This window comes from Microbispora sp. NPDC046973 (genome assembly GCF_040644495.1).
Taxonomy (GTDB): Bacteria; Actinomycetota; Actinomycetes; order Streptosporangiales; family Streptosporangiaceae; genus Microbispora.
Genome location: NZ_JBEYWQ010000002.1, coordinates 225448 through 283118, shown reverse-complemented (window position 1 = coordinate 283118; position 57671 = coordinate 225448). Strand labels below are relative to the sequence as shown.

Genomic DNA, 57671 nt, shown 5'->3' with positions numbered 1-57671 from the left:
GATCCACCCGATCGGGTCCGTGACCACCGCCGCGGGCACGGTGAACAGGGCGAGCAGCGGCAGCCCGGCCAGCGCCGCCCGGCGCAGCCGCACCGCGAAGACGTCCACGAGCAGGGCGATCAGCGCCACCCCCGCCGTGGTGAGCAGCGTGATGCCGGGGTTGTCCGGCACCGGGGCGGCGTACCGCTGGATGTCGTCGAACCCGGAGGCGACCAGCTCGGCGAGCCGGACGAGCGAGTCCTTGGTGGGGACGATCCCCAGCCACGCCTCCTTCGGCGTGAAGACGAGCGTCAGATAGAGCAGGACCGCCACGGGCGTCGCGGCGGGCGCCACCCACGGGCGGGCGCCCAGATGGGAGGCCAGCGCCCCGGCCACGGTGGTGACGAGGATCGCCCCCATGCAGGACCAGAACCACGCGCCGCCCTCGAAGAGCGGATAGAGCGTGATCGTGACGGCCGCCGTGGCCAGCCCCGCCGCAACCGGCAGTTTCATTGCTTCTTACCTTCCGTCACGCCGGAGCGGCCGGCTCAGGCCGCGCTCCTGTTGTTTCCGGCTTCCGGCCACACCCCGGCGAGCGAGGCGCCGGCGGGCAGGTCGAGCACCCGCCACCCGCTGCCGGTCAGCACCGACCGCGCGGCCTGCGCGTTCTCCTCGGCGACGGCGTCCCAGGAGGCCCCGCTCCCGGAAGCGCGGTCCCAGGAGGAAAGGTCGAGCAGGACCGCGACGGCGGTCACGCCCGAGTGCTTGAGCTGGGCGAGCGTCCGGGCCTCTTCCAGGTCGAGCGCCCCGAGGACCGCGATGATCAGCCCCTCCCCGCCGCCCTGGCGCAGCGCGCCGACGCCGTGCTCGAGCGACCGCGCCGTGCTCTGCCGGATGACGGCGAGCGTGTCGAGCAGCGACCACGACTGGCCGGTGTCCACCACGTGCCGCGCGCCCTGGTCGGTGACCAGGCGCAGGGCGAGCCCCTCCGCGGACAGGTGCACGCCGATGGACGCGGCGGCGGAGACCGCGACCTCGAACGACGAGCGCGGCCCCTCGCCCCGGTGGGCGTGCCTGCGGGTGTCGAGCAGCAGCGCGCCCCGGCTCTGCCACTCCTGCTCCTCGCGCCTGACCATCAGCTCGCCGTGCCGCGCGGTCGAGCGCCAGTGGACCCGGCGCAGGTCGTCGCCCTGGCGGTACTCGCGGGGCGCCACGTCGTCGTCGCCCGCGGCGGCGACCGACCGCGTACGGCTGTCGCCGCCGCCGCTGTACTCGCCCGACAGGCGCACCGGCGGCAGCGCGACCACCTCGGGGGTGACCACGAGCGTGTCGGTGATGGTGAACGAGCGGGCCAGCTCGACCAGCCCGAACGGGTCGGCGATCCGGACCGAGAGCGGTCCGATCGGGAAGCGCCCGCGCAGGTCCGAGCTCACCTTGTAGTCGATCTCCCGGACGCCGCGCGACTCCATCCGGTCGAGGACGAACCTCGGCCGCGTGCCCAGCGCGTACTGCAGGGTGTCCTCCACCAGCAGCAGCCCGGTGGGCAGCCGGGTGACGTTCTCCAGCCGCAGGGTGACCGTGCTCTCCTCGCCGGCCTGCACCCGCGCCGGGCTGAGCCGCCTGGCGCAGGCCAGCCGGTAGCGCGTGCGGGCCACGACCAGCGACGCGATCAGAGGCATCGCGATGATCAGCACGGACACGCGCAGCAGGTCCTGCTCGCCGAGGACGAGGGCGCACAGCAGGGCCGCCACGCCGGAGGCGAGGAACGAGCGTCCCCGCGGGGTCAGAGCCTTCAGCCCGATCATGGGCCCTCCGTCACTTGCTCACTGTCACATCGCCGGGCGCGCCCGGCTCACTCGCGTCCGCTACTTGGCGTCGGGGACGGGGACGCGCCGCATCAGCTCGCCGACGAGCTGCTCGGGGTGGCGGCGCTGCCCCTGCGCCTCCAGGCTCGGCAGCAGGCGGTGCGCCAGCACGGGGACGGCCAGATCCTGCAGGTCGTCCGGGATGACGTAGTCGCGTCCGGACATCGCGGCGTGGGCCCGCGCGCTGCGCACCAGATGAAGGGTGGCCCGCGGGGAGGCGCCCAGCCGCAGGTCGGGGGAGTGCCTGGTGGCCGCCACCATGTCGACGGCGTAGCGCTTGACCGGCTGGGAGACGTAGACCGCGCGGACGGCCCGGATCAGCGCGGCCACCTCGGCCGTGGTCGCGACCGGCTCCATCTTGTCCAGCGGCTGGGAGGCGCCGTGCACGTCGAGCATCTCCAGCTCGGCGGCCGGCTCCGGGTATCCCATCGCGATCTTGGCGGTGAAGCGGTCGCGCTGCGCCTCGGGGAGGGGATAGGTGCCGTCCATCTCGATCGGGTTCTGCGTCGCGATGACCATGAACGGCGACTCCAGCGCGTAGGTCACGCCGTCGACAGTGACCTGGTGCTCCTCCATGCACTCCAGGAGGGCGGACTGCGTCTTGGGGGAGGCGCGGTTGATCTCGTCGCCGACCACGATGTTGGCGAAGATGGGTCCGGGCTTGAACTCGAACTCCCGCGTCTGCTGGTTGTACGCGCTGACGCCGGTGATGTCGCTCGGCAGCAGGTCGGGGGTGAACTGGACGCGCTTGACCGGGCAGTCGATCGAGCGCGCCAGGGCCTTGGCGAGCATCGTCTTGCCCACGCCGGGCACGTCCTCGATCAGCAGGTGGCCCTCCGCCAGGAGCACGGTGAGCGTGAGGCGGACGACGTCGCTCTTGCCCTCGATCACCGATTCGATCGAGTTGCGGATCCGGTGGGCGGTGTCGATCAGATCCTCGAGCCGGGCTGAAGCATCGGTGACGTCGGGAGTTACTGCCACCAGGCCTCCATGAGGGTGCGTCCCCGAGAATGGGGCGTTAAACGTTCCTTTTCCATTCTGTGTACTGACCCTATGTCCCCTCTGGTTCTCGGGCGACTTTGTCCGGAAATCCGGGTGAACTGCCCACAGTGTTGTGGCATCTCTTCACGGTCGCGTGCCGCGTTCGTCCGAATCCCGTGACACGTGAAGCCGGGGCGCCCCGGCGCGCTCCTCCACTTCCCCCCACCGGTCTCCTCCACCGGGTCCCGGCCGCCGCCGGGAACCCCGTACGCGCCGGGGTTTCCGGGGTGCCGACACGCCCGTGCGCGGGCCGGGGGGCGCCGCGGCGCCCCACTCCGACCCACCCCATTTCACCTGCGAAAACGCCGCCGATTTTGAATGCCGACACGGTCAGAATCAGTTGACGGTGGGGAGAAGTGGAGTATGGTGGTGCGCAGTGGAGGGCAGGGGCTATAGCGCTGAGCGCTCCACAAGGCACAGGAGGTGGGTCCGGTGTTCCTCGGCACCCACCACCCGCGCCTCGACGACAAAGGACGGCTGTTCCTGCCGGCGAAGTATCGCGAGGAGCTGGCGGAGGGTCTGGTGATCACCAAAGGCCAGGAGCGCTGCCTCTACGTCTTCCCCGTAGAGGAGTTCCAGCGCATCACCGAGGCCCTGCGTACCGCTCCGGTGACGGCGAAGGCGGTCCGCGACTACAGCCGTGTCTTCTTCGCCAGCGCGTCCGACGAGGTGCCGGACAAGCAGGGACGCATCACGATTCCCCAGACGCTGCGGCGATACGCCGGGCTGGAACGTGACTGCGTCGTGATCGGCGCCAACACGCGGCTGGAGATCTGGGACGCCCAGGCATGGGACACCTACCTGGAGGCCCAGGAACAGGCATTCTCCGATCTGTCGGAGGAGGTGCTGCCCGGGATTCTGTAGATCGGTCCTTTCTTTTGATCAATTGACCCGTCGGTGACGTTCGGCGAGGTCTCCACCCGCTCCCATGTGGCAGCTGATGCACCTTCCCCGGTGTCAGACGCCACGGCCGGCGACGCGGATGGGGACCTGGCCGGACGGGTCGGTTCTCGGGAACCGGCATGGGTGGGGGTCCGTTGGGTAGTCACCGGCGGCACAGCCGCGAATCCGCGAGTACAGCGGCGTAAATGGGGGTTGGAAGCGTTGTCGCACGAGCCCGGTCAGCCGGGTGGTCACGTTCCGGTCATGCTCGATCGCGTGCTGGAGTTGCTCGCTCCGGCGCTGTCCGGACCAGAGCCGGTGGCCGTCGACGCCAACCTCGGTCTCGGCGGGCACGCCGAGGCGCTGCTGGCCGCCCACCCCTCCCTCCACCTCGTCGGCATCGACCGCGACCCCACCGCCATCGAGCGCTCCACCGCCCGGCTCGCGCCGTACGCGGACCGGATCACTCTGGTGCGCGCCGTCTCCGACGAACTGGCCGACGTGCTCCGTGACGCCGGACGGCCCCGTGTCAACGCCGCGCTGTTCGACCTCGGCGTGTCCTCCCCTCAGCTCGACGAGGCAGAGCGCGGTTTCGCCTATTCCTACGACGCCCCCCTCGACATGCGGATGGACCGCGAGCAGGAGCTCACCGCCGAGCGTGTGGTGAACACCTACTCCGCCGCGGACCTCACCCGCATCCTGCGCGACTACGGCGAGGAGCGCTTCGCATCACGCGTCGCGAGCCTCATCGTCAAGGAGCGCGCCAAGGACCCCATCACCAGCACGAAACGGCTTGCCGACCTGGTCCGCGCGGCGATACCCGCCGCCACGAGGCGGACCGGGGGCAACCCGGCGAAGAGAACGTTCCAGGCGTTGCGCATCGAGGTGAACGGAGAGCTGTCGGCGCTCGAGCACGCGCTCCCCGCCGCGCTCGACGCGCTGGCGCTGGGCGGGCGCGTGGCCGTGCTCGCCTACCACTCCCTGGAGGACCGGCTCACCAAGCAGGTCCTCGTGGCGCGAACCAGGGACACCAGCCCGCCCGGGCTGCCGGTCCCCCTGGAGGCTCACCAGCCCCGGTTCCGCCTTCTGACCAGGGGAGCGGAGCTCCCGGACGACGAGGAGGTGGCCCGCAACCCGCGGGCGGCCTCGGCCCGCTTGCGGGCGGCAGAGAGGATCCGCGAGGGATGAGGACAGAGCAGGAGAGCAGGAGGGCGGCCGGGCGCACGGCCGCGCCGCCCCGCGTGCCCGGCCGCACGCCGGGCCGGACCGCCGCGACGGCGGGCGAGGCCGTCGCCGCTCCGGACAAGCGCCGCGTCCGCCCCGGGGCGCCCACGGCAGGCGACGACCGCGCACGCGAGGCCGTCCCTGCCCCCCGCGGCGGCGCGGAGAGCCGTCGCCGTGAGGCCGCCCCGGCTCCCCGGAAGGCCCGCCCGGACGCGCGCCGGGGCGAGGCGGCGGCGGCCACCCGGCCGGGTGGCGCGGCGTCCGCGGGATCCGTCGCGGCCCCGAAGCGCGACGGCTCCCGGACGCGTACGGCCGCCCCTGCCACTGCCGCCACGGCCACCTCCGCTACCGGCACGGCCGCGTCCCGTACGGCCACCCGTCCCGCTCCCTCCCGTGAGACCCGTGGCCTCACCGAGGTCGCGCCCGCTCCGCGGCGCGCCCGGCGTGCCGGCCAGGAAACCCGGCCGGCGGCGACCGCGCGTGCCACAATGGCGCGGCGGGCGTTCCGGCGGCCGCCGCGCGCGCCCTTCGTGCTGCTCGTCGTGGGCCTCATGTGCGGCGGCCTGGTGACCCTCCTGCTGCTGAACGTGGTCCTCTCGCAGGACTCGTTCAGGCTGAGCGACCTGCAGTCGAGCATCGACGAGCTGCACGAGCAGGCCGCGGAGCAGGAGAACCAGCTCCGCCAGTGGACGCAGCCGAACGCGGTGAAGGAGCAGGCCGCGGGGCAGGGCCTCGAGCGCGACGACTCCGCGCCGAAGTTCATCGACGCGGGCGGCGGCGCGGCGGCGCAGGAACAGGCCCAGAAGGAGGGCACGGACCGGTGAAAGACAGCGGCCGGAACCCGGGTCCCGGCCGCGGGGGTCCCAGCGGGCGAGGCGGTGGCCAGGGCCCGGGCGGTGACAGGAGGAGCCCGGGCTCCCCGGGGCGGCCGTCCCGCCAGGACGGGCCGCCGAGGCCCGGCCGGCCTGCCGACCCCGGACGCGACGACGCGACGGGCGGCTCGGCACGGCGTGGCCGGACCGGCGGTGCCCCCGAAGGCGGTGGCAGGCAGGGCGGCGGCCGGGCGGACGGCGCGCGCGACGCCGCGAGCGGCCGCGACGACGCCCCGAACGGCCGCACCGGCGAGTCGCCAGGAAGGCGCCGGTCCGCGCCGGGCGGATCCGTCCCGCCCGCTCGCACGCAGCGAAGGGGCGAGCCCCGCGTGCCCGGCGGCGGCCCGCGTCGCGTCGTCGCGCAGCATCCCGCCCCCGGCGAGGGGCGCCCGCGGCGCGCGAGCGGACCGGGCGAGGAGGACCGGGCGCGCGGCGCGGGATCCGGGCAGTCGCGTGCGGGCGCGCAGGGAACCTCTGACCGGCCGCGTTCCGGCGCCCCCGGAAGGCCGGGTGCCTCAGGAAGGTCCGGCGCTTCCGGGAAGTCCGGCGCGTCCGGCAGGCCCGGCGTCCCGGGAACATCGGGAACGCCCGGAGACGGCGCTTCGGCGAAGGCAGGGGCCCCGGGCAGGACCGGCGCACCGCGGCCGCACGCGCCGGGAGCGCCCGGCGCGACAGGCGGGGCAGCCGCGAGCCGTCTCCGTGCCGGCGGCGCCCCGCCGCGCCCCCAGCGCCCATCAGTACCGCAGCGCCCGTCAGGACCCCAGCGCCCATCAGGACCGCAACGCCCGTCGGGCCCGCAGCGTTCTTCGGGCCCGCCGGGCCCGCCGCGTCCGCCCGCCGTGCTCCGGCTGGGCAACCCCGCCCGGCGGCTGAGGGCGGCGCTGGTGGTGATGGCGATCGTGCTGTCGCTGTTCGCCGGCCGGCTGGTCCAGCTCCAGGGCTTCGACTCCAAGGTGCTCCAGGCGAGGGCGGCCGAGCAGCGCGTGCGGCCCGAGACGCTGCCCGCCAAGCGCGGCTCGATCACCGACGCCGCGGGACATGACCTCGCCGTGACGGTCGAGGCCAGGGAGATCTACGTCGACCCCAAGGACGTCGACCCGGCCAAGCGCGACCTGGTCGCCACCACGCTGGCACGGGAGCTGAACAAGCCCAAGGAGCAGATCGCCGCCGCGCTGGCCAAGACCACCCAGCGGTACATCCCGCTCGCCCGCGACGTCGAGCCGCCGCGGGCCAAGCGCATCATGGGCTTCGAGCTCAAGGGCGTGGGCGTGAAGGAGACCTACCGCCGCCTCTACCCCGGAGGCTCACTCGCGGGCGGCCTGCTCGGCTTCGTCGGCGTCGACGGCAGGGGCCTGGAGGGCCTGGAGAGCGCCTACGACGACATCCTCGCGGGCAAGGACGGCAAGCAGAGCGTCGAACTCGGCGCGAACCGGCAGCGCATCCCGATGACGCGCAGCCAGCGCGAGGCGCCGGTGCCCGGGCGGGACGTCCGCCTGACCATCGACAGGGACATCCAGTGGGCCGCGGAGCAGGCGCTGGACCGGCAGGTCAATGCGACGGGGGCGCGCAGCGGCAGCGTGATCGTCATGGACGTGCGGACCGGGCAGATCGTCGCCATGGCGAACGCGCCCCAGGCCGACCTCAACGCCTGGCAGTCGGCCCCGGCGCAGGAGCGGGCCAACCGTGCCGTGTCGGAGGTGTTCGAGCCGGGCAGCACCAACAAGGTGATCACGGCCGCGGCGGCCATGGAGGCGGGCGTGGTCACGCCCGACACCGTCTTCCGCGTGCCCGACCACATCCAGTGCGCCGACCAGCAGCTCAGGGACGCCCACCCGCACAAGCCCGAGTCGCTGACCTTCACCGGGATCCTCGCCGAGTCGAGCAACGTCGGCACGATCATGGTATCCGACAAGATCTCCAGCCAGCGGCTGTACGACATGTTCCGGTCCTTCGGGTTCGGCGCGCGCAGCGGATCGGGTGTCCCCGGCGAGCAGGCCGGCCTGCTGCCGCAGTGGCAGACGTGGTCGGGCAGCCAGCGCTGTACGATCGCCTACGGCCAGGGCATCTCGGTCACCGCGCTGCAGATGGCCAGCGTCTACCAGACGATCGCCAACGGCGGAGTGCGGATGACCCCCTCGATCGTGGCGGGCACCACCGACGAGCACGGCGCGTTCGTCCCCAGCCCCGCGCCCAAGGGCACACGGGTGATCAGCGAGGCCACCGCCGAGAAGATCGCGCTGATGCTGGAGGCCGTGGTGGGCCACGAGGGCACGGGAGAGGAGGCCTCGATCGAGGGCTACCGTGTCGCAGGCAAGACCGGTACCGCCATGCGGTACGACGAGAAGTGCGCGGGATACTGCGGGTACACCGCCACGTTCGTCGGATTCACCCCCGCGGACCAGCCCCGGCTGATGGCCCTGGCGGTCATCCAGGACCCGAAGAAAGACCACTACGGCGGCTCCGTCGCCGCCCCGGTGTTCAAGGAAGTCATGACTTTCGCGTTGAAGAGCAGGAAGATCCCGCCGACCGGCACGAAGGCGCCCGCGATGGTCCTTCGCCCGTCGGAGTGACGGCGGAGTGACCGGAGCAGGAGTGGCCGGGGCGAGCGACGGAGGGGGGTACGCTCTCGCCGTGCGTTCCCCGTCGTCCATGCGTCCCGAGGCCGTCCAGGCCCGTCCGCTGTCCGCGCTGGCGTCCCTGCTCGGCACGTCGTCGGCCGTCCCGTCCCCCGGAGCGCGGGCGGTGCGCGGCACGGTCACCGGCATCACCCTCGACTCGCGCCGGGTGCGGCGCGGCGACCTGTACGTGGCCGCGCCCGGCAACGCCCGGCACGGCGCGGAGTTCGCCGGCGACGCCCTGGCGTCGGGCGCGACGGCGATCCTGACCGACGCCGACGGCCGCGACCGGGCCGTCGCCACCGGGCTGCCGGTCCTCGTCGTGCCCGACCCGAGGGCGGTGCTCGGACAGGTCGCCGCCTGGGTGTACGGCAAGCCCGCGGCCGGCATCACGCTCATCGGCGTCACCGGCACCAGCGGCAAGTCCACCTCGACGTTCCTGCTGGAGGCGGGCCTGCGGGCGGCGGGCCACCGCACCGGCCTGGTCGGCGGCGTGGAGATCCGCGCGGGCGACGTGCGGTTCACCCCCGAGCTCACCACCCCGGAGGCGACCGACCTGCAGGGGCTGTTCGCGCTGATGCGCGAGCGGGGCGTGAGCGCGGCGGCCATGGAGGTCTCCAGCCACGCCCTGGCGCTCGGCCGCGTGGACGGCCTGTTCTACGACGTGTCGATCTTCACCAACCTGTCGCAGGACCACCTGGACTTCCACCGCGACCTGGACGACTACTTCGCGGCCAAGGCGCGCCTGTTCACCCCCGAGCTCAGCCGGGCGGGCGTGGTGAACATCGACGACGCCCACGGGCGGGAGCTGGCCGCCACGGCCAAGATCCCGATCACCACGTTCTCCGCCACCGGGGCGCCGGAGGCCGACTGGCGCGCTGAGGACGTGCGCCTCGGCGCCGCCGGCAGCGCGTTCCGCCTCGTCGGCCCCGGCGGGGTCGAGGCCGAGGTGTCGGTGGCCCTGCCCGGTCCTTTCAACGTGGCCAACACGCTCGGCGCGCTGGTGGCGCTGGTGGAGGCCGGGGTCCCGCTGCAGGCCGCGGTGACCGGCGTCGGCGAGTTCACCGGGGTGCCGGGCCGGATGGAGCGGGTGCCGGGCGCGGACGACGTCCAGGTGATCGTGGACTACGCGCACAAGCCGGGCGCGGTGGAGTCGGTCCTGCGCTCGCTGCGCGCCGTGCTGGACGACGGGCCGGGAGGCCGCCTGGTGATCGTGCTGGGCTGCGGCGGCGACCGCGACCGCGGCAAGCGCCCGATGATGGGCGAGGCCGCCGTCCGCCTCGCCGACCTGGCCGTGTTCACCAGCGACAACCCTCGTACGGAGGATCCGCTCGCGATCCTCGCCGCGATGCTGGAGGGCGCGCTGCGGGTACCCATCAAGGAGCGGGGCCACGTGGTCGTGGAGCCGGACCGGGCGGCCGCCATCCGCCTGGCCGTCGGCGGTGCGGCGCCCGGAGATGTGGTAGTTGTGGCCGGCAAGGGGCACGAGCAGGGGCAGTATGTCGGAGGCGAGGTCATTCCCTTCGACGACCGCGAGGTGGCCGCCGCGGCCATCGCGGAGCGGAGCCGGGCGCGGCGGGCGGCCGGAGAGGCCGCCGATGCGTGAGCCGATGCCGGGCCGTGCCCTGGCGGCCGAGTTAGCGACGCGAAAGAGAGCAGGAAAGACACCATGATCCCGATGCCGCTGGCCCGGGTCGCCGAGATCACGTCCGGAGCGCTGAACGGAGCGGCCGACCCCGCGGCCGTGGTCCGGGGACCCGTCGTGATCGACTCACGGGCGGCCGGACCGGGCTCGCTGTTCGTGGCGATCAAGGGTGAACGGGCCGACGGGCACGACTTCGCCCGGCAGGCCCGCGAGGCAGGCGCCGTCGCCGTCCTCGCCACCCGGCCCGTCGACGCGCCCGCCGTGATCGTGGGCGACCCGCTCGCGGCCCTGGCCTCGCTCGCCACCGCCGTGCTGTCGGAGCTGCCCGGCGCGACCGTGGTCGGGGTGACCGGATCCGCGGGCAAGACCACGACCAAGGACCTGCTGGCCGGGCTCGCCGCCCGGCTCGGCCCCACGGTCGCCCCCGTCGGCTCGTTCAACAACGAGATCGGCCACCCGCTGACCGTCCTCAAGGCCGACGAGACCACCCGGTTCCTGGTCCTCGAGCTGAGCGCGCGCAACATCGGCCACATCGCCTACCTCGCGAGGATCGCCCCGCCGCGCATCGGCGTCGTGCTCAACGTCGGCACCGCGCATCTCGGGGTGTTCGGCGGCAAGGAGGCGATCGCGCAGGCCAAGGGCGAGCTCGTCGAGGCGCTGCCCGCCGACGGGGTCGCCGTGCTCAACGCCGACGACCCGCTGGTGCGCGCGATGGCCGGCCGTACGAGCGCGCGGGTGACCTACTTCGGGCGCTCGCCCGAGGCGCACGTGCGGGCGGAGGACGAGACGCTCGACGCGACCGGCCGCGCCTCGTTCACGCTGCGCACCCCGTCCGGCGCCGCCCCGGTCCGCCTGCGCCTGTACGGCGCGCACACGGTGGAGAACGCCCTGGCCGCGGCGGCTGCCGCGCACGAACTGGGGCTGCCGGTGGCCGACATCGCCGAGGAACTGTCGGCGGCCGAGCCGCGCAGCCGCTGGCGGATGGAGGTCACCGAGCGGCCCGACGGCGTGACCGTGATCAACGACGCCTACAACGCCAACCCCGACAGCATGCGGGCCGCCTTCGGCAGCCTCGCGGTGATCGGCGAGGGACGACGGCGGTTCGCGGTGATCGCCGCGCTGCGCGAACTGGGCGAGGACGGCCCGGCGCTGAACGAGGACCTCGGGCGGCTGGCCGCGGGCGCGGGCCTGGAGGCGGTCGTCGTCGTGGGGGAGGACGCCGAGCCGGTGCTGCGGGGCGCGCCCGGCGCGATCCACGCCCCGGACGCCGCGGCGGCGGCGCGGGAATTGTCGGACCGGCTCGCGCCGGGCGACGTGGTGCTGGTGAAGGGGCCGCGCGCGGCCGGACTCGAGCGGGTCGCCGAGGCGATCCTCGGAGGTGACGCCCGGTGAGGAACATCCTCATCGCGGGGGCGATCTCGCTGATTCTGTCCATGGTCGGCACGCCGCTGGCCATCCGGCTGTTCGCCCGCAGGGGCTATGGCCAGAACATCCGGGAGGAGGGCCCGTCGGGGCACTACGACAAGAAGGGCACTCCCACGATGGGCGGCACGGTGATCGTCATCGCGTCGCTGATCGGCTACTTCGCGGCCCACGGGGCGACCGTCTTCTCGGCGGTCGGCGACCCCCCGACGGCCTCGGGCCTGCTGGTGCTGTTCCTGATGACGGGCCTCGGCGCGGTCGGCTTCCTCGACGACTTCATCAAGATCTACAAGCAGCGGAGCCTGGGCCTGCGCAGCGGCGCCAAGGCGGGCGGGCAGCTCGTCGTCGGCGCGATCTTCGCGGTGCTCGTCCTGCGGTTCCCCAACGCCTACGCCGTGACCCCCGCGGAGACGCGCGTGTCGTTCCTGCGGGACATCGGCCCGTCCATCGGGCTGATCGGGTTCATGATCTGGGTCGTGTTCTTCATCGTGGGCTTCTCGAACGCGGTGAACCTGACCGACGGCCTCGACGGCCTGGCCTCCGGCGCCACCTGCCTGGTCCTCGCGGCGTACGTGCTGATCGGCAACTGGCAGCTGCGCAACAGCTGCACGACGGTCGGCTTCGGCCCCAACTGCTACTGGGTGCGAGATCCGCTCGACCTGGCGGTGGTCGCGGCGGCGGTGCTGGGCGCCTGTCTGGGCTTCCTGTGGTGGAACGCCCCGCCCGCCAAGATCTTCATGGGCGACACCGGCTCGCTGGCCCTCGGCGGCGTGATCGCCGGCCTGGCCTTCACCACCCGGACCCAGCTCCTGCTCGTCATCCTGGGCGGCCTGTTCGCGATCATCACGATGTCGGTGATCATCCAGGTCGGGTCCTTCAAGCTGACCCGCAGACGCGTCTTCCGGATGGCGCCGCTCCAGCACCACTTCGAGCTGTCGGGCTGGGCGGAGACTACGATCGTGGTGCGCTTCTGGCTGATCGCCGCGTTGTGCGTCGCCGCCGGTCTCGGACTGTTCTACCTCGAATGGATGCCGAAACAGTGAACGTCGTCGTCGCCGGCCTCGGCGTGTCGGGCGCCGCCGCGGCGCGGGCCCTGGCGGCGCGCGGCGAGCGTGTCACCGTGCTGGAGGCCGCGGACGGCGAGCGGCAGCGCGCGACGGCCGCCGAGCTCGCCGAGCTGGGCGTGGAGGTGCGCTTCGGCGAGCCCGCCCTGCCCGCGGGGACCTCGCTCCTGGTCACCTCGCCCGGCTGGCGTCCCACCCACCCGCTGCTCGTCGCCGCCGCGGAGGCGGGCGTCGAGGTCATCGGGGAGGTCGAGCTGGCCTGGCGGCTGCGGCGGGAGCCCGCGGCCCCCTGGCTGGCGCTGACCGGCACCAACGGCAAGACCACCGCCGTCCGCATGCTCACGTCCATGCTGTCGGCCGCCGGGCACAAGGCCGTGGCCGTGGGCAACGTCGGCGTCCCCATCGTCGAGGCCGTCGACGGGCCGTACGACGTGCTGGCCGTGGAGCTGTCGAGCTTCCAGCTCCACTGGTCCTCGACCCTGGCCCCGCTCGCGGCGGCCGTGCTCAACGTGGCGCCCGACCACATCGACTGGCACGGCTCGATGGAGGAGTACGCCGCGGCCAAGGCGCGTGTCTACGCGGGGGCGGGGACCGTGGTCTACAACGCCGACGACGCGTGGTCGTCCCGCCTGGCCGAGCCGTACGCCTCGCGGCTGGGCTTCACGCTGGCCGTGCCCCGGCCCGGGCAGCTCGGGGTCGTGGAGGACCTGCTGGTCGACCGGGCGTTCGTGGCCGACCCGGCGACCTCGGCGGAGGAGCTGGCGTGCCTCGCCGACGTGCGGCCGTTCGCGCCGCACAACGTCGCCAACGCGCTCGCCGCCGCCGCCCTGGCCCGCGCGTATGGCGTGCCGCCCGAGGCCGTACGGCGCGGCCTGCGGGAGTTCACGCCCGACCCGCACCGGATCGCCCACGTGGCCCGGGTCGGCGAGGTCGACTACGTGGACGATTCCAAGGCCACCAACCCGCACGCGGCCGCCGCGTCGCTGGCCGCCTACGAGTCGATCGTGTGGATCGCGGGCGGCCAGCTCAAGGGCGCCGACGTCGACGACCTCGTACGGCAGGCCGGGCCCCGGCTGCGCGGCGCGGTGCTGCTGGGGGCCGACCGGGATGTGATCCGCCGCGCATTGGCGCGACACGCCGCGAATGTCCCCGTCGTGGACGTGCCGGGGCAAGACACTGGGGTCATGGACCGTGTCGTCGCCGAAGCCGCCCGGCTCGCCACCCCGGGTGACACCGTGCTGCTCGCCCCCGCAGGGGCGTCGCTGGACATGTTCGCCGGATACGGAGCGCGTGGGGAGGCCTTCGCCCGAGCCGTGCAGCGGCTGGCGGCCCGGTGACGGGCCCCACGACCGGCTCCGCCGGCGCCGCCACCGCGGGGAAGGCGGAGCGTCAGGGGCCCGAGCCCGTCGGCTGGGCCGGCGCCCAGCTCGCAGCGCTGCGCGAGCTGCTCGCGCGCCCGCTGACGTCCTACCACCTGGTGCTCGGCTGCAGCGCGCTGCTGCTGGCGCTCGGGCTGATGATGGTGCTGTCGGCGTCGAGCATCGAGGCGCTGCAGCGGACCGGCGACCCGTTCTACTGGTTCCTCAAGCAGGTCACGTCGGTGGCGATCGGGCTTCCCCTGATGTGGGTCTGTTCCCGGTTGCCGCAGCGGTTCTTCCGTCTGGCCGGCTATCCGCTGATGGGCCTGTCGATCCTCGGCCTGCTGCTGGTCATCTTCCTCGGCCAGGAACTGCTGGGCGCCCAGCGGTGGATCGTCGTCGGCCCGTTCTCGGTCCAGCCGTCGGAGCCGGCGAAGCTGGCCCTGGTGCTGTGGGGCGCCGACCTGCTCGCGACGCGGGCGCGCGCCGGCCGGATCGAATGGCGACAGCTGCTGATCCCGCTGATGCCGGGCGTGGCCCTGCTGGCCGTCCTGGTCATGCTGGGGCGCGACCTCGGCACGACGCTCGTGCTCATGATGATCTTCCTGGCGCTGCTGTGGGTGGTCGGCGCGCCGGTGCGGCTGTTCGGCGGGATCCTCGCGCTGCTCGCGCTGGCGACCGCCACTATGATCGTCGCCGAGCCGTACCGGCTCGACCGCCTGACCGGCTTCCTGCACCCGTGGGACACCGCGCAGAACGAGGGGTTCCAGTCCGTTCAGGGGTTGATGGCGATCGGCTCGGGCGGCTGGTTCGGCATCGGGCTGGGCGCCAGCCGGCAGAAGTGGAACTACCTGCCGCACGCCGAGAGCGACTTCATCTTCTCCATCATCGGCGAGGAGCTCGGGCTGATGGGGACGCTCGTGGTGGTCGCGCTGTTCGGCCTGCTCGGGTACGCCGGGCTGCGCATCGCCATCCGGACGGCGGATCCCTTCGTCCGGCTGTCGGCGGCCGCCGCCACCGCCTGGATCGCCGGGCAGGCCGTCGTCAACATCGGCGCGGTCATCGGGGTCTTCCCGGTCACCGGCATTCCGCTGCCCCTGGTGTCGTACGGCGGGTCGGCGCTGCTGCCGACGCTCGCCGCGCTCGGCATGCTGGTGTCGTTCGCCAAGCAGGAGCCCGGAGCGGCCGAGGCGCTGGCCGCCCGTGGCCCGGGACCGGTCGTGCGGGCTCTAAGCTGGCTTGGCCTGAACGGCCGCGCCGGGCGGCGGCCCGCGCCCTCGCGGGCACCGGCCCGTCAGGGGTCGGCACGGCCGCCGACGGCACGAAGAGGAACGACAGGGAACGGACGCGGGAACATTCGCGAGAAAATCCGGGAAGACGTCCGCGAAGACATCCGTGAGAACATCCGCGAAGACGTCCGCGAAGACAGGGAGTGACATGAGGGTGGTCCTCGCCGGCGGCGGGACGGCCGGCCATATCGAGCCGGCGCTCGCGCTGGCCGACGCGCTTCGCCGGCTCGACCCGAGGATCGGCATCACCTGCCTCGGCACCGAGCGCGGCCTGGAGACCCGCCTGGTGCCCGCCCGGGGCTACGAGCTCGAACTCGTGCCCGCCGTGCCGCTGCCCCGCTCGCTCAGCCCTCAGCTCCTCACCGTGCCCGGCCGCCTCGCCGGGGCCATCGGCAGCGCCGCGGGCATCCTCGACAAGGTCGGCGCGGACGTCCTGGTCGGCTTCGGCGGGTACGTCGCCACGCCCGGCTACCTCGGCGCCCGGCGGCGCGGCGTGCCGATCGTGGTCCACGAGGCCAACCCCCGGCCCGGCCTGGCCAACCGGCTCGGCGCCCGCCTCACCGAGCACGTCTTCACCGGCCACCCCGACGCGGTCCTCCCGAACGCCGAGTACATCGGCATCCCGCTGCGCCGCGAGATCAGCATGATGGACCGCCTGTCGATGGGCGACAAGGCGCGGTCGTACTTCGGGCTGGAGTCCGACCGGGTGACGCTGCTCGTGTTCGGTGGCTCCCAGGGCGCCCGCTCGATCAACCAGGCGGCGCTGGAGGCCGCGCCCTACCTGCGGGCGGCGGGCGTCCAGGTGCTGCACGTGATCGGGCCCAAGAACACCGTCGAGGTGGAGCCCCCGCCGGGCGACCCGCAGTACGTCATCCTGCCGTACGTCGACCGGATGGACCTCGCCTACGCCGCCGCCGACCTCGTGCTGTCCCGCGCGGGCGCCATGACCTGCGCCGAGCTGACCGCCGTGGGGCTGCCCGCGGCATTCGTGCCGCTGCCGCACGGCAACGGCGAGCAGCGCCTCAACGCCGAGCCCATCGTGCGGGCCGGGGGCGGCCTGATGGTCGACGACGCGAACCTGTCGGCCGCCTGGATCGTCCAGACGCTGCTGCCGATCCTGAACGACCCCGAGCGCGTGGTCGCGATGTCCGAGGCCGCATCGCGGATGGGCCGCAAGGACGCCGACATGGCGCTCGCCCGCAAGGTTCTGGAGATCGCTCACAGATGAGTCTCGTCAAGCTCGTGGATCCCGTCCCGGCGGCCGACCTGGGGCGGGTGCACTTCATCGGCATCGGCGGCGCCGGGATGTCTGGCATCGCCCGGATCCTGCTCAAGCGGGGCGTGCCGGTGTCGGGCAGCGACGCGCGGCCCTCCGAGCTGCTGGCCGAGCTGCGCGAGCTGGGCGGCGTCATCCACGTCGGCCACGCCGCCTCCCACATCAAGGACGTCGACACGGTCGTGGTGTCCACGGCGATCCGCGACTCCAACCCGGAGCTGGGGGAGGCGCTGCGGCAGAGCCTGCGGGTGATCCCGCGCGCCGCAGCGCTGGCCTCGGTCATGGCCGGCCGCACCGGCATCGCCGTCGCGGGCACGCACGGCAAGACCACGACCACCTCGATGCTGACCGTGGCGTTGCAGAAGTGCGGCGAGGACCCGTCGTACTGCGTCGGCGGGCAGCTCGTGACGACCGGGCTCGGCGCCGACGACGGCGCGGGCGAGGTGTTCGTGGCGGAGGCCGACGAGAGCGACGGCTCGTTCCTCATGCTCGCGCCGCGCATCGCCGTGGTGACGAACGTCGAGGCCGACCACCTCGACAACTACGGCGACCCCCAGGCCGTGCACGACAGTTTCGCCCGCTTCGTCGAGCGGATCGGGTCGCTGCTCGTGGTGTGCGCCGACGATCCGGGCGCCGCCGCCCTCGTGCCCGTCGCGCGCGAGCGCGGCCTCACCGTCGTCACGTACGGCGAGAGCGCCGGCGCCGACCTGCGCACGACCGACGTGGTGCCGCGCGGTCTCGGCGTGGAGTTCGGCGTGGAGCTCGGTCCCGCCGTGCCCGGGGGACCGGGACGCGGCGAGGTGCGCCTCGCCGTGCCGGGCCGGCACAACGCGCTCAACGCCACCGCGGTGATCGCCGTGGCGCTCCACCTCGGCCTGCGCTTCGACGACGTCAAGGAGGGCCTGGCCGCCTTCACCGGGGCCAAGCGGCGGTTCGAGTCCAAGGGCGAGGCCGCGGGCGTGACGGTCTTCGACAGCTACGCCCACCACCCGACCGAGCTGACCGCCGACCTGCGCGCCGCCCGCGACGTCGTGACCGGCGACGGCCGGGTCATCGCGGTCTTCCAGCCGCACCTGTACTCGCGCACCCGGTTCTTCGCCGACGAGTTCGGCGCGGCGCTCGGCCTGGCCGACGAGGTGGTCGTGCTGGACGTGTACGGCGCGCGCGAGGACCCCGAGCCGGGGGTCTCCGGCGCCCTGGTGGCCGGGAAGATCCCGCTTCCCGCCGAGCGGGTCGTCTACGCGCCCGACCGGCGGGCCGTGCCGGCGCTCGTCGCCGGCCGGGCCCGTGCCGGGGACATCGTGCTGACGATGGGCGCGGGAGACGTGACGGAACTCGGCCCGAAGATCGTCGCGGAGCTGTCCGCCCAGTGATGCGCGCCGTGATCCGCGTCGTAGTCCGCGCCGTGGTCCGGAGCGTGGGGGACCGGTGAGGCGGGCCGTCCGGCGTTCGGCCCTCGCCACCCTGCTGACCGGCGGGGTGGTGGGCGTCGCCACGTGGGTCGTGTTCTTCTCGCCCGTCCTCGGCGTGCGCGAGGTCGAGATCACCGGCAACAACCGGATCCCCGCCGAGCAGCTGCGGCAGGCCGCGGGAGTGCGCACCGGCACACCGCTCGCCACCGTCGACCTCGCCGGGGTTGAACGGCGGGTGCGGGCGATCCGCGCGGTCGAGTCGGCGACGGTCGACCGCGGCTGGCCGGGAACGCTGCGCATCGGCGTGGTCGAGCGCGTCCCCGCCGCCGCCGTGCCCATGGGCGTGACGACCGCGGTGATCGACCGCTACGGCGTCGTCCTGCAGCAGGTGACCGTGGCCCCGCCCCGGCTGCCGGTGCTGCGCGTCCAGCGGGCCGCCGTGGACGACCCCGCCACCAGGGCCGGGCTCACCGTGCTGCGGGCGCTGCCGGAAAGCGTCCTGCAGCGCCTGCGGGAGCTGCGCGTCGCCTCGCCCCGGTCGATCACGCTCAAACTCACCGACGGCCGCACGGTCGTGTGGGGAGACGCGGGGCGCTCGGCGCAGAAGGGACGTGTCCTGCTCGCCGCCCTCACCAAGCCGGGAACCAGCTACGATGTCAGCTCGCCGCAGGTGGTGACGGTCAAGTGAGATATCTCACCGGCCGTGAACGCATGATCCGGGCCCGCCCGGGAGCGGGGCTTCGTGCGAATAGGACAGCGCGCGACACGCCGGACGGCCTTGCGGCGCGGTTAGTTGACCCTGGGGGACGCGCAACCCTACTGTCCGTATCAATCCTCAGGTTGACATAACTCTAAATCTCAACTTGAGGGTGAGAGTTCAGAAGACGGCGGGCCCTGCCCGCATGAAACGCAAGCGAGCGGAAAGGCCCCTCGTCGTGGCAGCACCGCAGAACTACCTCGCGGTCATCAAGGTCGTCGGCATCGGCGGCGGCGGAGTGAACGCCGTCAACCGGATGATCGAGGAGGGACTCAAGGGCGTCGAGTTCATCGCCATAAACACTGACGCCCAGGCGCTGCTGATGAGTGACGCCGACGTGAAGCTCGACGTGGGACGCGAGCTCACGCGGGGCCTCGGCGCGGGCGCCAACCCGGAGGTGGGCCGCAAGGCCGCCGAGGACCACCGGGAGGAGATCGAGGAAGTCATCAAGGGCGCCGACATGGTCTTCGTGACCGCGGGTGAGGGCGGCGGCACCGGGACCGGCGGCGCGCCGGTCGTGGCCAGCATCGCCCGCTCCCTCGGCGCGCTGACCATAGGTGTCGTCACCCGGCCCTTCAGCTTCGAGGGCAAGCGCCGGGCCATGCAGGCCGAGGCCGGCATCGAGACCCTCCGCGAGGAGGTCGACACGCTGATCGTCATTCCGAACGACCGGCTGCTGTCGATCTCCGACCGCCAGGTGAGCGTGCTCGACGCGTTCAAGGCCGCCGACCAGGTGCTGCTGTCCGGTGTGCAGGGCATCACCGACCTCATCACCACGCCCGGTCTGATCAACCTGGACTTCGCCGACGTGAAGTCGGTCATGTCCGGCGCGGGCTCGGCCCTCATGGGCATCGGCCACGCCAGGGGCGACGACCGGTCGGTCGCCGCCGCCGAGATGGCGGTCTCCAGCCCGCTGCTGGAGGCGAGCATCGACGGCGCCCACGGCGTGCTGCTGTCCATCGCGGGCGGCTCCGACCTGGGCCTGTTCGAGATCAACGAGGCGGCCCAGCTCGTCAGCAACGCCGCCGCGCCCGACGCCAACATCATCTTCGGCACGGTCATCGACGACGCGCTCGGCGACGAGGTGCGGGTGACGGTCATCGCGGCCGGGTTCGACGAGCCCGAGCCGGCCAAGGCGGTGGCCGCGCCGCTGTCGCGGCCCCAGCAGGCGACCCGTCCTGCGCCGGCCGCGCCCGCGGCCCGTCCCGCGCCCGCTCCGGCCAAGCCGGAGCCCGTGCAGCCGCCCGTGCGTCCGGTGAGCAGCGCGCAGCCCGCGCCCGCCCCGGCTCCGGCGCAGCCCGCGACTCCGCCGGTGACGCAGCTTCCGGTGAACGCGCTTCCGGCGAACCCGGTGCCGCCGCCGGCCCAGCCCGCGAGCCAGCCGGTCCAGCAGGCGACGTCGCAGGCCGCGTCCGCGCCGCAGGCCCAGCAGGCCGAGGCGGTCACGGCGTTCCCACGCGACGCGGCGGCCGACGGCGGACGCGACCAGGGCGCGACCGGGCCGCTGTCGATCCCGCGCCCGGCTCCCGAGCCGCCGACCCCGATCACCTCCAGGACCGCGCAGCCGGGTCCCCGGCGTCCGGTGGTGTTCGAGGAGCAGGAGGAGGAGCTCGACGTGCCGGACTTCCTCAAGTGACGCTGGACGTTCGTACGGCCGGAGGCGCGGTCCGTGGGTGATCGGCGCGAGGAGCTGGCCGCGGCGCTGGCCGAGGTGGAGCGGAGCGTCGAGGACGCATGCCGGGCCGCGGGCCGGTCGCGGTCGGAGATCACCCTCATCGCGGTGACGAAGACCTATCCGGCCTCCGACGTGCGGCTGCTCGCGGAGCTGGGCGTGTCGCACGTCGGCGAGAACCGCGACCAGGAGGCGGCGGCCAAGGCGGCCGAGTGCGCCGGTCTCGGCCTCACGTGGCACTTCATCGGCCAGTTACAGACCAACAAGGTCCGCTCGGTCGTCTCCTACGCCCACATGGTCCACTCGGTGGACCGCCCCCGTCTGGTGGACGCGCTCAGCCGCGAGGCCGTACGCGCGGGGCGCGAGGTGGACTGCCTCATCCAGGTCGCCCTCGACGCCGCACCTGGTGAGGGCGGGCCCGGGCGAGGCGGCGCCGCGCCGCAGGAGGTGCCGGCGCTCGCCGGGCTCGTCGCGAAGGCGGAAGGGCTGCGCCTGCGGGGGGTCATGGCGGTCGCCCCGCTGGGGGAGGACCCGGCCGCCGCGTTCGCCCGGCTGCGGACCGTCGCCGAGCGGGTCCGCGAGGACCACCCCGCCGCGGACGTGATATCGGCCGGAATGAGTGGAGACATCCCTCAGGCTGTGATGAACGGCGCGACACACCTGCGAGTCGGTACGGCGTTGCTCGGCCGCAGAAAGCCCTTCGTCAGGTAATGTCCCCCAAGTGGACCATGGTGTCCGCGCTCAGGTAGAGGTCGATCAGCGGTGAGCTCCAAGGGGGGTACGGCTACCGCCCTGGCCTTCCGAAGGGACCTTGAAGGCACCAGTAACGCGGAGGACGACGAGCGATGGCCGGCGCGATGCGCAAGATGGCGGTCTACCTCGGTCTCGTGGAGGACGACCGCTACGAAGACAGGTACGCGGCAGAGTACGGCACCGACGAGGAGTACGGCGACGAGGAGTACGAGTCGCCGCGGCGAAGCTTCGCCGGCCCCTCGGGCACGCACTCCGGGCCCCTGGAGCGCGAGGACGACACCGAGACGGCCGTCCCCGCCCCGCGTCCCCCCACGACCGTGCTGGAGCGCCGTACGACCGACCTGGCGCGCATCACCACCCTGCATCCCCGCACGTACAACGAGGCGCGGACGATCGGCGAGCACTTCCGCGAGGGCACGCCGGTCATCATGAATCTGACAGAGATGGTCGACAGCGACGCCAAGCGCCTTGTCGATTTCGCGGCAGGTCTCGTCTTTGGCCTACACGGCAGCATCGAACGTGTTACCAACAAGGTGTTCCTGTTGTCCCCCGCCAACGTTGAGGTGACCGCCGAGGACAAGGCCAGAATCGCGGAACGCGGCTTCTTCAACCAGAGCTAGAGTTCCATACATGAACAGTGACCGGCTGAGCGGTGCCCGTGGGGCCCGAGGACGGCTGGACCGAGGGGAGGCGGGGCTCGACCGTGGGGATCATTAGCGAGATCTTGGTCATCGCCCTGACCCTCTTCCTGGTTCTGCTGATCGGCAGAATGATCATAGATACGGTGCAGGCGTTCGCCCGCTCCTGGCGGCCCACGGGGGTCGTCCTGGTGCTGGCGGAGGTCGTTTACACGGTGACCGACCCGCCTCTCAAGTTCCTCCGCCGTTTCATTCCGCCCCTCAGGTTGGGTACGGTGGCCTTTGACCTGAGCTTCACAGTGCTGTTCATTGTGGTTTTGGTCTTGATCCAAGTCGTGAACGCGCTTCGTTGATCGGGTACCGTCCGACCGGACAGACTCCAAGCGCGCCAAGGAGACCCAAATGCCGTTGACGCCCGCTGATGTGCGGAACAAGCAGTTCAGTACCACCCGGCTGAGGCCGGGGTACGACGAGGAGGAGGTCGACGCGTTCCTCGACGAGGTCGAGGCCGAGCTGGACCGCCTCATCCAGGAGAACGAGGAACTCCGCGCGAAGCTGGCCGAGTGCCTCAGGGGCAAGGTTCCCGGAGGCATGGGCATGCCCGGGTCCATGCAGATGGCGCCCGCTCCCGTGGCCGAGCCGAAGCCCGAGATGATGGCCCCGCAGCCGGAGCCGATCAAGCCTCCGGAGCCGGCCCGTCCCGAGCCGGTGCCCGTCGGCATGGGCCTGCCGCCCGCCGAGGACAACATGGACACCGCGGCCCGCGTGCTCGCCCTCGCCCAGCAGACGGCCGACCAGGCGATCGCCGACGCCCGTCGCGAGGCGGACGAGACCGTGACCCGCGCCCGGCGTGAGGCCGACGACATCCTCGGCAAGGCCCGCCGCCAGGCCGAGCAGATCATCGGCGACGCCCGCGCCCGCGCCGAGACGCTGGAGCGCGACGCCCAGGAGCGGCACCGCCAGGCCATGGGCACGCTCGTGCAGACCCGCGACGAGCTGGAGCGCAAGGTCGAGGAGCTGCGCAGCTTCGAGCGCGAGTACCGCAGCCGCCTCAAGCTCTACCTGGAAAACCAGCTCGCCGAGCTGAACGTCGCGGGTGAGGGCAGCGGAGGCTTCCCGATCGTGGGCGCCGCCCCGGCCATGGCCCACGCCGTCGCCCCCGGTCCCCAGCAGATGGCCGCCCCCAACCCGTTCGGCCAGGAGCCCTCGCAGCACTCCGGTGCCTTCCCCGGACCCGACGGCCCCCACAACGACCGCCGGTAAGTCAGTGGCGGGTCCTCACGGACCCGGTAGCTCGGAGAACCCCCCGTGATCCTCATCAGTGCCGCACTGGTCCTCGCCGCAATCGTCCTGCTCATCGCGGGCGTCGTGCTGGGGACACCCCCTCTCGTGATGTGGTCGATCGTCGTCAGCGTGCTGTCGGCGGTCTGCCTGCTGATCGGGGCACTGCTGAGGCGCCACGAGCTGTTCCCTGCCGGTGGGCGTGCCGCCGAGGGAACCGCTCCCACCCCCCAGGGTTCGTCCGTGCCCCAGCTCGCGCACGTCGGTGCCGTGAGCGGGGCGTACGGCGGAGCCCTCGCCGGGGCACCGGCGCATCCGGTGGCGACGCCTATGGTGGCGGCGCCGCCGATCACGCATCACGGGGCATTGCCCCCGCAGACCTTCCCGCCCCCGCCGCCCCAGCGGACGGGACCGATCACGCGGCCGCCGGCCGGTTCCGGCCGCGGCCTCGCCCCCGACGCGATCGTCTTCGTGATCCCTGGGCGCAAGCGCTTCCATCTGGCCACCTGCCGCCAGCTCGCCGGGCGCGAGACCGAGGAGCTCACGCACGAGGAGGCCCGCGAGGAGGGTTTCACCCCCTGCACCACCTGTCTCCCCGAGATCTCCACCCGTACGGCGGAGCCGGAGGAGGCCACGCTCCGAGACGACACGCTTCGAGACGACACGGCCCGCGACGACGTGGCTCGCGACGAGAGCCTGCACGCGGAAGCCGCCCCCACGACCACCACGCCTTCGGCCGGTACCTCCGGCACGACCGGCCGGGAACCGTCCCGTTCCACGCCCGCTGATCGCGAGCCGCCTGTCGCGCGGTTCCCTCAGCCCGGCGTCCCGGGGCCGCGCCTGCCCGAGTCGTCCGCCCCCGAATCGCCCGGCCCCGAGTCGCCCGGCCCTCAGTCGTCCGTTTCCGGCGCGCCGGGCACCGTTGCGGGTGCCGCCGCCGGAGCGTCCCCGGCCGCCGTTCCGCCCGCGCCGGGCCCTTCCGCGGCCGGCGCGACCACGCCCTCCGGCGGCGAGCCGTCCGATGACGAAGCGCGCGAAGAGCCCCGTGAGACGGCGGAGAAGGCGTCCGGGAAGACAGCCGACGCCGGCGAGGCCGATGAGCATGACGGTCCGGCGAGCGACACGGCCGCCGAGGCCGACGCCGGGACCGAGGGGCACACACCGGTGGACTGGTTCGGCCGGAGCGCGTCGCCGGAGTCCGGCGCAGAGACGACGGCACCGCGGTCTGCCGCCTCCACGCCGCCGTCCGCGCCTTCCGCCGCGTCTTCAGGGGCGTCGTCCGGATCCTCCGCGCCGTCCTGGCCTTCTGCCACGTCATGGTCCGCACCGGCCTGGTCTCCGCCGGCGGCAGGATCGGCGTCGGGCCAGGCGGACGACGAGCCGGACGACTCACTGACCGACACCGCGGAGCACGACTGGTTCAGGCCCGGCGGAGTCTCCCTGCCGTGGGACCCCGCACGGTCCAAGGCCGCCGCCGGCGAGACGGCGGAGGAAACACCGTCGCCGGGAGACGGGGAGTTCGACGGACCCGCGGCCGGGGGCAAGGTTCCCGGTGCGGCTGCGGCCTCGCCCCAGAAGGCCTCCTCTTCCCGGGCGGACGACGATTCCCGGGCGGACGACGAGCAGGCCCGTGACGACCAGAGTGACTCCGGCGCCGCGGACACGCGAGCGGCGTCCCGTCCGGAGGACGCTCCCACGCCCCCGCGTGCGGGGACCGGAAAGCCGGTGGAGCCGGCAGAGACCCCCGGATCCGGGCGCGCCGGATCCGCGGCCTCGGCCGGCTCCACCACCGGCTCCGCTGCCGACTCCACCACGGGCTCCGCGGGGAAGGCGGCCACGCCCGGGCCCGGCGGCACCGAGAAGGCCGGCACCGAGAAGGCCGGCGGGTCCGGAAGCGAGATCGACGAGGATCACGCCGCCGACGCGGCGGAGCCGTCCGCCGACGGGGACACGCGAGTGCGGGTCATGGTCGGCACGCGGCGCTACCACGAGGCCGGTTGTCCCCTGATCAGCGGAATGGGCGACTCTGGCATCGAGACCATGACCCGGGCCGAGGCCGACGAGGCCGGCCTCACCCCCTGCTCGGTCTGCCAGAACGGCCGCTGACCCGCTCCCCGGCCCGTACGCCGGGTAAGCCGGCCTCTGCGCCCGCGGGCGAAACTCCTGTGGCCTCCCGCTTCATGCGCCCGTGGGATCCAAGGGTCTACCGCAAGCCCTCTCCGTTCGGATTCGCGGACCGATCGCGGCTGTCCCCGGCGGGTATGACGGGGAGCAGTCCGCGGGCGTCCAGGACCTGCCGGGCCAGTGTCATCGCGCCGAAGACGCGCGGGAAGCCCGCGTACGGAAGCGCTTGCATGATCGCCTCCACCAGTTCGCCGGGCCGCAGGCCCGCGTTGAGCGCCGTTTCCACGTGTGCCCGGAGCTGGGGCTCGACCCCGCCGAGGGTGATCAGCACACCGATGACGACCAGCTCCCGCCGGGCGGCGTCGAGCCCAGGACGGGCGTGGACGTCCCCGTAGGCGAACTCGACCGCCAGCCGCGACAGGTCCGGGGCGATGTCGGCGAGGGCGTCGTACGCCTCGGTGCGGCTGGCGCCGAGCTCGGTCTGGCGGGCGACACCGCGTTCGTAGCGCTCGTTCACACCGCGGCCCCCTCGCCGTGGCGGGCGGTGAAGCCGAGGACGCGGTGCCAGGCGTCGGCGCAGGCCTCCTGCCACTGGCTGGAGGAGTCGTCGAAGAACGAGTGCGGAGCGCCGTCGTACACGTGCGCCTCGTATTGTTTGCCGGACCGGTCGAAGGCGGCGGTCAGTGCGGCGTACTCCTCCGGAGTGGTCGCCACGTCGGCCCCGGCGAGCAGCATGAGCAGCGGCGCCGACGGCTCGGTCGTACGGTCGCCGAGGAAGCGGGGCGGACCGTAGAAGCCGATGGCGCCGGCGAGACCGAGCCCGGCGGCACCGAGCCGCCAGGAGTAGCCGCCGCCGAGGCAGAAGCCGACGCTGAACAGCGGGCCGGGATGCCAGGCGCGGATCGCCTCGACGGCGGCCGCGGCGTCGGTCTCGACGTGAAGCGGTTCCAGCAGGGCGAGGTGGGCGTACCCGTCGAACGAGTCGTCCCGGTCGCCGGTGCCGGCGCTGCGCCCGTAGTAGTCCATGACCAGGGTGTGGAAGCCCGCCTCGGCGAACCGCCGTGCCAGGCTCGCGTAGAACGGGTGAAGCCCGCGGACGTCGGGGAGCAGCAGCACGCTGCGGCCGTTCGGCACGGCCGGGGCGGCCCGGTAGGCGCGGAACCTGTTGCCGTCGACGGTGCCGATCTTCAGTGGCCCGTGTTCCGCCACTCCTCCGGTGACGACGGGGGCGGCGGGCGGTCTGCTGTCGATGTCGTGGCACATCGTGGTCTCCTCTTCGTCCGGTGACGAGAGTGAGCCTCCCGTGCGCACGGCGGGCCACCCAGGCCCGGCTTGTACGGGTACCGGCAGGGCCATCCTGAGCCCGCCCCGGGCCGCGAAGGAGCCGACATACTGGACGTCGTGGGAGATCGACACGAGCTGGCGGGTTTCCTCCGGTCCCGCCGGGGCCGGATCACGCCCCAGACCGCAGGGATCGCCGCCGGGCCGCGCCGCCGGGTGCGGGGGCTGCGCAGGGAGGAGGTCGCGCAGCTCGCCGGGATCAGCGTGGAGTACTACCAGCGGCTGGAGCAGGGGCGGGCCGCGCGGCCGTCGCCCGAGGTGCTCGACGCCCTCGCCGCGGCGCTCCGCCTTGACGACGTGGAGCGCGAGCACCTGCGCACGCTCGCCGTGCGGGAACGTCCCCCGCGTGCGGCCCGGCCCCGGGACCCCCGGCCGGAGCTGGTGCGGATGCTGGACCTGATCCACGCGCCAGCCCTGGTCATCGACGACCGGTTCGACGTCCTCGCGGCCAATGCCGTCGCGGCCCGCCTCTTCGCCCTCGACACCGCCTCGCCCGTACGGGCGAACCTGGCCAGGCGGCTGTTCCTCGACCCGGGAAGCAGGGAGTTCTACGTCGAGTGGGACGACGTCGCCGCCGCGACCGCCGGGCAACTACGGGTGGCCGCCGGGCTGCACCCCCAAGACGCCGAGCTGGCCAGGCTGGTCCGCGAGCTCGGCGACGGCAGCGAGACCTTCCGGGGGCTGTGGAACGCCCGCGAGGTGGACGTCCGTACGTCCGGGACCAAGAGCTTCCGGCATCCCGCCCTGGGCACGATCACGTTCTGCTACGAGAACTTCGTGCCGGCGGGCGACCCCCGGCAGCGGCTGGTCGTACTCGTCCCTGCTGCCGACGGCGCCACCGAGGCGGCGGTCCACCTGCTGGCGACCTGGGCGCGCGCCGAGCCGCGGTCCCCGGCGGAACGCTGAAATGCGGCCGGTCGCCGACCGGCCCTTCAGCTGTGGGATCAGGCCTTGCGCAGGCGAAAGCCGGGCAGGAAACGCCTGGGGTCAGGGATGCCAGGCGGCGACAAGGTCGAGGAGGCCGGGGAAGCGCTCCTGCAGATCGTCGATGCGGACATGGCTGCGGCGTTCGAGGCCGTACTGCCGCTGGCGGGTGACGCCGGCCTCCCGCAAGACCCGGAAGTGGTGGGTGAGGGAGGACTTGGGCCGGTCGATGCCGAACCAGCCGCAGGGGTGGTCGAACTCCTCGGCCTCCAGCAGGAGTTTGCGCACGATGGTCAGGCGCAGCGGGTCGGCGAGCGCGGCGAGCACGTGTTCCAGCCGCAGGTCCTCACGTGCGGGTTCGGGCAGGGGCGGGGGCGATTCGGGGCGAGGGGGATAGACCTTGAACGCCGTGGACGCGGTGGGCATCGCGGCTCCTTCTCACTGCTGCGACTCAGTACGAGATTTCTCGTAGTGCATGATAGCTTCGAAAAAAATCGTACTGCTCTCGAGATGGAGCCTCTCATGCCTCATGCCCGCATCGCCTCTGCGACATCGACCTACGCGGCGGCGACCTCTCCGCCCGGAGGGCGGGCCGGGCAGGCGCCGACCTGGTGGGTGTGGCTGGCCGCATGGCCGGTCACGGCGGTGTTCGTGCTGTCCAACGCGGCCACGCCGCTGTACGTGCTGTGGCAGCACGAGATCGGGTTTTCCAAGGGGACTTTGACGGTCGTCTTCGCGCTCTACATCGTCGGATTGCTGGTTTCCCTGCTGGTCAGCGGCATCGCTTCGGACCGGCTGGGCCGTAAGGCGGTCCTGCTGCCGGCCCTGGCGCTGGCCCTGATCGCCTGCCTGGTCTTCGCCACGGCCACGTCAGTGGCCGCCCTGGCCGTCGCGCGCGTGTGCACCGGAATCGCGGTGGGTGCCGTGGTGAGCGCCGGCATGGCCGCTGTCACGGACGTGGCCGGGGTGGACCGCAAGCGCCTCGCAGCGCTCCTGGCATCCTGCGCCATGGTCTTCGGCGCGGGTCTGGGCCCGCTGCTGGCCGGGGTCTTCGCCCAGACGCTGCCCGGGCCCACGGTCACCGTCTTCGCGGTGGAGGCCGCCTTGCTGCTGACCGCGGCCGTCACCGTGCTGCGGATGCCGCTGCGCCACCCCGAGCGGGTGAGCTCCGGCCGGTGGATCCGCGTACCCTCGGTGCCCGCCGAGGGGCGCCTGCCGCTCCTGCTGGGCATCGCCACCTTCGGCCCGGGCATCACCGCGACCTCGTTCGTGCTGTCGCTGGGCCCCTCACTGCTCGCGAGCCTGCTGCACTCCAGCAGCCGTGTCCTCGCCGGCGTCATCGCGTTCGTGATGTTCGCTGCGGCGACCGGCACTCAGTTCGCTGTCCAGCACGCCTCGCGCCGCGTGGTGCTGACAGCCGGTGCGGTGTGCACGGTGGGTGCCATGGCGGCGCTGGTGGGAGCCGTGCAGGCAGGCTCGGTCGTGCTGCTGGTGGCCGCCGCGCTGCTGGCCGGCGCAGGCCAGGGCATGGGGCAGTTGGCGGGGCTCTCCTTGCTGAACGCCGCCGTGCCGGCCACCCGGCTGGCCGAGGCGAACGCCGCGCTCAACGTGGGGGGATATGTACCCGCCGGCCTCCTGCCGGTCGCCGCGGGCTATCTCAGCGACGCAGTGGGCCTGACCACCGGCTCGACGATCTTCGCCGCCGTGCTGGCCGTCCTCGCCCTGGCGGGCGGGGTGGTCGTCACAGTGACCCGCCGCCACATCGTCGAATCACTCTGAGCATGCTCGAGAACTGGAAGCGGGCTCTCCTCGAACGCCGCCTGCCACCACATGCGCCGATGGGGCCGGTCGGCGACCGGCCCCATCGGTCGCGGGATCAGGCCTTGCGCAGGCGGAACGACAGGCCGAGGTCGGCGTCCTCGTGGACCGGCAGGTCCTCGTCCGGTACGCCTTCGGCGAGGCTCGCCGCGAGCACCTCGTCGGCGACGGCGTCGCCGCCCTCGCGCAGCGCCTCGGCCAGCTCACCGTCGGCCGACCACCACAGGTGGATGCGGTCGGTGATGGACAGGCCGGTGGACTTGCGGGCCTCCTGGACGAGCCGGATCACGTCGCGGACCAGGCCGGCCCGGCGCAGTTCGTCGGTGATCGCCAGGTCCAGCGCCACGGTCTCGCCGGTGCCGGTGTCCACCGCGCCGGTCTCCACGGCCCAGCCCGACTTCGGCTGCTCGGTCACGATCACGTCGTCCGCGCCCAGCTCCACCGTGCCCAGCTCCGCGGCCTCGACCGTCGCGGACCCGCCCGAGCGCAGGGCGCGGGCCAGCTCCGCCGGGTCGGCGGCCGACACGGCCGCGGCGACGAGCTTGGTCTGCGAGCCGAACCGCTTGCCGAGGCTGCGGAAGTTGGGCTTGACCGTGAACGTCACCAGGTCGGCGGAGAACCCGGACAGGTCCTCCAGCCGCTGGACGTTGAGCTCGTCGGCGATCAGGTCGCGCAGCTCGCCGGGGAGCGAGGCCCAGCCGGGGGCGCCGACCAGGGCCCGGCCGAGCGGCTGGCGGGTCTTGACCGACGAGGAGGCGCGCGCCGACCGGCCCAGCTCCACGAGCCGGCGCACCAGCGCCATCCGCTCCGACAGCTCGGGGTCGAGCAGAGCGGTGTTCACCTCCGGCCAGGTGGCCAGGTGCACCGAGGCCGGGGCGTCCGGGTCGCGCAGCACGTCCCACAGGTAGTCGGTGAGGAACGGCACGAGCGGGGCCATGAGCCGGGTGACGGTCTCCAGGCACTCGTACAGCGTCGCGAAGGCCGACGCCTCACCGGACCAGAAACGGCGGCGCGAGCGGCGGACGTACCAGTTGGACAGGTCGTCCAGGAACTCGGTGATCCGCCGCCCGGCCCGGGCGGTGTCGAACTCCTCCATCGACGCGGTGACCTCGGCCACCGTGCGGTGCAGCTCCGCCAGCGCCCACCGGTCGATCAGCGGCCGCTCGGCGTACGCCGGGGCCTCGGCCATCCGGGCCGGGGACCACGACTCGGCGTTGGCGTAGAGCGCGAAGAACGACGCGGTGTTCCAGTAGGTCAGCAGGACCTTCCGGACGATCTCCTCCAGCACGGCGTGACCGATCCTGCGGGGAGCCCACGGGGACCCGGAGGTGGCCATGTACCAGCGCAGGGCGTCGGCGCCGTGCTGGTCCATGAGCGGCATCGGCCGCAGCACGTTGCCCAGGTGCTTGCTCATCTTGCGGCCGTCCTCGGCGAGGATCAGGCCGAGGCAGAGCACGTTCTCGTACGACGACCGGCCGAACACCAGCGTGCTGACGGTCATCATCGAGTAGAACCAGCCGCGCGTCTGGTCGATCGCCTCGCAGATGAACTGGCCGGGGAAGGAGTTGTCGAAGACGTCCTTGTTGACCAGCGGCGCGCCCCACTGGGCGAACGGCATGGCGCCCGAGTCGTACCAGACGTCGATCACGTCGGGCACCCGCCGCGCCTCGGCCTCACAGGTGGGGCACGGGAACGTGACGTCGTCGACGAACGGGCGGTGCGGGTCGAGCGCGGTCAGGTCGCGGCCCGCCAGCTCGCCCAGCTCCTTCAGGGAGCCGACGCAGGTGACGTGCTCCTCGTCCTGCGAGCAGACCCACAGCGGCAGCGGGGTGCCCCAGTAGCGCGAGCGCGACAGCGCCCAGTCGACGTTGTTGCGCAGCCACTCGCCGTACCGGCCGTGCTTGATCGTCTCGGGGAACCAGTTGGTGCGCTCGTTCTCGGCGAGGAGCTGGTCCTTGATGGCGGTGGTCCTGATGTACCAGGACGGGAGCGCGTAGTAGAGCAGCGGGGTGTGGCAGCGCCAGCAGTGCGGGTAGCTGTGCTCGAAGTGCTCGCCGCGGAACAGCAGGCCGCGCTCGCGCAGGTTGTCGGTCAGCGGCTCGTCGGCGTCCTTGAAGAACAGGCCGCCCACGAACGGCACGTCCGGCAGGAAGCGCCCGTCCGGGCCGATCGGGTTCACCACCGGCAGGCCGTAGCGCTTGCAGACGGTCATGTCGTCGGCGCCGAAGGCGGGGGCCTGGTGGACCAGGCCGGTGCCGTCCTCGACCGTGACGTATGTGCCGAGCACGACGTAGTGGGCGCCCTCGATCTCCACCAGATCGAAGGGGCGCCGGTAGGCGGTGTGCTCCAGATCGGAACCCTGGTAGGTGGCCAGCACCTCGGCGTCCTCGCCGAGGACGCGCCGCAGCAGCGGCTCGGCCACCACCAGCACCTCCTCGCCGCGCCGGGCCGCGACGTACGTCACGTCGGGGTGCACGGCGACCGCGGTGTTGGACACCAGGGTCCAGGGCGTGGTGGTCCAGATCAGCAGCGAGGCGCCCATCTCGGCCAGAGGGCCGGAGACGACGGGCATCCGCACGTAGACCGACGGGCTGGAGACGGTCTCGTAGCCGCCGGGCTGGCCGAGCTCGTGGTCGGACAGGCCGGTGCCGCAGCGGGGACAGTAGGGCGTGATCCGGTGGTCGCGGAACAGCAGGTCCTTGTCCCAGACGACCTTGAGCGACCACCACACGGCCTCGACGTACTGGGGGTCCATGGTGCGGTAGGCCTGGGACATGTCGACCCAGTAGCCCATCCGCTCGGTCATCTCCTCGAACGCGTCGACGTGCCGCAGCACCGACTCGCGGCAGCGCGCGTTGAACTCGGCGATGCCGTACGACTCGATCTCGGGCTTGCCGGACAGGCCGAGTTCCTTCTCGACGGCGACCTCGACGGGCAGGCCGTGGCAGTCCCAGCCGGCCTTGCGGGGGACGTGGTAGCCGCGCATCGACTTGTAGCGGGGGAAGACGTCCTTGAAGACGCGGGCCTCGACGTGGTGGACGCCGGGCATGCCGTTGGCGGTGGGCGGGCCTTCGTAGAACACCCAGGAGGGGCCGCCGGCGTTCTGTTCCAGCGAGCGCTCGAAGACCTTCCCGTCCCGCCAGCGTTCGAGGACCTCGTGTTCGAGGGCCGGCAGGTCGACCTGCGCGGGAAGTGAGCGGAAATAGTGGGAAGACATCGTCGGGCGGGACCTCCACGCGGTGGCTGTGACAGCGCTGCTGACATGGCGTGAAGGGACGAAGCCGGGGACGGCTCCGCGGTACCACCCTTCTTGACGACCGGCCGGGCCGGACGCCCTCTCGTTTTCTGTCCGCTGCCGGTTCTACTCGGCCGGGACGGCCTTTCTTCCGGCGGCTCCGGGGTGATCTTCCCTTCGCGGCCCGCCCCGGGCTCACACCGTCCCCGGGTCGCTGAGCGGGCGGATGCGGAGGTACTCGTCCCCATCTACGCCTTGCAGACTACGACGATAACGCAACCCGGCCGCAAGGGCTTCCCGATATGCGGGTGACGTCCCGGGTGAGACCCGGCCCGTCCCGGGAATACGTGGGAGGAACACACGGAGACCCCGCGATTGTTGTGTGGTGTGCGGGTGGGCCGGCGGCCGTCGGAAGGACGATCGAAGGCGGTCCCGCGGGCCGTCGCCTCGAATCCGGGGCATGGGGTCCCGGTGGCACCGTCCGCGACAAAATGATCGAAATAGAGCGCGACGAGGAGGAGCTGGCCGAATACGCCATCCGGGTACGGGTGGGGTAAAAGCCTCGGCGAGTCCGTTGCCGATCCGTTATCGGCGACTTATTCTGCCCGGACCGGCTCGAATCGCACCCGCCCGAGGGGTGCCCTGGACTCGAGGGGTTCTGGGCGAAGGGGAGGCCCGCAATGACGACGCGCACGGCGCGAACCGCCATCAGTGACGACGTCTGGTCCGACGAGGAGCTCGCCGAGGTCCGCGAGCGGCTGCGGCACGAGATCGAGGAGTTGCGCGCCGACATCGCCAGGGCGGAGGAGCAACTCGCGTCGGGAGACGTGAGCCAGGGCGCGGGGGACGATCCGGCGGACGCCGGGGCCAAGACGTATGAGCGCGAGCGTGAGATCGCCCTTACCCTGAATGCGCGCGACCTGCTCGCGCAGAACGAGCGGGCGATCGCCCGCGTCGAGGCAGGGACTTACGGAGAGTGCGAATCGTGCCACAAGCCGATCGGCAAGGAGCGTCTGCGGGCATTCCCGAGGGCGACGCTGTGCGTAGCGTGCAAGCAGCGGGAGGAGCGCCGCTGAGCGGTGGACCCGCGCGCCCCGACCGGGCGCGGAGGATCGCCCTGCTCGTCGCCGTGGCCGCGGTCGTGTACGCGCTCGACCAGGTCAGCAAGTTCCTCGTCGTGGAGTTCCTGGAGCACGAGGAGCCTCTCACCGTCGTGCCCGGCGCGCTGGTGCTGACCGTGATCCGCAACGCCGGCGCCGCCTTCAGCATCGGCACCGGCATGACGATCGTGTTCACGGTGATCGCGCTGGCCGTCGTCGTCGCGATCGTGCGTACGGCGCGGAAGTTGCACAGCCTGCCCTGGGCGATCACGCTCGGCCTGCTGCTGGGCGGGGCGGTCGGCAACCTGACCGACCGTATCTTCCGGTGGCCGGCCCCGTTCCAGGGGCATGTGGTCGACTTCATCCAGGTGTTCCCGGTCACCCGGTTCCCGGTGTTCAACCTCGCCGACTCGGGCATCGTGTGCGGCGGCGTGCTCGCCGTGTTCCTGGCCTGGCGCGGCTACCAGATCGACGGCACCCGCCAGATGGACGAGCCCGTCGCGGACCACACGGACGGCCACGCGGACAGCCACGCGGAGGGCGAGGCGGGCAAGCAGGCCGGCGAACCGGCGGGGGAGCGGGCCGATGGGTGACCAGCGCAGCCTGCCCGTGCCGGACGGCCTGGAGGGCGAGCGCCTCGACGCCGCCCTGGCTCGGCTCTTCGGCTTCTCCCGCACCCGCGCGGCCGAACTGATCGCCTCCGGGGACGTGCTGGTCGACGGCGCCGTCCCGGCGAAGTCCGACCGCGTCCACGCCGGGGCCTGGCTGGACGTCACCATCCCGCCGCCGCCCGCCGCGCCGATGCCCGTGGCCGAGCCCGTGCCGGGTATGACGGTCCTCCACGAGGACGACGACGTCGTCGTGGTGAGCAAGCCGATCGGCGTGGCGGCGCACCCGACCGTCGGCTGGACCGGTCCCACCGTGATCGGCGGCCTGCTCGGCGGCGGCCACCGGGTGTCCACGAGCGGCGCGGCCGAGCGGCAGGGCATCGTGCACCGGCTCGACGCCAACACCACCGGTGTCATGGTCGTCGCCAAGAGCGAGCGAGCCTACTCGCACCTCAAGCGGGCGTTCAAGGAACGTACGGTCGACAAGCGCTATCACGCGCTCGTCCAGGGGCACATGGACCCGTTGCGGGGCACCGTGGACGCCCCGATCGACCGCCATCCGTCGGGCGACGGGCGCTTCGCGGTGGTGGCCGGGGGCAAGGACTCGGTCACGCACTACGACACGATCGAGGCGTTCCGGGCGGCGTCGCTGCTCGACATCAAGCTGGAGACCGGCAGGACCCACCAGATCCGGGTCCACATGGCCGCGCTCAGGCACCCGTGCGTGGGCGACCTGCTGTACGGCGCCGACCCCACCCTCGCCGCCCGCCTCGGCGTGGGCCGGCAATGGCTGCATGCGGTCTCGCTGTCGTTCGAGCACCCGGCGACGGGGGAGTGGATGACCTTCACCAGTGACTACCCCGCGGACCTGGCCCACGCGCTGGAGATCCTCGCGGACGAGGGCTGAGGCGCGCTCCAGGTTCCCCCGATCCGGCCGGCGGGGCGCCTCGCCGGACGACTTCAGCGACGGGGGACGTGCTGGTCGATCAGGGCCCGTGCGGCGGCCACGGCGCGGCCGGCGGGGCCGGCCGGGCCCAGAGTGGCGGCGTTGGCGTAGAGGCCGGAGATGACGAGCATCAGCATGTCGGCCAGGGCGTCGGGGTCCGCGGCGCGCGCGGCCTGCGCCAGGGCGCGCAGGCGCCGGCGCAGCCGGTCGAGATGAGCGACGGCCTCCTGGCGTCCGGGGTGAGCGGGGTCGCGGAACTCCGCTGAGGTGTTGTAGAACGTGCAGCCGTGGAAATAGGGGGCCTGGACGCTTTCCTGGGCGAGTTCGACGATCGTCAGGAGCTGACGGGCGGGGTCGCCCTCATGGAGGGCCAGCGCGTCATCCATCCGCGACCATGACTCGGCGTCGAGTTCGCGCACCCACGCGGCGACCAGGTCGTCCTTGCTGGTGAACTCCCGATAGAGCGCGCTCTTGCCGAGCCCCGTCTCCTCGACGACCTGCTGCATGCCCACCGCCCGGGCGCCGTGCTCGCCGAACAGGCGGGCGGCCGTCTTGAGGATGCGCTGCCTGGTGCCGGGCACCGGTCTACGCGTCACCGTCGTCGGTTCCTTCCGTGTCCGCAGGGTTCATGTCCCGGGGCCTTCGAAATCTGCCCGTTGACACAGTATCGCCGTGTTCCCAACAATGGACCGATCGGTCCGGACCGATCGGTCCGTTATGGCGACATTGAAAAAGGAAGCACGCATGCGCATCTACACCGCGACCGCCACCTCTACCGGCCGCGACGGGCGGGCGATCTCCTCGGACGGCAAACTGGACGTCCGGCTCGCGCTGCAGAAGGAACTGGGCGGCGACGGCGACGGCACCAATCCCGAGCAGCTCTTCGCGGCGGGCTACGCCGCCTGCTTCGCCACGTCGCTGAAGCTGGTGGCGGGCCAGAAGCACCTGGACGCCTCGGACGCGTCGGTCACCGCCGAGGTGGGGCTGTCCCCCAACGGCAGGGGCGGCTACCAGCTGGACGCCATCCTGCGCGTGCGGCCGCCCGCCGGCCTCTCCTCCGCGGAGGCGCACGACCTCGTCGAGACCACCCACCAGGTGTGCCCGTACTCCAACGCCACCCGCGGCAACATGCGGGTCGACCTGATCGTCGAGCGGTGACCGTCGCGGAGGACGGAACGGGACCGCCGAAGGCCGTGGGGACGACCAGGCGCGGCTGATCGAGGCGTCACCGGGGCGCGTCGGACGGGCCGACAGACGCGAACCCTTGTGGGATCGCGGGAGGGGCGCCGGGGACATCACCGGCGGCGGTGCGGAGCCTTCCGTGCCGTCCGGGGGTCAGGCATCCCAGTCGTTCTCCGGCTGCGTGTAGCCGTCGGGGATGTCACCGGTGTCGTCCGTGGTGGCCTCCTGGCCCTCGTCTTTTCCCTGGCCCCCACCCTTGCCCGCGGACGGCTTGGCGCTCGCGCCGCCGTTCCCGGGCTTGGACGCGGAGGGCTTCCCCTTGCCGTTCTGCTTCGGCGGGGCCGACTGCTTGGGCTTGCCCGCGCTCTTGGACGGAGCTCCGGTGGGCTTCCTGGGCTTTCCCGCGCCGGGCTTGTCGGGCGACCTGCCGGCAGGCGCGCGGCGTTCCTCCGTACGGTGCCCGCCGGCGAATCCGGCTCCGGTGTTCGCCACCGGCTGGGTCGTCCTCTCCGCCCCGCGGCTCTCGGTCCGGTTGCCGGTCTTGGCGGCCTCGGCGGTCCTGGGAGATGCGGTCTTGGTCGCGAAGACCGTCACCGTGGGCGTGCTCACCACGGCGGTCCCTCTCGGGTCGGCCGGAAGTCTGGCGGTGGCGAACGCGATGGCGCCGGCCGCCAGCCCGACGAACGCGACGAGCGCCCCGGAGCCCGCGGCCAGCGCCCAGGGCCTGCGGCGCCCGCTCATCGGTACGGGCGTGGGCACCGGGACCGGCGTCGGGGTGCCCTCGCCGACGGGCACGGGCACGGACACAGGCGTGGACACGGGAGCCGAGGGCGTGGTGTCGAAGATGGGCATCAGCCGGGCGAGCCGGGGTGGCTGCCGCGGACGCGGCACGACCGGGCCGGTCACCTGGCCGGTGGCCACGGCGTGCAGGTGCTGGGCGGCGTAGTCCGCGGTCATCCTGAGGGCCGGGTCCTTGATCAGCAGGCCCTCGATCACCGGTGCCAGCGGCCCGGCGTTGTGCAACGGGCCCGCCTCCTCGTACATGACCGCGGCCAGCGTCGCCAGCGCGTGACCCCGGTGGAACGGCGAGCGCCCCTCGACGGCCATGAAGAGCGTCACCCCGAGCGACCACAGGTCCGACGCCCGCTGCGCCTGCCGTCCGGCCGCCCGCTCCGGGGCGATGAACGCCGGGGTGCCGATCAGCATGCCGGTGCGGGTGACCGGGGAGTCGTCCTCCATCGCGGCGATGCCGAAGTCCGTCAGCACGACCCGGCCGTCGTCGGCGAGCAGCACGTTGTCGGGTTTGACGTCCCGGTGCAGCACCCCGTTCGCGTGGGCGACGCGCAGCGCGGCCAGCACCTGGGACCCGATTTCCGCCACCCGCCGCGGCGGTAGGGGACCCTCCTCGCGGATGACCGATCCCAGCGTCCGGGACGGGATCAGTTCGAGGACGATCCAGGGGTAGCCGTTCTCCTCGAAGGCGTCGTACACTGCCGCCACGCTCGGATGGCTCAACCGCCCGGCGGCCCTGGCCTCGCGGAAGGTCCTGATGGTGAAGACCTCCCGCTCCGGACCGGTGAGCTCGGCCGAGGCGAGCAGCTCCTTGACGGCGACCTCTCGTTCGAGCACCTGGTCGACGGCCCGCCACACGGTGCCCATGCCGCCCCGCCCCAGCGGCTCGATCAGGCGATAGCGTCCTGCCACGACACGTTCGGAGGTCTGCGCTTCAGCCATGGTTGTCGCGCTACCCGTCTTGGGCCAACGCATGCGACATCGTTACTGTTCTGGGACGAAATCCCCCTTGGCCTGCGGATCTTCACCGAATTGTTATCACGGCTGGAAGGTCCGCGCAAAGACGTTGAAATAGGACAAACCGGATGTCCATCGGGAGTCGGCGACCTGCCAGTAGAGGGCGACGCAGCGGCCGTCGTCGAGCCTGAAGGCGCGGTCGAGCACCCGCACCTTGCCGGCGGCGGTGGTGTGGGTGAACTCCCAGTCGGCGGAGGGAACGCCGAGGTAGTCCCCGGACGTGAGGCCGATGCGCTCGTAGCCGCGCAGGTATCCCTTCTTCGTCGAGGCCGCCTCGACCGTGCGCAGGGCGGCCACCGGGTCGGTGGTGTCCCAGGGGGTGAAGTCGACCTGTAGGTAGTCGCGCCCGCTCCGGTTGTGGAAGCGCACCCGGGTGGCCTCCCTCTGGAACGGGACCCAGCCGGCGGGCAGGGCGATCGAGAAGCCCAGCGGGTCGCGGTGGGTCTTCCACCCCTTGGGCAGCGCGCCCGTCGTCGGCGTGGAGGACTCCGGCGACGGCTCCGGCGACGGCTCCTGCGATGGCTTCTCTGTCGGCTTCTCCGACGGTGGCGCGGACGGCTCGCCGGAGGCGCTCTGCCCGGTGTCCCCCGTGGTCGGGTCGGAGCCGGTGTGATCGGAGCCCGAAGTGGGATCGGCGACCGGCGACGTGACGTCCTCGGCGGCGGCCCCGCTGCCGGCCAGCGTGCGATAGCCGTACCAGCCGCCCGCGACGACGGCCACGAGCAGCAGCGGTAACAGGACGAGCAGGGTCACCTTGGTCGCGGAGCCGCGTCCCGGAGGGCGCGCGCCCGGTGCGGCGTACGCGCCTGGATGGCTCCCCGGCGGGACGCCCGGCACGCCGGGACCCGCGTGGCCCGTCTGGATCCCCTGGCCGCCCGGACTCGTGGGGTAGCCACCCATGCCCGCGCCGCCTCCGGGGCCGGCCGGCCCCGCAGGACCGGTGACCCCGGGCCAGGGGGCGGAGCCGCCGGACTGGTGCGGTCCGCCGTACGACTGGTGGACGCCGTACGACTGGTGGCCGTACGGCTGGGCGCCGTGTGGCTGCGGGGAGACTGCCGGGCTCTGGCTCCAGGACCCGGGGTGCCCCTGCTGTGCCGGGATGGACGGCCCGCTGTCCGTGCTGTCCCACCCGGACGGGGTCTGCGGCCACGGGCCGGCGGGAGGCTGCGACGGCCCGGACGGAGCGCCGCTCCACGAGCCGGGCTCGGGCCGGATGGTGCGGGGATCGGAGCCGGCGGCGGGTCCGGGGCCGGCCGTCATGGCGGCGTTGAGCAGGGCGGCCGCCTCGGCCGCGCCCATGCGCCGGGCCGGGTCCTTGCGCAGCAGGCCTTCGAGCACCGGCGTCAGGGCGCCCGCCCGCTGGGGCGGGGCCGGGTCGTCGTGCAGGATGGCCGCCATCGTGGCCACGGGGGAGTTGCGGTCGAAGGGGGTCCTGCCCTCGACCGCGGCGTACAGGGTCGCGCCGAGGGACCACAGGTCCGACTCGGGGGTCGCCGGGTCACCGTTCAGCCGCTCGGGCGGCATGAAGGCCGGGGTGCCGGTGATGCCGCCGGTCATGGTGAGTGCGGCCTCCTCCGGCATCGTCGCGATGCCGAAGTCGGTCAGCACCACCCGGGTCTCCCCGTTGAGCAGCACGTTCTCCGGCTTGACGTCCCGGTGGAGCACTCCCGCGGCGTGTGCGGTGCACAGCGCGTCGAGCACCTGCAGGCCGATCGCGGCGACCCGGCCGGGCGGGAGGGCGCCCTGCTCGCGCAGCACCTGGCCCAGTGACCGCGACTGCACCAGTTGCATCACGATCCAGGGACGGCCGTCCTCCTCGATCACGTCGTGGACGACGACGACGTTCGGATGGTCGATGCGGCCCGCCGCCCGCGCCTCGCGGATGGTGCGCCGGTTGAACGTCTCCCTGTCCTCTTCCGAGGTGGGGTGGTAGAGCACCTCTTTCACGGCCACCGTGCGGTCGAGCAAGTCGTCGTGGGCACGCCAGACCACGCCCATGCCTCCGCGGCCGATCGGTTCGAGCAGGTGGTACCTGCCCGCCACCCGACGCTCCTCGTCCACCCTGTCCTCCTTGAAACCCCCTGAATGGTCCCACAGCCCGGCGCGCGGCCGTCCGTCTTCGGATCTCACGACGCCGGGCACCGGCGGTGGAACTCGCAGGTCGCGCCGGCGGATCGTGACCGCCGCTGACGCGGGCGAACCCGATGCCCAGTTGTTATCGGACGTTATAAAAGGACGATTCGGTCAGTTACTCCTCCATTGACTTGCGAAAACGCCATTGCTCACAGTTTCCGTCCGAGTGTGGTGCAATTTCGCGGCGCCTTGTCCGATTTATTCCCTTCTAATACTGTCCGCAGTGACTTTGTCGTTTCCCGGACGGGTGCTCCCCCGAGACATCCCCCCGTCCCCCCGCCTGGAGGCGAGATGCGGTTACGCACGACGTTGTGCGGAAGATCCCCCTATGGCATGGCGCTCGGCGCCGCGGTCCTGGTGTCGGCCGCGCTCACGCTGACGCCCGCGTCCCCCGCGCAGGCCGACCCGGCCGACGCCGGCAGGGCGCCCGGACGGTGCAGCACCGACCCGAACGCCCACCTGGGCACGGTGCCGGCCCCCGAGCAGTTCTTCGGTTTCCCGCTGGGCAAGGGACAGCCCCGGGTGCTCACGACCGAAGAGATCAAGAAGTACGTGGAAGCCGTGGGCGGCGCCTCGGACCGCGTGGTCACGGGGACCATGGCGCACAGCGTGACCGGCCAGGACCTGCCGTACGCCATCGTGTCCGACTCCCACAACGTGGTCCCGGGGCAGCTCAAGAAGATCGCGGACCGGATCCGCTCGCTGCGCGACCCGAGGTCACTGAAGGCGGACAAGGCGGCGCGAATCGCCGACGACTCGCCGGCCATCGTCTGGATCGCCGGCAACGTGCACGGCGGTGAGAAGAGCGGCGCCGACGCCGCGCTCAAGACCCTGTACGAGCTGGCCGCCGGCCTGTCCTGCGACGTCGCCAAGCGCAACGACAACCTGGTCACGGTCATCGTGCCGACCCAGAACCCGGACGGCCGCGACGCGAGCCGCAGGCAGAACGAGTACGGCTTCGACCTCAACCGGGACTGGTTCGCCCGCACCCAGCCGGAGACCGACGGCAAGATCGAGATGCTGCGCCGGTATCCGCCGCAGGTCTTCGTCGACGCGCACGAGATGGGCGGGCGGCAGTACTTCTTCCCGCCCAACGCCGACCCGATCCACCACGAGATCGCCGACCAGCCGGTGAACTGGATCAACCGGATCGGCGCGGCGAACGCGGCGGGCTTCGGCTACAACGGCGCCTGCGGCGGCGCGGTCACCACCGAGTGCTACTTCAACTACGCGACGTACGACCTGTTCTACATGGGCTACGGCGACAGCGTCCCGGCCGCGGGCTTCGGCGCCGCCGGGATGACGTTCGAGAAGGGCAGCTCGTCGGCGGTCGAGGACCGGGTGCAGCAGCAGTTCAACACCCAGTGGGCGACGACCGGCTGGGCCGCCGACAACCGGCGCGAGGTCCTGGACGGCTACTACTCCATCTGGCGAACCGCGCTCGCCGAGGGGGCCGCCGGCGCCCTGGAGCCGAACGAGGTCGTCCAGCCGGCGAACACCGTGCGCTTCCCGGTGCCCGACATCACGATCCGGTCGTACTTCCTGCTGCCCGACCGGCAGCTCGGCGACGTGCGCCGGCTGGTCGAGCGGCTGCGCCGCATGGACGTCGAGGTCTACCGGGTGAGACAGTCCGTCAAGGTGCCCTCCGCGCGGGTCTTCGGCGGCCGGACGGCCAGTGACGTGACCGTCCCCGAGGGGGCCTACTGGATCCCGATGGACCAGCCGCAGAAGCACTGGATCCAGGCGGTCATGGGGGAGGACCCGTACGTCCCGTTCCCCTACTTCTACGACGTCTCCTCGTGGAGCAACCCGCTGCTCGCCGGCGTGAACACCATCTCCACCGGTGACGAGCTGTCGCCCAAGGCCGACCTCGTCAAGGACGTCGACGGCGGCGTGGCCTCCGCCGCGCCCCAGGGCGGGTCGTACTCCTACCCGATGGACTCGGCCGCCGCGTCCGAGCTGACCTTCCGGCTGCTCGGCGCGGGCGTGCCGCTCACGCGCGACGCGCGGACGGGGGTCGTCGGCCTGCCCGCCACCGCCGTGAACCGCGGCGAGCTGGACAAGCTCGCCCGCTCGCTGGGCGTGACGGTCGAGGGCGGCCGCGCCCCGGCCTCCGGCGCCACGCTGCGCACGCCCGACGTCGGCCTGTTCGCCGGCACCGGCGTCTCCACCACCTCGGGGTCGTACGGCGAGGCCCGTTACGTGCTCGGCGACCGCTGGGGCCTTCGGCTCACGCCGGTGACCACGGCCGACGTCAACGGCAACACCCCGGCCTTCACCGAGCGGACCGTCCTGCTCGTCCCGGACGGCAGCAGCGCGAACGGCGGGCTGACCGCGCAGGGCCTGGCCAACCTCCGGCAGTGGGTGGCCGCGGGCGGCACGTACGTCGGGCTGCGCAACGAGGGCACCCGGGTCGCCAGGGCCGCCGGCCTCACCTCCACGACCGAGAAGGCCAAGCCGACCGGCTACCAGGTCATCGGCTCGCACTTCCGGGTGGACGTGGCCCAGGGCAGCCCGGTGTCGCTCGGCCGGCCGGCGGAGGACTTCCAGTTCAACAACGGCGACCCGATCCTCAACCCCAGCCAGACCGGGGTGAACGTGCTCACCTACCCCTCGGACGACACGTTCTGGTCCAACGGCTACACCGTGGGCGCCGAGGTGCTCAAGGGCACGGCCTCTCTCGTCGACGAGCCGACCGGCGCGGGACACGCCGTGCTGTTCGCGTACAACCCGCTGTTCAGGGCGTACAACGAGAACGGCATCCACCTCCTCGCCAACGCGCTGCTCTACCCGGCGGTCGCTGCGCAGGCCTCGCCGCAGGCGAAGCAGCGGATTGCCCCGGACCCGTTGCGCATCGCCGCGGCGACGACGGAGGAGCCGCCGAACCTCGGCGGTGAGTGGCGGCCGATCGTCATCCAGGTGGCCGACGCCGACCTCGCGCGGACGCGGGCGGTGGTCGAGCGCTACACGGACACGGCGCAGACCGCGTCCGCGGACGGCTCGTCCTACATCACGATCCCGAACCCCGACGGACTGTCCGCCGACGAGCACCCGTTCGTCCGCGACCTGGTCCGCGACCTCGGCGCGGCGGGCATCCCGCTCCGCTCCGTCGTCGCCTGATCTCACGCAAAGAATCGGACCGGGCGGCCGGCCCCCGGCCGCCCGGTCCGTCGAAAGGACTCGCATGACATCGTCCCGTTCGCGCCGGGCTGCGCGGCTCGGCGGCGCCGCCCTCGCGGCCGCGCTGCTCGCCGCGACCCAGGCGACCACCGCTCTCGCGGCTCCCGGTGACCCCGGGGAGCCGCGCTACTCCGCGGGCGCCCCCTCGCTCGGCGACCCGTACTTCCCCGACCAGGGCAACGGCGGCTACGACGTGCGGCACTACGACGTCACGTTCTCCTACGACCCCGCCACCAAGGTCATGGACGCCACGACGGTGATCACCGCGGTCGCCACCCAGGACCTCGACCGGTTCGACCTGGACTTCCGCGGCCCGCAGATCACGTCGCTGAAGGTGGGCACGCACCCGGCCGCCTACCGCCGGGACGGGCAGGAGCTCGTCGTCACCTCGCGGCCCAAGCTCAAGACCGGGCAGACCTTCACGGTCACGGTGACGTACGCGGGGACGCCGCCGGTCGTCACCGACCCCGACGGCTCGATCGAGGGCTGGGTGCCGACGGACGACGGCGCCTTCGTGCCGGGCGAGCCGCAGGGCGCCCCGGCCTGGCTTCCCTCCAACGACAGCCCCCTGGACAAGGCGACGTTCACCTTCCGCGCGACCGTCCCCGAAGGCGTCACGGTGGTCGGCAACGGCCGCCTGGTGTCGAAGACGACCGCGAACGGCAGGACGACGTTCGTGTGGGACTCGGCCGAGCCGATGGCGACCTACCTCGCCACGGTGACCCTGGGGAACTTCGTCGTCAACGAGACGACCACGCCCGGCGGCATCCCGGTCTACACGGCGGTGGACCCCCGCCTGGTGACCCAGTCGGCCGCGGCCGTCGCCCGGATCCCCGACATCCTGGAGTACTTCTCCTCGATCTTCGGGCCCTACCCCTTCAACCAGGCGGGCGCCATCATCGACCGCGCGCCGGACGTCGGCTACGCCCTGGAGAGCCAGACCAAGCCGATCTTCTCCAGCGCGCCCGGCGTCGGCACCATGGCGCACGAGCTCGCGCACCAGTGGTACGGCGACAGCGTGAGCGTCGGCACATGGTCTGACATCTGGCTCAACGAGGGCTTCGCGACCTACGCGACCTGGTTGTGGACCGAGCACTCCGGGGGCGCCACCGCACAGCAGACGTTCAACAGCTCGAGCAACTACGGCCGGGCGGCGAGCTCGTCGTTCTGGCAGATCGTCACGGCCGACCCCGGCCCCGAGGACATGTTCGGCAACGTGCCGTACAACCGGGGCGCGATGACGCTGCACGCGCTGCGCGGCAAGATCGGCGACGCCGCCTTCTTCACGCTGATCAAGGACTGGGCGGCGGAGCACCGGTACGGCAACGTGAGCACCGCCGACTTCATCCGGGCGGCGGAGAAGGTCTCGGGCATGGACCTGAAGGCGTTCTTCGACGTGTGGCTGTTCCAGAAGGGCAAGCCCGCCTCCTGGTGACCCCTCGCCGGCGGCTCCCCGGAAGGGGGCCGCCGGTTCTTCAGGGGACGCGGTCACGAACGCAGGTGCAGGGCGAGCTGGATGCGGTCGCGCAGGCCCAGCTTGCGCAGCGCGCTGGACACGTGGTTCTTGACCGTGCCCTCGGTGATGAACAGGCGCGCCGCGATCTCCCTGTTGGCGGCCCCGGCGGCGACCATCCGCGCCACCTCCACCTCGCGCGCCGACAGCAACTCCTGCCCGCGGAAGGCGACCGGGTTCACCGGCAGGTGCCGCAGCTCGGCGACCAGTCGGGCCGCCACCGGGCTGCCCAGCACCGTCTCACCGCGGCTCACCCGGTGGACGGCCGAGACCAGCTCCTCCGGCGAGCAGTCCTTCAGCAGGTAGCCGGTCGCGCCGCCGCGCAGCGCGCCGAAGATGAACTCGTCCTCGTCGAACGTGCTGAGCACGACGACCGCCACCTCCGGATGCTCGGCCGCCAGACGGACGATCAGCTCCACGCCGTTCATGCCCGGCATGCGCATGTCCACGAGCGCCACGTGCGGGCGGCGCTCGCCGATCACCCGCAGCGCCTCGTAGCCGTCGGCCGCCTCGCCGACGACCTCGACGCCGTCCTCGACCTCAAGCAGCTTGCGCAGCCCCTGGCGCAGCAGCGCCTGGTCGTCCACCAGCACCACCCTGACCGGCGTCATGCCCGCACCCCCGACATGGGCAGCTCGGCGCGCAACTCGAACCCTCCGCCCGGCCTGTTGTCCCCGGCCAGGGTGCCGCCGAGCGCCCTGGCCCGATCCGCCAGCGAGGTCAGCCCGAAGCCGCCGCGCGTCCGGTCGTCCCTGCCCGTTCCGTCGTCGCTGACCACGAGCGCCACCTGGTCGTCGCCGAACGTGAGCGTGCCGTGCACGTGCTCCGCCCTCGCGTGCCGCAGCGCGTTGGTGAGCCCCTCCTGCAGCACCCGGTAGAGGACGAGCTCGGTGTCGGCCTCCAGGCGCCGCTCCTCGCCCCGCACCTCGAAGCTCACGCTGATGCCGGTGCCGTCGAACGACGCCGCGAGCCGTTCGAGCGCGGCGCTGCCGACGCGGCCGTCCAGCGCGAGCGGCCGCAGCGCGCGCACCCAGCGCCGCGCGTCGGCCAGCGCCTCCACGGTGAGCTCCTTGGCCTGGCGGACCTCCGCCCAGGCGGCCTCTGGGCGGCGCTCGCGGAACCGCTCGGCGTTCTCCAGGCCCATCTTGATGACGGTGAGGTGGTGGCCGACCGAGTCGTGCATCTCCGCCGCCATCCGGGCCCGCTCCTCGGCGACGGCCAGCTCTCTGATCCGCTCCAGCAACCCCTGGGCCTCCTCGCGTCTGCGCCGCGCCTCGACGATGGACGCCACCATGCCCAGGACGAACGCGGAGAACGCCGCCATCCAGGCGGCCTGGACCAGGCCGTCGGCGATCGTCGAGCCCACGAGCGGGGGCGTGACGGCGCACAGGACCACGACGCCCGACAAGATGGCCGTCGCGACGCGCATGCCGTACAGGAACGCGAGGTTGGCCACCGCGATGAGGATCAGCGGCAGGTGGAGCTCGGCCGAACCGGTGACCCCTGTCATGAGCGTCGCCGCCAGGAACAGCGGCGCCACCCAGAGGCGGCCCCGTCTCCGGCTCCAGGGCAGGGCCGGCCAGAGCGCCGCGAGCAGCACCAGGTTGGCGCCGAAGAGCACGCACTGCAGCGGGGTCGCCGCGCCGGTCACGAACCCCTGCGCGAGTCCGGCGGTCAGCAGGGCCGTCATCGCCCAGAACACGACGTTGAACAGGAAAGGCCGGTCGGCGTCGCGAAGCCAGTCGAAACGCGCCATGGTCTCGACCCTAGAGCGATTCGGATCGGATGCAATCGCCCATCGGAACCATGACCATGGTCATGCCCGCGTCTATCCGCCGCTCGATGTGCCCGCGAGCAGGGCGGATCTAGCGTTTCGCCCATGAGAGCCACCACGCCCCCGTGGGCCGTGTCCATCGCCGTCGTCGTGATGTTCGTCCAGGCGTTCAGCGGCCCGCTGATCGTGGGGCTGCTCATGCAGGACGGCCGCGGCCTCCTCGCCCAGACGCTGAGCGCCCTGACCGTGACGCTCGTCTCGATCGCCCTGGTGTTCGCGGTCCGCCGGTTCCTCGGGCGGCAGAGCTGGCAGGGCGTACGGCTGACCTGGTCGTGGAGCGCCTTATGGCAGGCGCTGGCGGGCGTGCTCATCGGTGCGGTGGCCGTCGTGACCGCCAAGGCCTACGCGGTGGCCCTGTTCCTGACCGACTGGGTGCCCTGGTGGGAGACGGCCCGCGACGCGCTCCCGTACCTGCCGCTCGCGCTGGCGATTCCCGTGCTCAACCAGGCGTTCCCGGAGGAGCTGCTGTGGCGGGGCCACGTGTACGACACCCTGTCGGCGCGGCTGCCCACTCGCGTGGTGGTGATCACCGTTGCGGGCGTGTTCGGCGCCCTGCACGTCTTCTCCCAGGGCGGGGCCGACACCCTCCTCGAGAAGCTGCTCTACATCGTGACGGCCACCGCGCTCGGCCTCGCGTGCACGGTGGCCCGGATGCGCAGCGGCGCGGTGTGGATGGCGGTGGGCGTGCACGGCGGCTTCCACATCGGCCTGCGGCTGACGCTCACGCAGGAGGCCGGCTTCGGCGCGCAGCTCGCCCTGATGGCCGGCGCCCTCGTGCTGGCCGCTTGGGTCGTCGACATGGTGTATCGCGCGCGTCCGCATCGCGAGCCGGTGCCCGTTCCGGTGCCCGGCGAGACGGTCTGAGGGGGGCCGGTCCCGCGCCCGCCCGCGCGCACGGGCGGGCGCGGCCGGGTGTCAGCCGGTGGTGCAGGAGATCGGCGACGGGACGTCACCGGCGCCGTTGGCGGTGAAGCCGAACGACGTGGACGCGCCGGCGGCCAGGCCGCCGTTGTAGCTCACGTTCTTCGCCGTGACGGCGGCGCCCGACTGGGACACCGTGGCGTTCCACGAGGAGCTGATCGTCTGGCCGTTCCGGTACGACCAGCCGACGGTCCAGCCCGAGATCGCGGAGGTGCGGGTGTTCGTCACCGTCACCTCGGCCTGGAAGCCGCCCGGCCAGGAGTTGACCACCTTGTACGTCGCCGAGCACCCCGAGCCGCCGGGCGTGGGAGAGGTCGAGGGCGAGGCCGACGGAGAGGGCGAGGGCGACGGAGAGGGCGAGGCCGACGGGGAGGGCGAGGGGGATGTGGTGCCGCCGCCGGACGCCTTCAGGACCGTGATGGAGTACGGCGGGAGCGTGATCGAGGTGGCGGACGACGCGGTGCTCGTGCTGATCGAGGTGGCGCCCTTGCGCCACTGCACGACGGAGGCCGCGCCGCCGGGGGAGAAGCCGGAGTAGGACAGCGAGACCGTCGTGGAGTTGTTCAGGTCCTTGTTGACCAGCACGACGTTGACGCCGCCGGAGGTCTTCACCGCGTGCGCGGCGAGCAGCGAGCTGGACGAGGACGCCTTGACCAGCGTGTCACCCGGCGATCCGGCTTTGCCGACCATGGCCAGGCCGTAGTACGGCGGCAGCGGCGTGTTCACCGGCGGCTCCCCCGAGCTGCCCGAGGACAGGATGCCGAAGTCGTTGTAGTCGGTGGTCCCGTCGTCGTTGGTCTTCGGACTGCTGCTGGTGCCGTTGTGGAGGCTCCACCAGTCGACGTTCATCACCCCGTTCTCGAACCAGGTGAGATAGCTGTCCGCGGCGCCCAGGGCCGTCGTCGCGCTGTTGAGCTGGTAGTTGAGGTTCGCCTCTGTGACCGCGATGCCGATGCTCGACGCCCTGCTCCCGGCGTACTTGCCGAGAAGGGAGCGGATCGTGCTCACCATCGGCGCGATCTGCGAGACCTTCGTCAGGCTGTCGGCCGCCGACGTGGCACCCGGATACCAGTGGACGATCACGAAGTCGGCCTTGTCCTGCACGATGGACATGACCGTGTTGTTCCAGTCGGCGCTGTCACCCGAGCCGACGATGCCGTCCGGCCAGCCGCCCGGGGTGGTGAGCACGACGCCCACCTTGATCGAGGAGTCCACGGCCTTCATCGCCGAGATGTACTGCAGGACGTTGTTCGCGTACGCCTTCGGGCTCTTGTCGGCGTGGTTGTCCTGCTCCCAGCCCGAGCCGTAGTGGCCGTTGCCGTAGACCTCGTTGCCGATCTCCCAGTATTTGACGCCGTATCCCTTGGTGACGTTGGCGTACCGCACCCAGTCGGCGGCCTCCTGGGCCGTGCCCGTTCCGTAGTTGGCGATGACGACGGGCTGCGCGCCGGCCGAGCGCACCGTGCTCACATAGGTGTCGAAGTCGGTGCCGGGGGCCACGTAGCCGCCCTCGGTGGTGTGCGTCTTCCAGTGGTAGATGTCGCCGTACGACCCGCCGGGGTAGCGGACGGCGGTGAAGCCGGCGTCCCGCAGCAGGCCCGAGACGGGGGCGCTGTTCATGTTGCCGTCGTAGACGGCGACGTTGACGCCGTGCCCGGCGGCCGGGATCGTGCCGAGGCTCGTGCCGGTGTTCACCGTCACGGTTGCGGAGGTCGCGGCCGAGGCGGGCGCGGTGACGGCCGTGGCCGCCACGAGGGCCGACGCGGCGGCGAGCGCCGCCGACGTCAGCAGGGCCAGGCCGGCGCGCCGCCGGCGGGTGAGCGAGCCGTGCATGGAGAGCTCCTTCGAGCAGTCGCGCTGTCGCCCTCTCCGGGCGCAGGTCGAGCCGCATCCTTTTCCTCGCCATGCCGGACGGTCAACGCTCAGGGGGTCCGTAACGCTCTGACCTGGGGCTGATTTCGTATGGAGATGCAACTTTCATCGGCGGTGGGAGGCCGGCCGGCCCCCCGGCGCCGAGCGGACGGGGCGGCCGGGCTCGGTCGGAGCTTGGTCGGGGCTTGGTCGAGGGCCATTCGTCAATGAATGGCATGCCGTTCCCATGCAAATCATTCCTAATGTCATCGGTGTCGGAGAAACCGGCCCCTCCCGAAAAGGAGGAAAACCAATGGAAAGAGGTGCGAGAATGGTCCGGACTCTCGGGTCGCTCACCGATCGGATGCTGAGCACGGTGGTTCCCACGGCGGAGGCTCAGGCCGTGAGCAAGTGCGTCGTCATCGGCACCGAGCAGGTCAGCTGCACCGGCGGTGTGTACCCCTTCACCACGGGGACCGTCACGAAGAAGCTCTGCGTGGACTTCGAGGCCAAGACCATCACCCTGGAGAAGTCGAGCACCTGCTGAGCGAACGGAATCCGGCGGGAAACCGGAGCGGGATCGCGATGAAACGAGAAAAGCGCGATTCCTGGCTCCGGTGGTGATTCGCCGACGATTCCGGTGACCGGGCACACCGGTCCGCGCGATCGCAGCGCGTGGTGAACACGCCGCCCGGATCACACGAGGTGCGATCCGGGCGGCGTCCGCGTCCGTGCCCGACCAATGCTGCTCGGCCCATGCTGCCCGGCCCATGCTGCCCGGCCCATGCCCGATCCTGCCCGAACGGAGTCACCGTGGAGTACGTCCTGATCTGCTGCCGCCTTCTCGTGGGCGCCGTGTTCGCCGTCTCGGCGGTGAGCAAGGTGCGCCGCCGGGGCGCGTACGCCGCTTTCCTGGACGCGGCCGGCGCGCTGGCGCCGTGGGTTCCGTCGCCGGCGCGGACGGTGATGGGACCGGTGGTCGTCGCCGGGGAGCTGGCCGTGGCCGTGCTGCTCGTCCCGCCGGCCACCGTCGTGGCCGGGTTCGCGGTCGCGGCGGCGCTGCTGGCGGCCTTCACCGCGGCCATCGCGGCGGCCGTGCGGTCGCGGCGGCGCGTGCCGTGCGCCTGCTTCGGCGGTGGTGCGCCGTCGCCGGTGGGCCCGGCCCACCTGGTCCGCAACGGCGTGCTGCTGACCGGCTCGCTGACCGGCGCGGTCCTCGGGCTCGACGCCCCCGGCGCCGTGCCGGAGCCGGCCGGCGCGGTGGCCGCCGCGTTCCTCGGCCTGGTGGCGGCCGGCCTCGTCCTGCTCACCGACGGCATCGCCGGTCTGCTCCGGCCGTCGAGCGCGTGAATGCCAATTCCTGAAACGTGGGAGTCCTCGTGTCGATCTTCGCAGTGTCTTTCGCCGGTCTCGTCGGCGTGCTGAACCTCCTGCTGACGGCCGGTGTCATCCGCCGCCTGCGCGCGTATGACGGCCCGCCGGCCGGGCGCTCCGATCCGGGGCGCTGGCGAGTCGTGCACAGGCCCCCGCGCACGATGCGTGCCGCGGGCGAGCGCGTGGGCGCCTTCCACGGCCGCACCGTGCGCGGTGAGCCGATCGGCGAGGAGTTCTTCGCCCGATCCACCACGCTGGTCGGGGCCTTCACCGCGGGCTGCCGGGCGTGCGAGGAGCGGCTGCCCGAGTTCGCGGAGTTCGCCGCGGCCTTCCCCGGCGCCGGCACCCAGGTGCTGGCGCTCCTCGTCGGCGACGAAGGCGACCTCGCCGACAAGGTCAGGCTGCTGGAGCCGGTCGCCACCGTGGTGGTGGAGCCGGACCTGGGCGGCCCGGTGGGCGAGGCGCTGGGAGTCAGGGCGTACCCGGCGCTGGCGCTGGTCGACCCGGGCGGGGTGGTCAGCGCCTCCGGGGCGGAGATGGGGCACCTGTTCCTCGATCCGGTGGAGGTGTGACGGTGGGCGGAATCATCGAGGCCCTGCGGATGACCTGGCGGGCCGGCCGCAGGCACACGGCCGTGTTCACGGTGTTCACGGTGCTGGGCGCGGTGGCGCCGGTCGCGGGGGCGTGGCTGACCAAGCTGCTTCTGGACGGCGTCACGACCGGGGGCGGGGCGGTGCTCGGGCCGGGTGTGGCCCTGGCCGCCGCCGGGCTCGTCATGGCGCTGGTGCCGCACGTCCTGCGGTACGCCTCCGCCGAGACCGGGCGCCGGGTGGGCCTGCTGGCGCAGGAACGGCTGTTCGCGGTGACCGAGCGGTTCGTCGGCATGGCCAGGTTCGAGGACCCGGCCTTCCTCAACCGGATGCGGATGGCGCTGCAGCACGGCGGCAGCACCCCGGGCGTGGTCGTCTCCGGCGCGCTGTCCACGGCCGGCGCCGCCGTCACCGGGCTGGGGTTTCTCGGATCGCTGCTGGTCCTCTCGCCGTGGATGCCCGTCCTGGTGGTCGCCTCGGCCGTGCCGGTGCTCGGCGTGGAGCTGCGGCTGGCCCGGCGCAGGGCCGGTCTGTACTGGCGGCTGAGCCCGGTGGAGCGCCGGGAGATCTTCTTCAGGGACCTGCTGACCGACGCCCAGGCCGCCAAGGAGATCCGGCTGTTCGGCATCGGCGCCCACCTGCGCGAGCGCATGTCGGCCCAGCGACGCAGGGCCGACGGCGAGAACCGGCGGATGGACCGCAGGGAGCTGGGCGCCCAGGGGCTGACCGGCGTGATCGGGGCCGCGGTGTCGGGCGCGGCGATGATCTGGGCCGTGCTCGCCGCGGCGGGCGGGCGCATCACCGTCGGCGACGTCTCCCTGCTGGTGGCGGCGGTCGCCGGGGTGCAGGCGGCGGGCCTGGCCATCGTCAACGGGATCGCCCAGTCGCACCAGCAGCTCCTGCTCTTCACCCACTATCGCGAGGTCCTGGCCGCCGAGCCCGACCTGCCGGTGCCGGCGCACCCGATAAAGGTCGCCGCGCTGGCCCGCGGCATCGAGTTCCGCGACGTGTGGTTCCGCTACTCGCCGGGCCACCCCTGGGCGCTGCGCGGCGTCGACCTCACCATCCCGCACGGTCACACCGTGGGGCTGGTCGGTCGCAACGGCGCGGGCAAGAGCACCCTCGTCAAGCTGCTGTGCCGCATGTACGACCCGGAGCGGGGCGCGATCCTGTGGGACGGCGTGGACCTGCGGGACCTGGACCCGGCCGAACTGCGGTCCCGGATCAGCGCGGTCTTCCAGGACTACATGGAGTACGACCTGACCGCCGCGGAGAACATCGGCCTGGGGGACCCGGCCCACCTCGGCGACCGGGACCGCATCGCCGCGGCGGCCCGGGAAGCGGGAGCCCACGAGTTCGTCACCGCGCTGCCGGACTCCTACGACACCCTGCTGTCCCGGCTCTTCTTCCAGGGGGACGACCAGGAGGACGGCGACCCCGGCGGCGAGACGGGCGTCACCCTGTCCGGAGGGCAGTGGCAGCGGCTGGCCCTGGCCCGCGCGCACCTGCGGGCGGGGCGCGACCTCATGATCCTGGACGAGCCCAGCTCGGGCCTGGACGCCGAGGCCGAGCACCGCATCCACCACGCCCTGCGAGAACGGCGGGCGGGGCGGACCAGCGTGCTCGTCTCACACCGCCTCAACACCCTGCGGGACGCCGACACGCTGGTCGTCCTGGCCGACGGCGTGGTCGCCGAGCAGGGCACCCACGAGGAATTGATCGCACTCGACGGCGTCTACGCCGGCCTGTTCCGGATGCAGGCCGAAGGCTACGCGGAGCCGCCGCCTCCGCAGGCCGAGGACCTGCTGGAGCTGGTTCGAGGGAGGTTCGGCCTGTGACCGCCGCACCGCTGCCGCTCCTGCTCGCCCTTGTCGCCGCCGTCGCCGCCCTCGCCACCATGGCCGCGGGCCTGGCCTGGGCGCGCAGGAGGCTGCTGATGGTGAGCGTCTCCGGCGACAGCATGCGCCCCGCGTACCGGTCCGGCGACCGGGTGCTGGTGCGGCGCGTCCCCGCCGGCCGCCTCCGCCGGGAGGACGTCGTCCTGGCCGACGTGGCCGGGCTCGTGCTGGAGCGCGCGGGCCTCACGCGGAGCCAGGTCACTGTGGACCCCGGGGCCGGCTACGTGGTCAAGAGGGTCGCCGCGGTCCCGGGGGACCCCGTCCCGGCCGAGGTCCCCCGCGAGGCGGACGAGACCGCCGTGCCCCGGGGGGCCTTCGTCCTGCTCGGCGACAACGCCGGCCACAGCGTGGACTCCCGCCACTTCGGGTACGTCCCCGCCGCCGGCCTCGTCGGGAAGGTGGTCCGCGTTCTCCCCACGCCGGGAGGCCGGCGGAACTGAGGCCCCCGGAGTGAGAGACGTGCAAGGGCCGCGAGGCGAAGCGCCTCGCGGCCCTTTCCGCGCCCCTGGGGGTACGGCTAGAGGGCGGCCTCCGGCTGCGGGGCGACGGCTGCGCGGACGGCGTCGTCGTCCCGGCGGAGCACGGCGAGGTGGAGCTCGTGCAGCTCGGCCGACGGGTCGAGGCCGAGCTGGTCGCCGAGCACCGCCGTGGCGCGTCCCCAGGCCGAGATCGCGCCGGCCACATCCCCGCCCAGGTAGTACGCGCGCATCAGGTGCGCCCAGGAGGTCTCCCGGAAGGGGGCGTCGGCCAGCACCTCCAGGATCTCGGGGATGAGGTCGGTCGTGCGGCCCAGGCCCAGGCGGGCCTCCACCAGCCGTTCCCGCACCGTCAGGTGCAGCTCGCCGAAGGCCGTGAACCGGGATCGCAGCAGCTCCGAGGCGGTGCAGTCCTGCCCGATCGGCCCCTGCCACAGCCGGAGGGCCCCGGTGAGCGCCTCCTCGGCCGCGTGGGGCTGCCGGGCCCGCAGCCGGGCGAAGCCCTCGGCGGCGAGCCGCCTGAACATGACCGCGTCCACCTCCTCGGGCACGGTCAGCAGCCGGTAGCCGCCCTCGCCGCCGCCTCCCCGAAGGGTGATCAGGCGGTCGCGCAGCCCCAGGGCCGCCAGGCGGCCGCGCAGCCGGGCGATGTGCAGTCTCAGGTTCTTGCGGGCCGAGCCGGGCGGGTCCTCCCACAGGTACCTCATCAATTGCTCCACCGGCACCGAGCGCCCCTCTTCGAGCAGGAGCGCGGCGAGCAGCCCTCTCACGGGGGCCGATCCGATGGGCATGGACGCGTCGTCGTCGCCGACCTGAACACGTCCCAGGAGATGGAAGATCATGTCATGGCCTTTCTCTGGCACTCGATCCGGGCGGCCTTCGTGAAGACCGGTTGGCCGGCCGGCCAGGAGGGGAGCTCGTGCTCGGCTTCCGCGCACCGGCCCGCGGCGTACGTGGACGCCGTGCGGGGGTGGGAAGGGGCCGAGACGGCCCGCCGTGAGGGCAGGCGACGACGGAGGCACACGGCTCACGGCAGCGGTCCCTGTACCGCGCCTGTTCGGCGGTCCTGTACCGAGGCCCTGTTCGTCGGCCCCTGTTCGTCGGCCCCTGTTCGGCGGGCCTGTACCGCGGTCCTCTTCCGGGGGCCCGTCGGAGGGCCGGCGTCGGCGTCGACGCCGGCGGGCGGTCCGCCTTCCCGCGTGGCCGTGGCCACGCGTCGCTCCCAGCGCGTCCACGTTGACGGCCTGGCCGGCTGTTCTCATCCTGCCGGTGCACGAGACCGGCGAGGATAGCCAGTGGCAGGGCATTCACGGTCTTTAGTGGACAGGTGCGCCGGCCGCGTCAGCAGGGGCACGGGACCACCTGATCGAGGCAGCGGGTGATCTTCGCCAGCGTGCGGGACAGCACCGCCTCGGTGAGATGGTTGTGGCTGACCAGGAATCCGTTCCGGGCCGGCACCAGGCCGCTCCACTCGTACAGCGCGGTGGCCGGCGTCACGATCCCCTTCGTCTCGAACGCCCGGATGACGCGGTCGACGTGCACGTCGGGGCGCAGTTCGACGTGCAGGTGCGACCCGGACTGGGCGCCGCTCAGCCGCTCCACGGCCGGGTGGCGGGCCAGGGCGTCCACCACGAGTTGCCGTTTGGCCTGATAGGCCTGGCGCAGCCGGTCGACGCGGACGCGGGTCTCGGCCGAGCCGAGCATCTCGGCCACGGCGCGCTGCGCCACCGCCACGGTGCCCGACTGCCGCAGCGACAGGTGCTCGGCCAGCTGCCGCAGCCGGCGCCCGCGGGCGAGGATGTAGCCGGTGCACACCACGTCCGGGAGCAGCCGGCACAGGCAGCCCACATAGACGACGTCGTCGGTGCGATCCCGGCTCAGGTCCCACAGCGACTGCGGCCGGATCGTCTCGCTGAAGTCGTGGTCCCGGTCGTCCTCCACGATCAGCGCTCCGTGTGCCGCGGACAGCTCGACCAGCGCGCGCCGCCGCGACAGGGACAGCTCCACTCCCAGAGGCATCTGGTGGGAGGGACGCACCACGACCGCCCCCACGGCGCGGGGCACGGCCTCCACCAGCGCCCCGTCCGCGTCCACGGGGACGGGCACGGTGGTGACGTCGTGCTGGCGCAGCAGCCGGATCACCGTGGGCAGGCAGGGGTCCTCGACCGCCGCGACGGCGCCCGGCTGTATCGCGACCGCCGCCACCAAGTCCAGCGACTGGCGGACCCCGGTCGTGATCAGCACGTTCTCCGGATCGGCCTCCAGCCCGCGCACCGCCCGCAGGTGCGCCGCCACCGCGCGGCGCAGCACCGCCTCGCCGGGTATCTCCACCGCGCCCGGAATGCGGTGCGCGGCCCGTCGCCACGCGGCCCGCCACACCGGCACCGGGAAGTCCTCTCCGGACGGCTGGTCGGGGGACAGGTCGACGAGCACCCGGCGGACCCGGTCCGCGGGAGGCTTTCCCCTGCTGGGCTCCCCGGCGGTCTGCTCCGGCCGGGCCCGCCTGACGTAGGTCCCCGACCTCCGCCTGCTCTCGACCAGGTCTCCGGCTTCCAGGATGCGGTAGGCCTCCTGCACCACCGGCCGGGACACCTTCAGCAGCTCGGCGAGGGTACGGCTGGACGGCAGGCGCGTGTCCGGCGGCAGGCGGCCGTCCAGGACGGCCTGCCTCAGCTGCCTGGCCAGTTGTGCCGCCATCGACTCGGAAGAACCACGTGCCAGCTCGACATAGATGGCCAGGGTCGTCGCCGTCCGCATCATGCCCCTTCGGCTCTCCACAATCACGGTCCTCGCGCAGGCCGGCGGGATGAAGGATCGAAAGACCGGGCCGGCTCCGCGGGAACGGACACTCCGGCGTGCGGTTCCCGGGCCAGGCAATCTCAGACGACTTTCAGTTCGCTTACAGAAGCGTTGCAAAACGCGGCGAGGCTTGAGCATGCCGCCCCGGGCGCCGCCGGTACGCCGGAGGCGGCCCGAGGGGCCCTGACTGCCGCCGGAGGTGCGGCCGTTCAGGACGGGCAGATGAGGCAGGCCAGGGCGCGGGGCCTTCCGGCCCCGCCGACCGGTCAAGCCTGGCCAGTCGGGTGGCCGTACGGGACCGGTCGGCCGGGATGCAGCCGTTCGCGGCCCGAGGGCACGTACGCGGACGAGCGGACCGCTCCCTACCTGGACGGCGACCTGCGGGCGCTGCGCTTCACCCTGCTGCGGCACCCCGCACGCGAGGAGCTCGTGGTCCCGGTGGTCGAGCAACTCGTGGTCGAGCACTACTCCCGCTGACGCCTCGGATCCCTGTCCGCATCACGGCGTGCGGAACCCGCGGAACGTCACGCGCCTGCGGACCACGAAGCCGAGCCGTTCGTAGAGTGCGAGCGCGTTGACGTTGGCTTCGGCCACGTGGAGGAACGGGCGCTCGCTCCGCGCCGTGATACGCGCGACCAGCGCGCGCACCAGGCGGGAGGCGTGACCTCGCCCGCGAGCTTCGGGAGCGGCGCAGACGGCGCTGATCTCGGTCCATCCGGGCGGGCGGAGCCGTTCGCCCGCCATGGCGACCAAGGCGCCGTTCTCGCGGACACCCAGATAGGTGCCGAGCTCGTGCGTACGGGGCCAGAACGGTCCAGGACGGGTTCGCGCGGTGAGATCGAGCATCTCGGGCACATCATCGGCGCCCAGCTCGACGATCTGCGCGCCGGGCTCGGCATCGGCCCGGCCGGGACGGCCGCCGGCCGGCCAGACCATCTGGAAGCCGTCGAGAGCGAAGACCGGCTCCCAG

General features: G+C 72.7%; 49 protein-coding genes (2 of these 49 only partly in view). 33 read left to right on the top strand and 16 right to left on the bottom strand.

Features of this window, described 5'->3' with window-relative positions; all coding sequences use genetic code 11:
* The 3 genes in view from ABZ860_RS05345 to ABZ860_RS05335 are tightly spaced (at most 60 nt apart) and all read right to left on the bottom strand, a layout consistent with a single transcriptional unit that may run on beyond the window.
* A protein-coding gene (locus tag ABZ860_RS05345) for a DUF3488 and transglutaminase-like domain-containing protein (protein ID WP_357215384.1) crosses the window boundary here: on the bottom strand, positions 1 to 492 show its start. 1947 nt of this gene lie to the left of the window's left edge; only the first 492 of its 2439 coding nucleotides appear in the window; its start codon is at positions 490 to 492; its stop codon lies beyond the left edge, outside the window.
* A 35-nt stretch (positions 493 to 527) separates the two neighbouring features.
* On the bottom strand, positions 528 to 1784 hold the full coding sequence (locus ABZ860_RS05340) for a DUF58 domain-containing protein (RefSeq protein ID WP_357215381.1): 1257 nt from the start codon (positions 1782 to 1784) through the stop codon (positions 528 to 530).
* Between the two features lie 60 nt (positions 1785 to 1844).
* Positions 1845 to 2825, bottom strand: a complete 981-nt coding sequence (locus tag ABZ860_RS05335; RefSeq protein WP_357215378.1) for a MoxR family ATPase — start codon at positions 2823 to 2825, stop codon at positions 1845 to 1847.
* A gap of 492 nt (positions 2826 to 3317) precedes the next feature.
* On the opposite strand from ABZ860_RS05335, the gene mraZ reads away from it, so the two are divergent.
* From mraZ to ABZ860_RS05245, 18 genes are all read left to right on the top strand, one after another.
* On the top strand, positions 3318 to 3749 hold the full coding sequence (gene mraZ / locus ABZ860_RS05330) for a division/cell wall cluster transcriptional repressor MraZ (protein WP_079318531.1): 432 nt from the start codon (positions 3318 to 3320) through the stop codon (positions 3747 to 3749).
* 282 nt (positions 3750 to 4031) lie between these two features.
* Positions 4032 to 4955, top strand: coding sequence for a 16S rRNA (cytosine(1402)-N(4))-methyltransferase RsmH (rsmH, locus tag ABZ860_RS05325; RefSeq protein ID WP_357215375.1), 924 nt, complete (start codon positions 4032 to 4034; stop codon positions 4953 to 4955).
* A complete protein-coding gene (locus tag ABZ860_RS05320; RefSeq protein WP_357215372.1) occupies positions 4952 to 5815 on the top strand; it encodes a hypothetical protein in 864 nt (287 codons plus the stop codon). The genes rsmH and ABZ860_RS05320 overlap by 4 nt, the downstream gene beginning before the upstream one ends.
* Before the next feature lie 887 nt (positions 5816 to 6702).
* Positions 6703 to 8433, top strand: a complete 1731-nt coding sequence (locus tag ABZ860_RS05315) for a penicillin-binding protein 2 (protein ID WP_357215369.1) — start codon at positions 6703 to 6705, stop codon at positions 8431 to 8433.
* 79 nt (positions 8434 to 8512) lie between these two features.
* Positions 8513 to 10084 carry a UDP-N-acetylmuramoyl-L-alanyl-D-glutamate--2,6-diaminopimelate ligase gene (locus ABZ860_RS05310; RefSeq protein ID WP_357216313.1) on the top strand — a complete coding sequence of 524 codons (1572 nt, stop codon included), beginning with the start codon at positions 8513 to 8515 and terminating at the stop codon, positions 10082 to 10084.
* Between the two features lie 63 nt (positions 10085 to 10147).
* The gene (gene murF / locus ABZ860_RS05305) at positions 10148 to 11515 is read left to right on the top strand and encodes a UDP-N-acetylmuramoyl-tripeptide--D-alanyl-D-alanine ligase (protein WP_357215366.1); all 1368 of its coding nucleotides are present in this window, start codon (positions 10148 to 10150) and stop codon (positions 11513 to 11515) included.
* Positions 11512 to 12588 carry a phospho-N-acetylmuramoyl-pentapeptide-transferase gene (gene mraY / locus ABZ860_RS05300; RefSeq protein ID WP_357215363.1) on the top strand — a complete coding sequence of 359 codons (1077 nt, stop codon included), beginning with the start codon at positions 11512 to 11514 and terminating at the stop codon, positions 12586 to 12588. Before murF ends, mraY begins: the two co-directional genes overlap by 4 nt.
* Positions 12570 to 13946, top strand: a complete 1377-nt coding sequence (gene murD / locus ABZ860_RS05295; RefSeq protein ID WP_357215360.1) for a UDP-N-acetylmuramoyl-L-alanine--D-glutamate ligase — start codon at positions 12570 to 12572, stop codon at positions 13944 to 13946. Before mraY ends, murD begins: the two co-directional genes overlap by 19 nt.
* 98 nt (positions 13947 to 14044) lie before the next feature.
* On the top strand, positions 14045 to 15403 hold the full coding sequence (gene ftsW, locus ABZ860_RS05290) for a putative lipid II flippase FtsW (RefSeq protein WP_357216310.1): 1359 nt from the start codon (positions 14045 to 14047) through the stop codon (positions 15401 to 15403).
* A 1-nt stretch (position 15404) separates the two neighbouring features.
* On the top strand, positions 15405 to 16484 hold the full coding sequence (gene murG / locus ABZ860_RS05285) for an undecaprenyldiphospho-muramoylpentapeptide beta-N-acetylglucosaminyltransferase (RefSeq protein ID WP_079318297.1): 1080 nt from the start codon (positions 15405 to 15407) through the stop codon (positions 16482 to 16484).
* On the top strand, positions 16481 to 17905 hold the full coding sequence (gene murC, locus ABZ860_RS05280) for a UDP-N-acetylmuramate--L-alanine ligase (RefSeq protein WP_357215357.1): 1425 nt from the start codon (positions 16481 to 16483) through the stop codon (positions 17903 to 17905). The genes murG and murC overlap by 4 nt, the downstream gene beginning before the upstream one ends.
* A gap of 55 nt (positions 17906 to 17960) precedes the next feature.
* Positions 17961 to 18632: an FtsQ-type POTRA domain-containing protein gene (locus ABZ860_RS05275; RefSeq protein ID WP_357215354.1), complete on the top strand. Its 672-nt coding sequence runs from the start codon at positions 17961 to 17963 to the stop codon at positions 18630 to 18632.
* Positions 18633 to 18879: 247 nt separating this feature from the next.
* The gene (gene ftsZ / locus ABZ860_RS05270) at positions 18880 to 20337 is read left to right on the top strand and encodes a cell division protein FtsZ (protein ID WP_357215351.1); all 1458 of its coding nucleotides are present in this window, start codon (positions 18880 to 18882) and stop codon (positions 20335 to 20337) included.
* 33 nt (positions 20338 to 20370) lie between these two features.
* Positions 20371 to 21084 (top strand): YggS family pyridoxal phosphate-dependent enzyme, encoded by a 714-nt coding sequence (locus tag ABZ860_RS05265; RefSeq protein WP_357215348.1) that lies wholly within the window; start codon positions 20371 to 20373, stop codon positions 21082 to 21084.
* Positions 21085 to 21218: 134 nt separating this feature from the next.
* The gene (gene sepF / locus ABZ860_RS05260) at positions 21219 to 21746 is read left to right on the top strand and encodes a cell division protein SepF (protein ID WP_357215345.1); all 528 of its coding nucleotides are present in this window, start codon (positions 21219 to 21221) and stop codon (positions 21744 to 21746) included.
* A gap of 83 nt (positions 21747 to 21829) precedes the next feature.
* Complete coding sequence (locus ABZ860_RS05255; protein WP_357216307.1) at positions 21830 to 22117, top strand: YggT family protein; 288 nt, start codon at positions 21830 to 21832, stop codon at positions 22115 to 22117.
* A 49-nt stretch (positions 22118 to 22166) separates the two neighbouring features.
* Positions 22167 to 23027, top strand: coding sequence for a DivIVA domain-containing protein (locus ABZ860_RS05250; protein ID WP_357215343.1), 861 nt, complete (start codon positions 22167 to 22169; stop codon positions 23025 to 23027).
* Between the two features lie 45 nt (positions 23028 to 23072).
* Entirely contained in the window at positions 23073 to 25151 is a 2079-nt protein-coding gene (locus ABZ860_RS05245; protein ID WP_357215340.1) for a hypothetical protein, read from the top strand.
* Positions 25152 to 25248: 97 nt separating this feature from the next.
* On the opposite strand, the gene ABZ860_RS05240 is transcribed toward ABZ860_RS05245, so the two are convergent.
* Complete coding sequence (locus ABZ860_RS05240) at positions 25249 to 25686, bottom strand: carboxymuconolactone decarboxylase family protein (protein WP_357215337.1); 438 nt, start codon at positions 25684 to 25686, stop codon at positions 25249 to 25251.
* Complete coding sequence (locus ABZ860_RS05235; RefSeq protein ID WP_357215334.1) at positions 25683 to 26432, bottom strand: dienelactone hydrolase family protein; 750 nt, start codon at positions 26430 to 26432, stop codon at positions 25683 to 25685. The genes ABZ860_RS05240 and ABZ860_RS05235 overlap by 4 nt, the downstream gene beginning before the upstream one ends.
* Positions 26433 to 26570: 138 nt before the next feature.
* Between ABZ860_RS05235 and ABZ860_RS05230 the strand changes: the two genes are divergently transcribed.
* Entirely contained in the window at positions 26571 to 27416 is an 846-nt protein-coding gene (locus tag ABZ860_RS05230) for a helix-turn-helix domain-containing protein (RefSeq protein ID WP_357215331.1), read from the top strand.
* Between the two features lie 81 nt (positions 27417 to 27497).
* Here ABZ860_RS05230 and ABZ860_RS05225 read toward each other — a convergent pair whose 3' ends face one another.
* A complete protein-coding gene (locus tag ABZ860_RS05225) occupies positions 27498 to 27860 on the bottom strand; it encodes an ArsR family transcriptional regulator (RefSeq protein WP_357215328.1) in 363 nt (120 codons plus the stop codon).
* A 96-nt stretch (positions 27861 to 27956) separates the two neighbouring features.
* Here ABZ860_RS05225 and ABZ860_RS05220 point away from each other — a divergent pair, with 96 nt between their 5' ends.
* Positions 27957 to 29213 (top strand): MFS transporter, encoded by a 1257-nt coding sequence (locus ABZ860_RS05220; RefSeq protein ID WP_357215325.1) that lies wholly within the window; start codon positions 27957 to 27959, stop codon positions 29211 to 29213.
* A gap of 97 nt (positions 29214 to 29310) precedes the next feature.
* Here the strand turns inward: ABZ860_RS05220 and ileS are convergent, their stop codons facing one another.
* Positions 29311 to 32469: an isoleucine--tRNA ligase gene (ileS, locus tag ABZ860_RS05215; RefSeq protein WP_357215322.1), complete on the bottom strand. Its 3159-nt coding sequence runs from the start codon at positions 32467 to 32469 to the stop codon at positions 29311 to 29313.
* 698 nt (positions 32470 to 33167) lie between these two features.
* Between ileS and ABZ860_RS05210 the strand changes: the two genes are divergently transcribed.
* From ABZ860_RS05210 to ABZ860_RS05200, 3 genes are read left to right on the top strand one after another with little or no spacing between them, the layout of a single operon-like run.
* A complete protein-coding gene (locus ABZ860_RS05210; RefSeq protein ID WP_139574410.1) occupies positions 33168 to 33563 on the top strand; it encodes a TraR/DksA C4-type zinc finger protein in 396 nt (131 codons plus the stop codon).
* A complete protein-coding gene (gene lspA, locus ABZ860_RS05205) occupies positions 33536 to 34180 on the top strand; it encodes a signal peptidase II (RefSeq protein ID WP_357215319.1) in 645 nt (214 codons plus the stop codon). Before ABZ860_RS05210 ends, lspA begins: the two co-directional genes overlap by 28 nt.
* Complete coding sequence (locus tag ABZ860_RS05200; RefSeq protein ID WP_357215316.1) at positions 34173 to 35102, top strand: RluA family pseudouridine synthase; 930 nt, start codon at positions 34173 to 34175, stop codon at positions 35100 to 35102. The genes lspA and ABZ860_RS05200 overlap by 8 nt, the downstream gene beginning before the upstream one ends.
* Positions 35103 to 35155: 53 nt before the next feature.
* Here the strand turns inward: ABZ860_RS05200 and ABZ860_RS05195 are convergent, their stop codons facing one another.
* Positions 35156 to 35737 (bottom strand): TetR/AcrR family transcriptional regulator, encoded by a 582-nt coding sequence (locus tag ABZ860_RS05195; RefSeq protein ID WP_357215313.1) that lies wholly within the window; start codon positions 35735 to 35737, stop codon positions 35156 to 35158.
* A gap of 148 nt (positions 35738 to 35885) precedes the next feature.
* On the opposite strand from ABZ860_RS05195, the gene ABZ860_RS05190 reads away from it, so the two are divergent.
* On the top strand, positions 35886 to 36299 hold the full coding sequence (locus ABZ860_RS05190) for an organic hydroperoxide resistance protein (protein WP_357215310.1): 414 nt from the start codon (positions 35886 to 35888) through the stop codon (positions 36297 to 36299).
* Between the two features lie 177 nt (positions 36300 to 36476).
* Here the strand turns inward: ABZ860_RS05190 and ABZ860_RS05185 are convergent, their stop codons facing one another.
* The gene (locus tag ABZ860_RS05185) at positions 36477 to 38057 is read right to left on the bottom strand and encodes a serine/threonine-protein kinase (RefSeq protein ID WP_357215307.1); all 1581 of its coding nucleotides are present in this window, start codon (positions 38055 to 38057) and stop codon (positions 36477 to 36479) included.
* A gap of 96 nt (positions 38058 to 38153) precedes the next feature.
* Positions 38154 to 40193, bottom strand: a complete 2040-nt coding sequence (locus ABZ860_RS05180) for a protein kinase (protein WP_357215304.1) — start codon at positions 40191 to 40193, stop codon at positions 38154 to 38156.
* A gap of 363 nt (positions 40194 to 40556) precedes the next feature.
* Between ABZ860_RS05180 and ABZ860_RS05175 the strand changes: the two genes are divergently transcribed.
* A complete protein-coding gene (locus ABZ860_RS05175; protein ID WP_357215301.1) occupies positions 40557 to 43385 on the top strand; it encodes a M14 family zinc carboxypeptidase in 2829 nt (942 codons plus the stop codon).
* A 64-nt stretch (positions 43386 to 43449) separates the two neighbouring features.
* Complete coding sequence (locus tag ABZ860_RS05170; protein ID WP_357215298.1) at positions 43450 to 44880, top strand: M1 family metallopeptidase; 1431 nt, start codon at positions 43450 to 43452, stop codon at positions 44878 to 44880.
* 53 nt (positions 44881 to 44933) lie between these two features.
* Here ABZ860_RS05170 and ABZ860_RS05165 read toward each other — a convergent pair whose 3' ends face one another.
* Complete coding sequence (locus tag ABZ860_RS05165; protein WP_357215295.1) at positions 44934 to 45569, bottom strand: response regulator transcription factor; 636 nt, start codon at positions 45567 to 45569, stop codon at positions 44934 to 44936.
* Positions 45566 to 46714 (bottom strand): sensor histidine kinase, encoded by a 1149-nt coding sequence (locus ABZ860_RS05160; RefSeq protein WP_357215291.1) that lies wholly within the window; start codon positions 46712 to 46714, stop codon positions 45566 to 45568. Before ABZ860_RS05160 ends, ABZ860_RS05165 begins: the two co-directional genes overlap by 4 nt.
* A gap of 123 nt (positions 46715 to 46837) precedes the next feature.
* Between ABZ860_RS05160 and ABZ860_RS05155 the strand changes: the two genes are divergently transcribed.
* On the top strand, positions 46838 to 47656 hold the full coding sequence (locus ABZ860_RS05155) for a type II CAAX endopeptidase family protein (protein WP_357215288.1): 819 nt from the start codon (positions 46838 to 46840) through the stop codon (positions 47654 to 47656).
* Between the two features lie 51 nt (positions 47657 to 47707).
* On the opposite strand, the gene ABZ860_RS05150 is transcribed toward ABZ860_RS05155, so the two are convergent.
* Positions 47708 to 49546 (bottom strand): cellulose binding domain-containing protein, encoded by a 1839-nt coding sequence (locus ABZ860_RS05150; RefSeq protein ID WP_357215285.1) that lies wholly within the window; start codon positions 49544 to 49546, stop codon positions 47708 to 47710.
* A gap of 349 nt (positions 49547 to 49895) precedes the next feature.
* Here ABZ860_RS05150 and ABZ860_RS05145 point away from each other — a divergent pair, with 349 nt between their 5' ends.
* The 5 genes from ABZ860_RS05145 (at position 49896) to ABZ860_RS05125 (ending at position 53866) form a co-directional block, all read left to right on the top strand.
* Positions 49896 to 50111, top strand: coding sequence for a hypothetical protein (locus ABZ860_RS05145; protein WP_357215282.1), 216 nt, complete (start codon positions 49896 to 49898; stop codon positions 50109 to 50111).
* 266 nt (positions 50112 to 50377) lie between these two features.
* Positions 50378 to 50914, top strand: coding sequence for a MauE/DoxX family redox-associated membrane protein (locus tag ABZ860_RS05140; protein ID WP_357215279.1), 537 nt, complete (start codon positions 50378 to 50380; stop codon positions 50912 to 50914).
* A 29-nt stretch (positions 50915 to 50943) separates the two neighbouring features.
* A complete protein-coding gene (locus ABZ860_RS05135; RefSeq protein WP_357215276.1) occupies positions 50944 to 51510 on the top strand; it encodes a hypothetical protein in 567 nt (188 codons plus the stop codon).
* A 2-nt stretch (positions 51511 to 51512) separates the two neighbouring features.
* Positions 51513 to 53366, top strand: coding sequence for an ABC transporter ATP-binding protein (locus ABZ860_RS05130; RefSeq protein WP_357215273.1), 1854 nt, complete (start codon positions 51513 to 51515; stop codon positions 53364 to 53366).
* Positions 53363 to 53866 carry a S26 family signal peptidase gene (locus ABZ860_RS05125; protein ID WP_357215270.1) on the top strand — a complete coding sequence of 168 codons (504 nt, stop codon included), beginning with the start codon at positions 53363 to 53365 and terminating at the stop codon, positions 53864 to 53866. The genes ABZ860_RS05130 and ABZ860_RS05125 overlap by 4 nt, the downstream gene beginning before the upstream one ends.
* A 77-nt stretch (positions 53867 to 53943) precedes the next feature.
* On the opposite strand, the gene ABZ860_RS05120 is transcribed toward ABZ860_RS05125, so the two are convergent.
* Together ABZ860_RS05120 and ABZ860_RS05115 are read right to left on the bottom strand one after the other, a co-directional pair.
* Entirely contained in the window at positions 53944 to 54744 is an 801-nt protein-coding gene (locus tag ABZ860_RS05120) for an AfsR/SARP family transcriptional regulator (protein ID WP_357215267.1), read from the bottom strand.
* Positions 54745 to 55243: 499 nt separating this feature from the next.
* Complete coding sequence (locus tag ABZ860_RS05115; protein WP_357215264.1) at positions 55244 to 56662, bottom strand: PLP-dependent aminotransferase family protein; 1419 nt, start codon at positions 56660 to 56662, stop codon at positions 55244 to 55246.
* A gap of 261 nt (positions 56663 to 56923) precedes the next feature.
* On the opposite strand from ABZ860_RS05115, the gene ABZ860_RS05110 reads away from it, so the two are divergent.
* Positions 56924 to 57178 (top strand): hypothetical protein, encoded by a 255-nt coding sequence (locus ABZ860_RS05110; protein ID WP_357215261.1) that lies wholly within the window; start codon positions 56924 to 56926, stop codon positions 57176 to 57178.
* A gap of 21 nt (positions 57179 to 57199) precedes the next feature.
* On the opposite strand, the gene ABZ860_RS05105 is transcribed toward ABZ860_RS05110, so the two are convergent.
* Positions 57200 to 57671 carry the 3' portion of a GNAT family N-acetyltransferase gene (locus ABZ860_RS05105; protein WP_357215258.1) on the bottom strand. It continues 251 nt past the right edge of the window, so 472 of the gene's 723 nt are visible here — the last part of the coding sequence; its start codon lies beyond the right edge, outside the window; the stop codon is at positions 57200 to 57202.

What these genes read in the sequence shown, in the direction of transcription:
- ABZ860_RS05340 (WP_357215381.1), bottom strand. Translation starts at nt 1,784, where the DNA reads ATGATCGGGCTGAAGGCTCTGACCCCGCGGGGACGCTCGTTCCTCGCC.
- rsmH (WP_357215375.1), top strand. Translation starts at nt 4,032, where the DNA reads ATGCTCGATCGCGTGCTGGAGTTGCTCGCTCCGGCGCTGTCCGGACCA.
- ABZ860_RS05320 (WP_357215372.1), top strand. Translation starts at nt 4,952, where the DNA reads ATGAGGACAGAGCAGGAGAGCAGGAGGGCGGCCGGGCGCACGGCCGCG.
- ABZ860_RS05310 (WP_357216313.1), top strand. Translation starts at nt 8,513, where the DNA reads ATGCGTCCCGAGGCCGTCCAGGCCCGTCCGCTGTCCGCGCTGGCGTCC.
- murF (WP_357215366.1), top strand. Translation starts at nt 10,148, where the DNA reads ATGATCCCGATGCCGCTGGCCCGGGTCGCCGAGATCACGTCCGGAGCG.
- murD (WP_357215360.1), top strand. Translation starts at nt 12,570, where the DNA reads ATGGATGCCGAAACAGTGAACGTCGTCGTCGCCGGCCTCGGCGTGTCG.
- murG (WP_079318297.1), top strand. Translation starts at nt 15,405, where the DNA reads ATGAGGGTGGTCCTCGCCGGCGGCGGGACGGCCGGCCATATCGAGCCG.
- murC (WP_357215357.1), top strand. Translation starts at nt 16,481, where the DNA reads ATGAGTCTCGTCAAGCTCGTGGATCCCGTCCCGGCGGCCGACCTGGGG.
- sepF (WP_357215345.1), top strand. Translation starts at nt 21,219, where the DNA reads ATGGCCGGCGCGATGCGCAAGATGGCGGTCTACCTCGGTCTCGTGGAG.
- ABZ860_RS05250 (WP_357215343.1), top strand. Translation starts at nt 22,167, where the DNA reads ATGCCGTTGACGCCCGCTGATGTGCGGAACAAGCAGTTCAGTACCACC.
- ABZ860_RS05235 (WP_357215334.1), bottom strand. Translation starts at nt 26,432, where the DNA reads ATGTGCCACGACATCGACAGCAGACCGCCCGCCGCCCCCGTCGTCACC.
- ABZ860_RS05225 (WP_357215328.1), bottom strand. Translation starts at nt 27,860, where the DNA reads ATGCCCACCGCGTCCACGGCGTTCAAGGTCTATCCCCCTCGCCCCGAA.
- ABZ860_RS05220 (WP_357215325.1), top strand. Translation starts at nt 27,957, where the DNA reads ATGCCTCATGCCCGCATCGCCTCTGCGACATCGACCTACGCGGCGGCG.
- ileS (WP_357215322.1), bottom strand. Translation starts at nt 32,469, where the DNA reads ATGTCTTCCCACTATTTCCGCTCACTTCCCGCGCAGGTCGACCTGCCG.
- ABZ860_RS05210 (WP_139574410.1), top strand. Translation starts at nt 33,168, where the DNA reads ATGACGACGCGCACGGCGCGAACCGCCATCAGTGACGACGTCTGGTCC.
- ABZ860_RS05200 (WP_357215316.1), top strand. Translation starts at nt 34,173, where the DNA reads ATGGGTGACCAGCGCAGCCTGCCCGTGCCGGACGGCCTGGAGGGCGAG.
- ABZ860_RS05190 (WP_357215310.1), top strand. Translation starts at nt 35,886, where the DNA reads ATGCGCATCTACACCGCGACCGCCACCTCTACCGGCCGCGACGGGCGG.
- ABZ860_RS05185 (WP_357215307.1), bottom strand. Translation starts at nt 38,057, where the DNA reads ATGGCTGAAGCGCAGACCTCCGAACGTGTCGTGGCAGGACGCTATCGC.
- ABZ860_RS05175 (WP_357215301.1), top strand. Translation starts at nt 40,557, where the DNA reads ATGCGGTTACGCACGACGTTGTGCGGAAGATCCCCCTATGGCATGGCG.
- ABZ860_RS05170 (WP_357215298.1), top strand. Translation starts at nt 43,450, where the DNA reads ATGACATCGTCCCGTTCGCGCCGGGCTGCGCGGCTCGGCGGCGCCGCC.
- ABZ860_RS05165 (WP_357215295.1), bottom strand. Translation starts at nt 45,569, where the DNA reads ATGACGCCGGTCAGGGTGGTGCTGGTGGACGACCAGGCGCTGCTGCGC.
- ABZ860_RS05160 (WP_357215291.1), bottom strand. Translation starts at nt 46,714, where the DNA reads ATGGCGCGTTTCGACTGGCTTCGCGACGCCGACCGGCCTTTCCTGTTC.
- ABZ860_RS05155 (WP_357215288.1), top strand. Translation starts at nt 46,838, where the DNA reads ATGAGAGCCACCACGCCCCCGTGGGCCGTGTCCATCGCCGTCGTCGTG.
- ABZ860_RS05150 (WP_357215285.1), bottom strand. Translation starts at nt 49,546, where the DNA reads ATGCACGGCTCGCTCACCCGCCGGCGGCGCGCCGGCCTGGCCCTGCTG.
- ABZ860_RS05145 (WP_357215282.1), top strand. Translation starts at nt 49,896, where the DNA reads ATGGTCCGGACTCTCGGGTCGCTCACCGATCGGATGCTGAGCACGGTG.
- ABZ860_RS05120 (WP_357215267.1), bottom strand. Translation starts at nt 54,744, where the DNA reads ATGATCTTCCATCTCCTGGGACGTGTTCAGGTCGGCGACGACGACGCG.
- ABZ860_RS05115 (WP_357215264.1), bottom strand. Translation starts at nt 56,662, where the DNA reads ATGATGCGGACGGCGACGACCCTGGCCATCTATGTCGAGCTGGCACGT.
- ABZ860_RS05110 (WP_357215261.1), top strand. Translation starts at nt 56,924, where the DNA reads ATGAGGCAGGCCAGGGCGCGGGGCCTTCCGGCCCCGCCGACCGGTCAA.